The sequence below is a fragment of the Kitasatospora sp. NPDC040550 genome, assembly GCF_055594965.1.
In genome coordinates, this window is record NZ_JBVIWC010000040.1 from 1 (window position 1) to 56218 (window position 56218).

Genomic DNA, 56218 nt, shown 5'->3' on the forward strand with positions numbered 1-56218 from the left:
GAACCCGGAAGCTAAGCCTCACAGCGCCGATGGTACTGCAGGGGGGACCCTGTGGGAGAGTAGGACGCCGCCGAACAATCATTCAGAAAAGCCCCTGATCCCTTCGGATCAGGGGCTTTTCGCATTTCCGTTGACGTATTGTCAGGGCATGGACGATCAGACAGCGGTCATTGCGAACAACGTGCTCCGCCCCGAGCAGCGCGACGGCGCCCTGCGTGTTCTGGCGGAGGCCCAGGCGGTCGACGGCCGGGCCGCCGTCTCCGAGCAGGGCCGGCTGCGGCTGCGGAACGCCGAGACGCCCCGGCCGGGTGTCACCCACCTGATCCTGACCGAGACCGAGACCCAGACCGAGACCGAGGCCGCGAGCGCGACTGAGACCGCGACCGTGGTCGGCTACGGCCAGGTCGAGGTGCCGGAGGCCGCGACCGCGAACCCGGCCGCCGAGCTGGTGGTCGACCCGGCCGCCCGCGGCCGCGGCCTGGCCCGGCCGCTGGTGGACGCCGTCCTGGAGCAGGCCCACCTGGTCGGCCGGGACGCGGTGGACTTCTGGGTGCACGGCGGTCACCCGGCGGCCCGGCACCTGGCCGGGTCCTACGGTGCCGAGCTGGTCCGGGAGCTGCGGCAGATGCGCCGTGCCGGCGCGCAGACCGAGGCCGTGGCCGTGCCCGAGGGCATCGAGCTCCGCACCTTCCGCCCGGGCGAGGACGACGCCGAGTGGCTGCGGCTGAACGCCCTGGCCTTCGCCCACCACCCCGAGCAGGGCTCCTGGACGGAGCAGGACCTGGCGGAGCGGATCGCCGAGCCGTGGTTCGACCCGGCCGGCTTCTTCCTCGCGACCCGGGACGGCAAGGTCGTCGGTTTCCACTGGACCAAGGTGCACCCGGCCAGCGCCACCGAGCCGGAGCTCGGCGAGGTGTACGTCGTCGGGGTGGACCCGGCCGAGCAGGGCAGCGGCCTCGGCCGCGCGCTGACCGCCGCCGGCCTGCGTCACCTGACCGGGTCAGGGGCCGGCGAGCGTGGACTGGAGACGGTCCTTCTCTACGTCGACGCCGACAACCCGGCCGCCGTCCGGGTCTACGAGCGACTGGGATTCACCGTCCACGAGGTGGACCTCATGTACCGCGCCCGGTACCAGGCGGACCGGGCAGCCGCCCGCTAGACCCACGGCCGCCCCGGCACGGACCCCCGTACCGACCCACGGCCGGTCCCGCGCCGCAGCCCGCCCGGCGGTAACGGAGCGGTCGCGGGCGGGGTGCGGCGAGGCCCGCCGCCCCTTGCTCCGACCGACTCAGCTTTCCTCCTGGCCATGCGGTGTTTACCGTGGATTCAATTGCTGCCGCGAAGATCACAGGATGAAGTCCGTAGTGTCTCGCTCGTGCAGAGTCGACCGCCTTTCCCCGGCCGGTCCTGTACGGACCGCGCCCGGTGGGTGGGCGCTGTCCCCGGGGGCGACCCGGGGCGAGGACGACGGCCCGCAGAGCCATTCGCGTCCGGACGCCGTCCTGCTGGAGGAGCTGGAACCCATGAGCATCCCCCGCCCCGTCCCTGCCCCGCTGTCGCCCACGGCGCGGATGTCCAGTGCGCTGGGCGTCCCGCCGGAGCTGCCGGCCACGGACGAGCAGGAGTTCGAAGCACTGCCGCAGGGCCGCTTCCTGGACCGTGAGCGGAGCTGGCTCGCGTTCAACGAACGCGTCCTGGAGCTGGCCGAGGACCCGGGGATCCCGCTCCTGGAGCGGGCGAAGTTCCTGGCGATCTTCGCGAGCAACCTGGACGAGTTCTTCATGGTCCGGGTCGCCGGCCTCAAGCGCCGGATCGCCACCGGCGTGGCCCAGCGCAGCGCGTCCGGCCTCCAGCCGCGCGAGGTGCTGGACCTGATCTGGACCCGCTCGCGCGAGCTGATGGCCCGTCATGCCGCCGCCTTCCAGCAGGAGGTGCTGCCGGACCTCGCCGCCGAGGGCATCGAGGTGGTCCGCTGGCCGGAGCTGGCCGAGAAGGAGCAGGCCCGGCTGCACACCCTGTTCCGGCAGAAGATCTTCCCGGTGCTGACTCCGCTGGCGGTCGACCCGGCGCACCCCTTCCCCTACATATCGGGGCTGTCGCTCAACCTCGCCGTGGTGGTCCGCAACCCGGTGTCCGGCCACAAGCACTTCGCCCGGGTGAAGGTGCCGCAGTCGCTGGCCCGCTTCCTGGAGGCCTCGCCCCAGCGGTACGTCCCGCTGGAGGACGTGATGGGCGCGCACCTGGAGGAGCTCTTCCCGGGGATGGAGGTGCTGGCCCACCACGCCTTTCGGGTGACCCGCAACGAGGACCTGGAGGTGGAGGAGGACGACACCGAGAACATCCTCAAGGCCCTGGAGAAGGAGCTGATGCGGCGGCGCTTCGGCCCGCCGGTCCGGCTGGAGGTCGAGGAGTCGATCGACCCCTACATCCTGGACCTGCTGGTGCGGGAGCTGAACATCACCGAGGCGGAGGTCTTCCCGCTGCCCGGTCCGCTGGACCTGACCGGTCTGTTCGGCATCGCCGAGCTGGACCGGCCGGAGCTCAAGTACCCGAAGTTCGTGGCCGGTACGGCCCGCGGGCTGACCGACGTCGAGTCCGCCTCGCAGCCGGACATCTTCGCCGCGATGCGCGAGCGCGACGTGCTGCTGCACCACCCGTACGACAGCTTCTCCACCTCGGTGCAGGCCTTCCTGGAGCAGGCCGCCGCCGACCCGGACGTACTGGCGATCAAGCAGACCCTGTACCGCACCTCCGGCGACTCGCCGATCGTGGACGCGCTGATCGACGCCGCCGAGTCCGGCAAGCAGGTGCTGGTGCTGGTCGAGATCAAGGCGCGCTTCGACGAGCAGGCCAACATCAAGTGGGCGCGCAAGCTGGAGGAGGCCGGCTGTCACGTGGTCTACGGCCTGGTCGGGCTCAAGACCCACTGCAAGCTGTCGCTGGTGGTCCGCGAGGAGGGCGACACCCTGCGCCGCTACTCGCACGTCGGCACCGGCAACTACCACCCGAAGACCGCCCGGCTGTACGAGGACCTCGGCCTGCTCACCTCCGACCCGCAGGTCGGCGCGGACCTCTCGGACCTCTTCAACCGGCTGTCCGGCTACTCGCGCCGGGAGTCCTACCGCCGGCTGCTGACCGCCCCGCGCGGCCTGCGCGACGGGCTGGTCTCCCGGATCCACAACGAGATCGCCCACCACCGGGCCGGCCGGCCCGCGTACGTGAAGATCAAGGTCAACTCGATCGTCGACGAGGCCCTGATCGACGCGCTCTACCGGGCCTCGCAGGCCGGGGTGCCGGTGGACGTCTGGGTCCGCGGCATCTGCGCGGTCCGTCCGGGGGTGCCGGGGCTGAGCGAGAACATCCGGGTGCGCAGCATCCTGGGGCGCTTCCTGGAGCACTCCCGGATCTTCGTGTTCGGCAACAACGGCGATCCCGAGGTGTGGATCGGCAGCGCCGACATGATGCACCGCAACCTGGACCGCCGGATCGAGGCGCTGATGAGGATCACCGATCCGGCGCACCGGGCCGAGTTGTCCGGGCTGATCGACCTCGGGGTGTCGGACGAGACCGAGTCCTGGCACCTGGGCCCGGACGGTGCCTGGGAACGCCGTTCGCAGGACGCCGAGGGTACGCCGCTGCGGCACGTCCAGGACCTGCTCATCGATTCGCGCCAGCGCCGCCGGGCCGCCACCTCGCGCTGACGCGTCCACTGATGCGAGCCGCCGGAGCAGTCGGGGCCCCCGGGGCCCCGGGGGGAGCTGCTCCGGCGGTCGGCCACCAGCCCCGGGGAAGGGCCCCGGGGGAACGGGGATCTACCACGCCATGACCGAAGCGCCGATGACGGCCCAGGCGGCCTCCACAGCGACCGCCGGGGACATCCTTTCCCGCCAACTCACGGCCCAGGCGGGCGCGTTCCTGCGCGCCCTGCCGCTCGCGGTGGGCGAGGTCGGCGCCAGACCGGGGTCGGCCGCGGCCGTTCCGGCGAGCGGCACCGCCGACCTGCTGCGGGCCGTGCGGCGGATCGGCGGGCTGCTGCACACCTTCGGGGCCGTGTTCGAGCAGTCCTGGGCGCAGGAGTCGCGCACCGAACTGCGCTGGCTGCTCAACCTGTTGGCGCTGGAGCCCGGTTACGTCCGCCGCTCGGCCCGGCTGCTGGGCGCGGTGGACTCGCTGAGCGGCACCGACCCGGGGGGGACGGGCATGCTGGCCGGGCACGCGGGCGCCCCGAAGGCGCGGGCGCTGCTGGACCGGCAGCTGACCCTGGCCCGGACCAGGGCGCACTCCACGGTGCTCCAGGAGCTCCGCTCGGCCCGGCTGCACGCGCTGGCGGACCGGATGACCCTGCTGGTCGGCGAGGCGCCGCTGCTGGAGGCGGCCGGCGGCCGGGCGTCGGCGGTGCTGCGGCCGCAGGCGGCGGCCGCGTTCACCGCGCTGTCGGCGAGCGCCCAGCAGCTGCCGCTCCAGCGGGCCGCGACCCCGTACGGCGGGGACGGGCTGCGCCGGCTGGGCGCGGTGCCGGCGGCGCGCGGGGTGGCGGACGCGGACGCCGCGCTGGCGGCCGACGACGCGCCCTGGTCGCGGCTGCGGATCCTGGTGAAGCGGGCCCGGTACGCGCTGGAGGTGTGTGCCCGGCCGTCCGCCGAGCTGGACGAGCTGGACGCGGTGCTGGCCCGGCACCAGGAGGCCGCGGACGCCGCGGTGACCGCCGCGACCGCGGCGCGCACCCCGCGGATCACCCCCGCGACCGCCTATGTGCTGGGCGTGGTGCATGCTGATCAACGACTGGAGGTCGAGGCGGCGCGGTACGCCTTCGGCCGCCGGTGGCCCGAGCTCCCGCCGTCCCCGGACGGCTGGCTGGAGCTCCCCCCTGCCGAGGGCTGGGGGCATTCCCCCGCACCACGGACGGCTTGAATTGCACGATCGCCTGAGCACCGGGCGGGCAGCGGACCCGGCCGCGAACCCGGCAGCGGCCCGCGCCGCGCGCCCGGTGGCCGCCGCCCCGGCCCGGGGCCCGGTGGTCCTGGCGGCGGGCGCGGTGCTCTGGCTGCCCGGCCGGCCGAAGCCCAGCGGTCGGCTGGGGCGGCCGCGGATCGCGGTGATCCACCGTCCGAAGTACGACGACTGGAGCCTGCCGAAGGGCAAGCTCGACCCGGGCGAGGGCGTGGTCGAGGCGGCGCTGCGCGAGGTGCGGGAGGAGACGGGCTTCGCCTGCCTGCTCGGTCCGGAGCTGCCCGCCCAGCACTACCTGGCGCAGGGCCGTCCGAAGGAGGTCCGGTACTGGGCCGCGGTGCCGACCGCCGGGGCCTTCCGGCCGAACCGCGAGGTGGACCGCCTGGACTGGCTGCCCGCGGGCAAGGCCCGGGCGCGGCTGACCCACGACCGCGACCGGTTGCTGGTGGACGCGCTGCTGGTGATCCTGGGTGCGAAGCCCGTACGGAGGGGCGGGTCGGCACCGGGAGAGGAACGGTGGAAGTGATCTCCCCGCGCCCGCGCCGTGACGCAACCGTTACTACGTGACGTAGTTTCCTGTCATCCGTTCGAGGTTCACTTCCCGTTCACTTGCGACCGGCTGTCGTGTCACTTACCCGGCCTAACTTCGGGACTACCGGCGGGCCGAACGGGCCCCGGACCACAGCAAAACCCATGCTCAGCCGTACTCCTGCGGCCTGCGCAGCGGGCAATGCCACAGAAAGGGACACCCCTGTGAAGCTCCAGCGGAACGGCCGCTCCAAGGCCCTCGCCATCGGTGCCATGGCGCTCGTCAGCTCGCTGTCGCTCGCCGCCTGCGGGTCGGACAACAACAACAACACGGCGTCCAGCGGTTCCAGCGGCTCCTCCGCGGCCGGTGCCGCGATCAACTGTGGCAAGGCCGGCACGCTCCTGGGCGCCGGTTCGACCGCGCAGGCCCCGGCGATCGACGTGTGGAAGACCAACTTCGGCGCCGCCTGCTCCGGCACCACGATCAACTACAGCGGCGGCGGCTCCGGTGCCGGCGTCCAGCAGTTCACCCAGGGCAAGGTCGCCTTCGCCGGCACCGACTTCGCCCTCAAGCCCGCCGACGTCGACGCCTCCAAGGCCGTCTGCACCGGCGGCAAGGCGATCGACCTGCCGATGGTGGCCGGCCTGGTCTCGCTGGTCTACAACATCGAGGGCGTCGACAACCTGGTCCTGGACGGCCCGACCGCCGCCAAGATCTTCGACTCGCAGATCACCAAGTGGAACGACCCGGCCATCGTCGCCCTGAACCCGAGCGCCAAGCTGCCGGACGCCGAGATCCAGAGCTTCCACCGCTCCGACGACTCCGGCACCACCTTCAACCTGACCTCCTACTTCGCCAAGACCGGTGGCGGCGCCTGGAGCGCCGACCCGAACAAGGCGTGGAAGGGCAAGGGCGGCCAGTCCGCGAACGGCAGCGCCGGTGTCTCGGCCCAGATCAAGCAGGTCAAGAACTCGATCGGCTACGCCGAGCTGTCCTACGCCCAGACCAACAACCTGAAGAGCGCCCAGATCGCCACCGGTGCCGCCAAGCCGGTCGAGGCGACCGCCGCCAACGCCGCGCTCACCATCGCCTCCTCCACGGTCACGGGCACCGACGGCGACCTCGCCCTCTCCCTGGACTACGGCACCAAGGCCGACAACGCCTACCCGATCGTCCTGGTGACCTACGAGATCGCCTGCGACAAGGGCAACAAGGCCGAGACGCTGGACACCCTCAAGTCCTTCCTGAACTACACCATCAGCGACGCCGCCCAGAAGTCGATCGGCGACAAGGGCTACGTCCCGATGCCGGCCGCGATCGGCGACAAGGTGAAGGCCGCGGTCGGCACCCTCGCCTGACCCGACAGGACCCCCGGTGGGACGGCCCCGTGAGCGAGGGGGGCCGGGGCCGTCCCGCCGGAACGCACCAACCCAGCACCAACGTCCGGGGCACCGCCGCCATGGTGCCGACCCCCTACCGGGGCGGCGCCACCAGACCGGAGTACACCAATGACTTCATCCTCCCCTGCCGCCCCGCGAGGCAGGGAACGCCGACAGCGCGACAGCCGCGTCGGCGACAAGATCTTCATGAACCTCGCCCGCGGCGCGGGCATCCTGCTGCTGGTCATCATGGCCGCGATCGCCGGCTTCCTGGCCTGGCGCTCGGTCGTGGCCCTCGGCAACAACGACGGCAACTTCCTCACCACCTTCGAGTGGACGCCGGACGCCCCGAAGCCGGTCTTCGGCATCGCCGTCCTGGCCTTCGGCACCATCGTCAGCGCCGTCATCGCGATGGCGATCGCCGTCCCGGTGGCCATCGGGATCGCGCTGTTCATCTCGCACTACGCGCCGCGCCGGATCGCCCAGCCGTTCGCCTACCTGGTCGACCTGCTCGCCGCCGTCCCCAGCATCGTCTACGGCCTCTGGGGCGCGCTGTTCCTCGTCCCGCACATGGACGGGCTGACCAGCTGGCTCAACCAGTACCTGGGCTGGACGTACATCTTCGACCAGACCAGGACCGGCACCCCGCGCAACCTGTTCACCGTCGGCATCCTGCTGGCGATCATGATCCTGCCGATCATCACCGCGGTCTCCCGCGAGGTGTTCCGCCAGGTGCCGCGGATGCACGAGGAGGCGGCGCTCGCCCTCGGCGCGACCCGCTGGGAGATGATCCGCACCGCGGTGCTGCCGTTCGGCCGCCCCGGCATCATCTCGGCCTCGATGCTCGGCCTCGGCCGGGCGCTCGGCGAGACCATCGCGGTCGCGGTGGTGCTCTCCGCCAACAGCATCCTGTCGCTGCACATCCTGGACGCCGGCGGCGGCACCTTCGCGCAGAACATCGCGCTGAAGTTCGCCGAGGCCGGCAACAACGGTCGCGACGCCCTGATGGCCTCCGGCCTCGTCCTGTTCGTGATCACCCTGCTGGTGAACGGTGCCGCGCGACTGATCATCGCCCGCCGCAAGGAGTACTCGGGGGCCAACGCATGACCACCGTCACCGTCCCCGAGGACGCCCGGCCGCAGGTCGGCCCGAAGCTCACCGCCAACCGGCTGCCCAAGTGGACCCCGCCCGTCGTCGCCGTCGGCTCGATCGCGGTCGGCTGCGGGATCGGCGCCGCCGCCGGCCTGGAGAGCCACCTCCAGTGGGGCCTGCTCTCCGCCCTGCTGTTCCTGGCCGGCAGCTACCTGATCTCGGCCCAGGTCGAGGGCCGCCGACAGGCCAAGGACCGCCTCGCCACCTCGGTGGTCTGGGTCGCCTTCATCCTGGCCGTCGTCCCGCTGGCCTCGCTGACCGTCTACACGATCCAGCAGGGCATCGGCGTGGTGAACGGGAACTTCCTGAGCCACTCGATGAAGGGCGTGATCCAGAGCGGCCCCGGCGGCGGCATCTACCACGCGCTGCTCGGCACCCTCCAGCAGGTCGGCCTGGCCACCCTGATGGCCGCCCCGCTCGGCCTGCTGACCGCCGTCTACCTGGTGGAGTACGGCCGCGGCCGGCTCGCCAAGGCGGTCACCTTCTTCGTCGACGTCATGACGGGCGTCCCGTCGATCGTCGCCGGTCTGTTCATCCTCTCGCTCTGGAACCTCGCCCTGGGGTTCAGCTACTCCGGCTTCTCGGGCAGCCTCGCGCTGGCGATCCTGATGATCCCGGTCGTGGTCCGGTCGACCGAGGAGATGCTCAAGCTCGTCCCGAACGAGCTGCGCGAGGCCTCGTACGCCCTCGGCGTGCCGAAGTGGAAGACCATCCTGCGGATCGTCATCCCCACCGCGATCGGTGGCATCACCACCGGTGTGATGCTCGCGGTCGCCCGCATCACCGGCGAGACCGCCCCGGTGATGATGCTGGTGTTCGGCGCCGACTACATCAACAGCAACCCGTTCGACGGACCGCAGCAGTCCCTGCCGATGTACATCTGGCAGCAGTACTCGGTGGTCAACAACGACTTCGGCTACGCCCGCGCCTGGGGCGCCGCGCTGGTGCTGATCGCCTTCGTGATGGGGCTCAACCTCATCGCCCGGGGCATCGCACGCTGGCGCTCGCCCAAGGCCGGACACTGAGCGACCACTGACGTACGAAGAAGACGAGAGAAGCAACGATCATGGCCAAGCGCATCGACGTCAGCGGACTGTCGGCCTACTACGGCACCACCAAGGCCATCGAGGACATCTCGATGAGCATCGAGCCCCGCTCGGTGACCGCCTTCATCGGCCCCTCCGGCTGCGGCAAGTCCACCTTCCTGCGGACCCTCAACCGGATGCACGAGGTGATCCCCGGCGCCCGGGTCGAGGGCAAGGTCCTCCTGGACGACGAGAACCTGTACGCCTCCAACGTCGACCCGGTCGCCGTGCGCCGCTCGATCGGCATGGTCTTCCAGCGCCCGAACCCGTTCCCGACCATGTCGATCTACGACAACGTGGTCGCCGGGCTCAAGCTCGCCGGCGTGAAGAAGAAGGCCGTCCTGGACGAGGTGGTGGAGCGCTCGTTGAAGGGCGCCAACCTCTGGAAGGAGGTCCACACCCGCCTGAACAAGCCGGGCGCCGGCCTCTCCGGCGGTCAGCAGCAGCGCCTGTGCATCGCCCGCGCGATCGCGGTCGAGCCGCAGGTCCTGCTGATGGACGAGCCCTGCTCCGCGCTCGACCCGATCTCCACCCTCGCCATCGAGGACCTGATCGGCGAGTTGAAGTCGCAGTTCACCATCGTCATCGTGACCCACAACATGCAGCAGGCGGCCCGCGTCAGCGACCGCACCGCCTTCTTCAACCTGGCCGGCGTCGGCCAGCCGGGCAAGCTGATCGAGCTGGACGACACCCAGCGGATCTTCTCCAACCCGTCGGTGCAGGCGACCGAGGACTACATCTCCGGCCGCTTCGGCTAGACCGACCCCAGCTGTCCCGTGGTGCTGCATGGCGGTGCCGCCGCGGGGCATGAAGAAGGGCCCGCCCCCGAGATGTGGGGGCGGGCCCTGTCAGTTGCCGGCCGGGGCGGACCGTCGGTGATCAGCCCCAGAAGAGGTGGACGAACCAGTACATCAGCGCTGCGACGACGGCGGCCGCCGGCATCGTGATGAACCAGCCGAGCACGATGTTCTTGGCGACGCCCCAGCGCACCGCGCGGATCCGCTTGGTGGCCCCCGCGCCCATGATCGCCGCGGTGATCACGTGGGTGGTGGAGATCGGCGCCTTGAAGACGAACGACGTGATGTACATGATCACCGAGGAGGTGGCCTCGGCCGCGAAGCCCTGCGGCGGGTCCAGCTCGATGATCTTGCGGCCGAGGGTCCGCATGATCCGCCAACCGCCCGCGTAGGTGCCCAGCGAGAGCATGGTCGCGCAGGAGATCTTCACCCAGACCGGGATGTCACCGGTGGTCTGGTGGCCGGAGATGGTGAGCGCCATGACCACGATGCCCATGGTCTTCTGGGCGTCCTGCAGACCGTGGGCCAGCGCCATCGCGGCGGCCGAGGCGGTCTGGGCGACCCGGAAGTTGCGCTTGGCCTTGTGCGGGTTGGCCCGGCGGAAGATCCACAGGATCGCCAGCATCACGATGAAGCCGCCGACCAGGCCGACCACCGGCGAGACGATCATCGGGACGACGATCTTGTCGATCACGCCGCTCCAGATCACCTCGGTGCCGCCGGCCAGGGCCGCACCCACCAGGCCGCCGAACAGCGCGTGCGAGGAGGAGGACGGCAGACCGAAGTACCAGGTGACCAGGTTCCAGGCGATCGCCCCGACCAGGGCCGCGAACAGGATCGCCATCCCCTGGTTGCCGCTGGGGGTCTCGATGATCCCGCTGGAGACGGTGTGCGCCACCCCGCTGCCCAGGAAGGCACCGGCCAGGTTCATCACGGCGGCCATCGCGAGCGCGGCCTTCGGGGTCAGCGCCCGGGTGGAGACCGACGTGGCGATCGCGTTCGCCGAGTCGTGGAAGCCGTTGGTGTACGTGAAGAAGAACGCAACGCCGATGACGGCGATGAGTGCAGCCATGTCCACGAGGGTCAGGACTCCTTGACGGCGATGGTCTCCACCGTGTTGGCGACGTGCTCGAACGCGTCCGCCGCCTCCTCAAGGACGTCCACGACCTGCTTGAGCTTGAGGACCTCGATGGCGTCGTACTGACCGGAGAACAGGTGGGCGAGCAGCTTGCGGTGGATCTGGTCGGCCTGGTTCTCCAGCCGGTTGACCTCGATCCAGTACTCGGTCAGGTTCGACATGCTGCGCAGGTTCGGCATCGCCTCGGCGGTGAGCTCCGCGGCGCGCGCCAGCACCTCGATCTGCTGCTCGATGCCCTTCGGCAGGGTCTGGATGTCGTAGAGGACGACCAGGTCGACGGCCTCCTCCATGAAGTCCATGATGTCGTCCAGCGACGAGGCGAGGTTGTAGATGTCCTCGCGGTCGAAGGGCGTGATGAAGGACGAGTTCAGCTGGTGGAAGACGGCATGGGTGGTGTCGTCCCCGGCGTGCTCGGCGGCGCGCATGCGCTCGACGATCTCCGCGCGGGCCGACACGTCTGATCCCAGCAGTTCCAGCAGGAGCTTCGAACCGACGACGAGGTTCTCCGCGGCGGCAGAGAACATGTCGTAGAAGCTCGTCTCCTTCGGGGTCAGGCTAAAACGCACGGAAATCTCCGATGTGCGGGGTACGGACTGAACGATGCTAGGTGCAACCGAGCGCGATCGCGCAAACGGGGTGGTGACCGAGGAGGCGGAGCCTCCCCTTCCGTTCGGCTGTCGCACCGGCTGTCCGGACCGCACCGCCAGGTGCGGACGCAAGGACTCAGTCTGACGGAACCTCGACGCGTTTGCCCCGTCCCGCGTGCGGAAGCCCGGGGCGCCGCTCAGACGGGTTAACCCCGCCGCGACCCCCACCAGGCCGTTCGGCACATGCCGGGTGGGCCGTCGGAACACCACGCGGGGCCCCGGTGTTGGACACTGGAGGCCGACGCAGCCACCAGGCACTCAGACGAAGGCGGGCCGATGACCACGACGCAAGCGCGCACCGAGCCGGACCACGCGCCCGGGACCGGGGCCGCCACCCCCGCCGCCGCGGGCCACGGCGGACACGGCCCGCACGGCTACAGCGCGCAGAAGGACGCCCACCTCAAGCGGCTGCGCCGGATCGAGGGCCAGATCCGCGGCCTCCAGCGGATGGTGGACGAGGACGTCTACTGCATCGACGTGCTCACCCAGGTCTCGGCCAGCACCAAGGCCCTGCAGTCCTTCGCGCTCTCCCTGCTGGAGGAGCACCTGCGGCACTGCGTCGCCGCGGCCGCCGAACAGGGCGGGGTCGAGCTGGACGCCAAGGTGGCGGAGGCCTCGGCCGCGATCGGCCGCCTGCTGCGCAGCTGACCCCGGGGCCTTCAGCCCTCGCCCTCCCGCTCGGCCCGGACCGGGTCCACCCGGTCCAGCAGCACCTCATCGATCCGCTCGGTCGGCAGCCGGTCACCGGCGCTGGCCGTCGCGGCGATCATCAGCTCGCCGGCCAGCTCGATCTCGTCGAGGGCCGCGTCGTCGTGGCCGCCGCTGCGGCCGCCCGTGGACGACACCACCTGCACCACCCCTTCAGTGCCTCGCCAGCCCGGGCGGCAGCCACCCGACGTCCAGCCTAGGCACTCCGGGGCCCGTCCACATGGCACGGACGGGCCATCTCGGCGCCGCCGAAACGGGTGGCCGTCGCTCCCCGGACGGCCACCCGCTCCGGCGGCGCCCCGTTCCGCCCCGACGCCGGGGCGCTACTTCGGGCTCTCCGTCGGCTTCATCTGGTAGATGTCCGAGGCCGGCGGCTCGGCCGCCTCGACCGGCTTGCCGAAGTCCGACAGCGAGGTGGTCGAGGTGACCTTCACCTGGTCCTTGGCCTCCTTCGAACCGGCCACCCCGGCGAAGGTGAACACCTCCACCACCTTGTGCAGCCGCCCCTGGTCGTCCAGCCAGGCGTCGTACGGGACCTCCTTGACGGTGAAGGTCTGCCCGCCCATCCGCAGACCGTCCCCGCCCCGGCCGCCGGTGGCGTCGGCCGCCTTGGCCAGGTCCAGGGTGCCGCGGTAGTGGTGCAGCGGGGCGCCGTCCACCGTCTCGGTGCCGACCAGGTCGGCCTTCTGCACCCCGCGCAGCGCCCCCGCCGCCGTGGCCGGGTCGGTGGCGCCGCTGCTGACCAGGTTGCCGTCCGGCAGCTGCCGCACGTCCAGCTTCACCCACTTGCCCTCGGGCACCTTGGCACCGCTGTTCTGCAGGTAGACGGTGCCCGGCAGGACCACCTCGACGATCTTCCCGGTGGTCGCCGCCCCCGGCGGCACCTGGACCTCCAGCCGGCCGATCCGCTTCACGTAGTCGTAGCCGCCGGTGCCGGAGAAGGACGCCTTCTTGTCCGCGGACTCCGTGACCAGCTCGGTGGCCGCGTGCGCGGAACCGGTGCGCCCGGTGATGTCCGCCGCGTTGCGTACCGCCGCCACCGGGTCGGTGGCCAGCTGGTCGGGGGCGTTCGACTGCTGGTCGGAGGAGCCGCCACCGGAGTGGGCCGAGCACCCGGCCGCCCCCGCGGCCAGCGCCGCGGCGAGCACGGCGGCGCCGGCCGCCGAGCGCAGGCGCGGCCCCGGACGGCGCGCCGGCCGCCCGGTTCGCTGCTGGTCGGTCATCTTCATCCTCGCGACAACCCCCTCGGGACCGACTGCCCCGCCGACTGCGGCACCGGCTGGGGCGCCGGGAGGGCAGAGCTCTTTCCGGGCAAACGAGTTGGCTCGCGAAGGGTTACGGGTCCGGCGGGAACCGGCGGCTGTCGCGTGCGGGTCGCCCGGCGCGTTACGGTGAATCCCGTGCACAGTGAGCTGCCGGTCGCCCCCGGCACCACCCCGATGCCCGAGCACCGCGTCGCGCTCAGCGAACGCGGTTCCTTCGCCTTCGCGACCTGCAGCTGCGGCTGGTACTCCGCCGCCCGCCGCTCCCGGGACCTGGCCCGCCGCGAGGGGGCCGACCACCTCGCCGAGCACGGAGCCGACGCGTCGGCCTAGCCGGGGTCCGGCCCGTGCGGCCCGTGCGGCTCGGCGCCTCGGGCGGCCCTCAGGCCGCGAGGTCGGACTCGGGCGGCTGCTCCTCCCGGCGCACCGCTCCCCGCCCGCGGCGCCGGCCGCGCCGCTCGGCGCTCCGCCCGGCGGCGGCGCCGCGCTCCGGCGCCCGGACCAGCGGGGCCACCGCCGTCCGGGTCAGCGCGTGGCAGAACGGGACCAGCACCGCCATCGCGATCGGCGCCAGCAGCAGCACCACCGCGACGGCCAGCGCGAAGCCGCCGATCACGTCCGTCGGGTAGTGGACGCCCATGAACATCCGGCAGAAGCCCTGCAGCAGGGCCAGCCCCCCGGCGATCCAGCCCAGCCTCCGGTTCACCAGGAACAGCGACACCGCCACGGCCATCGTCATGGTCGAGTGGTCGCTGACGAAGGAGTGGGTGCCGGCCTTGCCGTCCACCAGCACCAGCAGCCCCGAGTGGTCGACGAAGGGCCTCGGCCGGTCCACGATCGCGGCGATCGGCAGGTTGGCCAGCTCGGCGACGGCCACCGAGAGCGGCACCCAGAGCAGCCCGGCGATCGCCACCGGCGCGTCCGGCCGGCGTCTGGCCTGCAGCCAGCCCACCAGTCCGAGCAGCGCGAGGCCGATCAGGATGCCGTACTCGCCGATCCACGACACCGCGTGGTCCAGCCACTGCGGGGAGCGCTTGGCCAGGCCGTTGACGGCGTAGAGCAGACCGAGGTCGGGGTTGGTCGTGTCGGCAAGCGGCGTCGACACGCCGCACCTCCTTCTGGTCCGCTGCACCTGTTCGATCCCGCCGGGGCCCGCCCGGCGCGCGAAGCTGACGAGGGACCACCGGACCCAACGTCATCGCCGGGACCCAGCGTTCCACGGAAACGCGCGGTTATGGAAACTTGACTCAGCGTCCACAGGCCGCACACAGATCGGTGGACGACTCAGCCGCTCCCACCGGTTCCGGCGGCCCCGTTGACCCGCCCCGCGGCCGTCGGGGCGGGCGGTGCGGCAGCCGCGGGCCGGCTGCTGGGGGCGGTCGGGGCCGGCGCCGTCGTGCCCGGGCGGCTCGGGGCGTTGACCGCGCCGTTTCCGCCGCCGCCACGGGTCGGCAGCGCCTGGGCGCCGTCCGAGGTGACCCGGGTCGCCCCGATGTACTCCCGGGTGTCGATCTTGTCGTAGCGGATCACCGCCCCGGTGTGCGGCGCGTTGAGCATGTAGCCGCCGCCGACGTAGATCCCGACGTGGTGGATGGTGCGCGGGTCGCCCAGGTCCGTCGCGAAGAACACCAGGTCCCCCGGCCGCAACTGATCGCGCGACGGGTGCGGACCGGCGTACCACTGGTCGTTGGCCACCCGGGGCAGCTCGATCCCCACGGTCTCGAACGCGGCCTTGGTGAGCCCGGAACAGTCGAACTGCCCGTTCTGCGAGGCCAGCCCCTCGCCGCCCCACAGGTACGGCGTGCCGAGCTTGGTCTGCGCGAAGTAGATCGCGGCCGCCGACTGCGCGGACACCTCCACCGGCGCGGTCGGCGCGGCGAAGCTCCGGGCCATCGCCTGGATGTTCCGCACGTACCCCTGGGTCTCCCTGTACGGCGGGACGCCCCGGTTCGACGTCACCGCGTACGGGCCGGCGTTGTAGGCGGCCAGCATGTTGGCCTGCGGATCGCCCGGCACGCCGGCCACGTCCTTGGCGAGCGCGCAGTCGTAGACCGCCGCGGTGGCGATCGCGTCGTACGGGTTCCAGACGTCCTTCCTGCCGTCCCCGTCACCGTCCGTGGCGTACATCGGCCAGGTGCCCGGCATGAACTGCGCCATTCCCTGCGCCCCGACGCCGGATTGGGCCCTGGGGTCGAAACCGCTTTCCTGGTACAGCTGCGCCGCGAGCATCGGCGGGGAGATCTCCGGGCAGAGCGAACCCCACTTCTGGATCCCGTCCTGGTAGGCCGCCGGAACGGTGCCGGGGGAGAGGGCGGAACGATTCGCCGCCAGCTGCGGCGTCCCGCCCGCCGCATACGTCCCCATCGTCACCAGACCGAGGAACCCGAACGCGACAACTCCCGCCGCAGCGGCGGCCGTACCGGCCTTCCGGAGTACCATCAGCACCATCCCGACGAATCGTCAGTCGAAGTGTCCCGGAAGGCGTTGCTCACCGCAATCATCAGAGATACAAAGAGTGAGCGCTATCCTTCGTACGGTGGACATCCTCGCGTACGTGTCCGATGCCTCACGACCAATCCGCGAGAAGTAGCCAAGTCGACATCAGATCTGGCCAAGAATAGGCACCGACCCTTCGCGCGGGCGGGGTCCGGGCCCTTGAATTTGCCTGATCGGGCGGTGAGATGGAAATGAACCTGAGCAGCGTGCACACCTATGCGGTCGGCCACCTGGCCGAGGACCCTCCCAAGAAGCCGAATATCGACACCATCATCGGCGGGATCGCCCCGGACTGGGGCCCCTTCGCCAGCCTCGGGTCGGAGGCCCGGGTGATGGTCGAGGTCATCATGGCCGTCGCCATCCTCGTCTGCCTCGGCCTCGCGGTGTGGGGTGCGGCCAAACAGCGGATCGGCGCGACCGCGATGCGGGACAGCTTCGGCGCCGAACAGGGCAAGGGGCTGATCATCGCCGGGCTGACCGGCGTGTTCATCATTGGATCACTCGGCACTCTGTTCACCATTGTCTACGGCATGGCTATCTGACGATCGGACAGCAGTGACCCGGCCCGCCTGAGGACAGGTTCCCGCCCGGACCTCCCCAGTGGGCCGACCCGCCAGGAGTCCACCCCCCGTTCCCACCCCCCGTCCGCGCCCGCCCCCGGACGGAGGGCCCCCGGAGCCGCCCGGCTCCCCGCACCAGGAGGGCCGCCGTGCCGTTGTCCGACGACCAGCCGCACACCCGTACGCGGCTGCCGGTCGACGAACAGCCCTCCGCACCGCCGACCTCCCGTCAGTCCAGGCCGCTGAGAACCCTGCTGACCGTCCTGGTCGTCGTCACCCTGCTCGTCGTCGCCATCTCCGTCGCCAACCGCGGCAAACCGGACCCCGGCAGCGGCGGCAGCTCCGCCGACCGGGCGGCCCCCAGCGCCGGCTCCGGCGCCGGCCCCGCCCCCAGCGGCGACCAGCCCGTCGGCACCACCGTCAACGGCATCGCCTCCGGCTACCCGCACAGCGACCAGGGCGCCCAGTCCGCCGCCGCCAACTACGCGGTGGCGATCGGCTCCGCGGACATGTTCCGCGCCGACAGCCGCCACACCATCGTCGCCACCATCGCCGACCCGGGCGCCGCCGCGGCCCTGCAGACCCGGCTGGACCAGGGCTTCGGCGGCGACACCGTCGCCCGCTACGGCCTCGACGCCCAGGGCCGCGCGCCCAAGGGCCTCACCTTCGTCAGCCGCACCGTCCCCGTCGGCACCAAGTCGACGGCCTACGCCGACCAGGACGCCAAGGTCGAGGTGTGGTGCACCGGCCTCACCGGCCTCGCCGGCGAACGCTCCGTCCAACCGGTGACCGCCAACTGGTTCACCCTCACGCTCTCGCTCCACTGGACGGGGAGCGACTGGAAGCTGACCGACTTCACCAGCAGGCAGGGCCCCGCGCCGATGCCCGGAGACCAGCAGGCCGCCACCGCCGAGGAGATCACCGGCGCCGTCCAGCAGTTCGGGGGGTTCCGCTATGCCCGTTGACCAGAGCACACGCCGAACGACCGCACGTCGTACGACCGCGCGCAGAGCGGGGACGCTGGCCGGCGTCCTCGCCGCCGTGCAGTTGACGGCGATGCTGGCGGCCCAGCGGGTGTTCGCCGAGCCGTCGCCGTCGCCGACACCAACCGGGACGCAGAACCCCAACTGCCCCGATCTGCCGATCTCCGGAAGCGGCATCCTCTGCGTGGACAAGCCCGGTGCCCTCCCTGGGAGCGGCGCCGTCAACAACGTGACCGATCCGCTCGGGTCGCTCGCCAAGGGGTGTGCCCAGGCGGCGGCGTGGGTGGTGCGGAACCTGTCGGGGGCGATCGACGGGACGACGTCGGTGGACTTCACCAACCAGTCGTTCCTGCAGCAGTACGCCGTGGTGTTCGCCGTGTCGACGGTGATCACGCTGGTGCTGTGGCTGCTGGCGGTGACCAAGCGGGCGGTGCGCGGGGCGTCGTTGACGACGGCGATCTCGGAGGCGATCGGCTTCCTGTGGCTGACGGTGGTGGCCTCCGCGTTCACGCCGCTGATCCTGTTCACCGTGGTGAGCGTGACGGACGGGCTGACGAAGGCGATCGCGGTCGGGACGAAGTCGGACACCGGGACGTACCTGGGCGGGTTCGCCGACACCCTGGAGAAGGGGAACGTCGGCGGGGGCCCGCTGATCCTGGTGCTGGTGTCGTTGGTCGCGGTGCTGGCGGCGGCGGTGCTCTGGATCGAGCTGGTGATCCGGGCGGCGATGCTCTACGTGGGAGCGCTGCTGGGGACGGCGGTGTACGCGGGACTGGTGGACCGGCAGTTGTGGAAGCACGTCCGCCGGTGGGCCGGGATGATGCTGGCGGTGGATCTGGCGAAGCCGATCATCGTGATCATCCTGGGGCTGGCGGGCGCGGTGGCGACCGGTGCCGGGGCCAACGACGACTTCGCCCGGGTGCTGTCCGGGCTGGCGATCCTGTTCCTGTCGATCTTCGCGAGTGCCGCGGTGTACCGCTTCGTCCCGACCTTCGGCGACGAGATGCTGAACATGCGCGGGGCCCGGGCCAGTGCGGTGCAGGCGGGCTCGGCGATGATCAACGGGACCGCGAACCTGATGAAGCAGGGCATCTCCACCCACGGCGACCGCGGTCCGCAGGGGGCCGGGGGCGGCGGGGGTGCGGGCGGGGGCTCGGTAGCGCCCGGCATCGCCGCGCACGCCGGCCGGACGCCGGCCCCGCCGCCGCAGGCCGGGCCGCCGCCGCAGGCCTCGGTTCCGAACCGCGACAGCAATCCAGCGAAGGGAGGGTGACGGGTAAGTGAGCAGCGAACCGCTCGGCCAGTACGGGGCCCAGTACGCCCAGCCGTACGTGCACCAGCGCCGCACCTACCTGATCGGCAAGGCCCGCCCGAACGCGGTGATCGGCCGCAACCGGGAGTCCGGGGAGATCCTGCTGATCATCTTCGGGGCGTTCCTCGGGATGCTCTGGGGTCTGCTGATGCCGGTCCTGGCGCTGCGGATCGCCGGCTTGATCGGTCTGCCGCTGCTGGCCATCGCGGCGGTGTACGTGCCGTACCGCAAGCGGACGTTCTACCGGTGGGTGGAGATCAACCGCACCTACCGCCGGACGGTCCGCAGCGGGCGGGGGCTGTGGCGTTCGGACGCGATGGACGCGGGCACCCGGATGGACGGCCGGGAGGTGGAGGTCGGTCCGCCGCCCGGGGTGGGGCGGCTGCGCTGGCTGACCGCGCCGTTCGGGCCGGACGAGGTCGGGGTGCTGATGCACCTGGAGCGGCGGACGGTGACGGCCGCGATCGAGATCGAGGGCCCGGGCGTCGGGCTGCGCGACTCGGAGGACCAGGAGGCGCTGGTCGACCGGTTCGGGACGCTGTTGAAGCACGTCGCCAACGGGGACGGCTTCGTGACCCGGCTGCAGATCCTGGCCCGCACGCTGCCGGCCGACCCGGACGCCCACGCCAAGGACGTCGAGCGCCGTGGCGACCACGACGCGCCGCGCTGGCTGCAGGACTCGTACGACCAGTTGCAGTCGATGGTGTCGACCTCCTCGGAGCAGCACCGGGCGTACCTGGTGGCCTGCATGCACTACACCCGGGACCTGGCCGCCGAGGCGCACGCGATGGGCCGCACCGCGACCGGCGGGCGGGCCCGGGACGACGAGGGGCTGGCGGCCGTGATGGCCCGCGAGCTGACCGACATCTGCGCCCGGCTGGCGGAGGCGGACATCCGGGTGCGCCAGCCGCTGGGCCAGGCCCGGCTGTCCTCGCTGCTGCACTCGATGTACGACCCGGACCACCCGATCGACCACATCCAGGCGATGTCCCGGCGCAACGCCTGGCCGGCCGAGCTGGACGCGACCCACCCGCAGTACCTGACGGCGAAGACCCGGGAGTCGGCGACCCGGGAGCCGTGGTGCCACGCCACCGCCTGGGTCAAGGAGTGGCCGCTCACCCCGGTGGGCGTCAACTTCCTGGCGCCGCTGCTGGTGCACACCCCGGACGTGATCCGGACGGTGGCGGTGACGATGGACCTGGAGCCCACCGACGTCGCGATCGAGCGGATGCTGACCGAGAAGACCAACGACGAGGCGGAGGCCAGCCGCGCGGCCAAGATGAACCGCACGGTGGACCCGCGCGACCTGGCCCACACGGGCCGGGTGGACCAGCGCGGTGACGACCTGGCCTCCGGCGCGGCCGGGGTGAACCTGGTCGGCTACATCACGGTCTCCTCGCGCAACCCCGAGGCGCTGGCCCGCGACAAGCGGACCATCCGGGCCTCGGCCGGCAAGAGCTACCTCAAGCTGGAGTGGTGCGACCGGGAGCACCACCGGGCCTTCGTCAACACCCTGCCGTTCGCCACCGGCATCCGCCGCTGACCCCCGCGCCGGTCCTCCGGGACCGGGCCCGTCCACACCCACCGCGCCCGAACACCCCTAGTCGGCACCAGGAGGCCACCCATGGCGATCGGCAACCTCACCGACGCGTTCACCAGCCTGATGTTCGGCAAGGTGGAGACCACCCGGCTGCCGGTGCGCACCTCCACCGGCCAGGCGCAGGCGGTCTACCTGCCCACCGCCGCACCGGGGTTGGGCGACTCGGGCGTGATCATCGGGCGCGAGGTGTACAGCGGCAAGGGGTACGTCTACGACCCCTTCCAGCTGTACGGGCAGCAGCTGCCGGCCCCGCACTGGCTGGTGCTGGGGGAGTCCGGCAACGGCAAGTCGGCGCTGGAGAAGACGTACGTGCTGCGGCAGTTGAGGTTCCGTGACCGGCAGGTCGTGGTGCTGGACGCGCAGGGCGAGGACGGCGTCGGCGAGTGGAACCTGATCGCCAACGCGCTGGGCATAAAGTCGATTCGGCTGGACCCGATGGCGGCCCGGGACGGCGGGGTGAAGCTCAACCCGCTGGATCCGGCGATCACCCAGACCGGCCAGCTGTCGCTGCTGCGCACCATCGTCGAGGTGGCGATGGGGCGCGGGCTGGAGGAGCGGGCGGGCTTCGCGTTGAAGGCGGCGCACGCCCATGTGGTCGCCTCGGTGACGGACCGCCAGCCGGTGCTGGACGACATCATCGACACGCTGCGCAGCCCCGAGCTGTCCTCGGTGGAGTCGCTGGGCGTGGCGGTGGACGAGGTGCAGTCCTGGGGCCTGGACGTGGCGCTGGTGCTGGACCGGCTGGTCGACGGTGACCTGCGCGGCATGTTCGACGGCCCGACCACCGACGGCATCGACCTGGACGCGCCGCTGATCGTCTTCGACCTGTCGCACATCGACCGCAACTCGATCGCGATGCCGATCCTGATGGCGATCGTCGGGGTGTGGCTGGAGCACACCTGGATCCGGCCGGACCGGAAGAAGCGTATCTTCCTGGTCGAGGAGGCCTGGCACATCATCAACAGCCCGTTCGTGGCACAGCTGTTCCAGCGGCTGTTGAAGTTCGGCCGCCGGCTCGGGCTCTCCTTCGTGGCGGTGGTGCACCACCTGTCGGACGTGGTGGACGGCGCGGCGGCCAAGGAGGCGTCGGCGATCCTGAAGATGGCCTCCACCCGGACGATCTACATGCAGAAGGCCGAGGAGGCGCGGGCCACCGGCCGGGTGCTGGGCCTGCCGCGCTGGGCGGTGGAGATCATCCCGACCCTGTCGCCGGGCATCGCGGTCTGGGACGTCAACGGCAACGTGCAGGTGGTGAAGCACATCATCACCGACACCGAGCGGCCGCTGGTGTACACCGACCGCGCGATGACCGAGGACGCGGTGGCCGAACGGGTGCGGGCCGAGCGGCAGTTGGCGTCCGAGCCGGGGGTCTGAGCGGCCGGCCCGGCACGGGCCGGGGGATCGTCCGCAGGCGGTCCGTCCCGGCCTGACGGCGGTGGTTCGTCAGCAGGTAATCCTCTCGTTACGTTCGACATCCTGACAGCTACGCGCGTTGACCCTAGGCTGCACTCGCGCAACACATTGCCCACGCGCCGGCGCGCTCCGCCGCCCGCGTGCTCCTCCGAGGTGCAGGGGATCCCTCATGCTCACCGTCAGATCCCGACGGGCGGCGTTCGCCGTCGTCGCCGCCGCAGGTCTGCTCGGCACGGTGGTCGTGCCGACGGCCGCTCAGGCCGCCGACGCCAACGCCAAGCGTCACAAGACCGTCAACCTCCAGCTGCTGGCGATCAACGACTTCCACGGCAACCTGGAGCCCCCGGCGGGCTCCTCCGGCACGGTCAAGGAGATCGACCCGGCCACCGGCAAGGAGGTCTCCACCCCGGCCGGCGGCATCGAGTACCTGGCCACCGAGCTGCGCAAGGCGCGGATCCCGGCCGACGACTCGATCACCGTCGCGGCCGGCGACATCGTCGGTGCCAGCCCTCTCACCTCGGCGCTGTTCCACGACGAGCCGACCATCGAGGCGATGGACAAGCTCGGACTGGACGTCACGTCGGTCGGCAACCACGAGTTCGACCAGGGCGCGGTGGAGCTGCTGCGCAAGCAGGAGGGCGGCTGCCACCCGACCGACGGCTGCTACGAGCCCGGCCGGACCTTCAAGGGCGCCAACTTCAACTACCTGTCGGCCAACGTCACCGACGAGAAGTCCGGCAAGCCGCTGCTGCCGCCGTACTGGGTGACCAAGTCGCAGGGCGTCAAGATCGGCTTCATCGGCGTCACCCTGGAGGGCACGCCGAACATCGTCACCGCCGAGGGCGTCAAGGGCCTCACGTTCGCCAACGAGGTCACCACGATCAACAAGTACGCCGCGGAGCTCAAGGCCAAGGGCGTCAACTCGATCGTCGCGCTGATCCACGAGGGCGGCTACCCGGCCAGCGGCGTCTACAACTACGACTGCGGTGCGGCCGGCCAGGGCGTCTCCGGCCCGATCGTCGACATCGCGAAGAAGATCGACCCGGCGGTCGGCGCCATCGTCACCGGCCACACCCACAACGCGTACGCCTGCAGCATCCCCGACCCCAACGGCGTGCCGCGCTCGGTGACCAGTGCCGCCTCCTTCGGCCGGCTGTTCACCGAGATCGACATGAAGCTGGACAAGACCACCGGCGAGATCGTCCGCCCGTCGGTCAAGGCCGAGAACCACGTGGTGCGGCGCACGGTCGAGAAGGCCCCGGACATGACGGCGCTGATCGACCACTACGCCAAGCTGGCCGCCCCGAAGGCCAACCGGCCGATCGGCTACATCTCCGCGGACATCAACGGCCGCGGCAGCAGCGACCTGGAGAAGCCGCTCGGCGACGTGATCGCCGACGGGCAGCTGGAGGGGCTCGCCCCGGCCGACAAGGGCGGCGCCCAGGTGGCCTTCATGAATCCGGGCGGGCTGCGCTCCGACCTGGTCCACAAGGCCTCGGGCAGTGAGGGCGACGGCGTGGTGACCTACGGGGAGGCGTTCACCGTCCAGCCGTTCACCAACATGATGCAGGTCAAGACGCTCACCGGCGCCCAGCTGGTCCAGCTGCTGCAGCAGCAGGTGAGCGGCCTCAACGACGCGGCGCCGAAGATCCTCCAGGTGTCCTCGAACCTCCACTACACCCTGGACATGCGCAGGACCGGCGCGGACCGGGTGGTCGTGGACTCGATCCGGCTGAACGGCGCACCGGTCGACCCGGCCGCCAAGTACCGGGTCGCCGCCAACGAGTTCCTGGCCGGCGGCGGCGACGGCTTCCCTGCCTTCGCGGCCGGCACCGACAAGCTCGTCGGCGCCTCCGACCTGGACGTCTTCACGGCCTACCTGACGGCCCACAGCTCGGCGGCCTCGCCGTTGAAGCCGCCGGCGCAGGACCGGGTCAAGGTCCTCGGCCCGGGCAGCGACATCGACTGACCGGAGCCGGACACCGGCCCCGGTGACGGGGCCTCGGACGGGCGGGGCGCTGTCGGGGCGCCCCGCCCGTCCTGCTGTTCCCGGCGGCTACTCGGGGGCGGGGCCGCCGGGAAGTCGTACGGTCGCCAGCGCGCCGGGGCCGCCGTCCTGGGCCGGGCCCAGCGTGACCTCGCCGCCCGCCTCCCGGACGCTCTGCGCGACGATCGACAACCCCAGCCCCGAGCCGGGGAGTTGGCGCGAGGACGGGGAGCGCCAGAACCGGTCGAAGACGTACTGGAGCTCGTCCGGGGGAATGCCGGGACCGTGGTCGCGGACGGTCAGCACGCCGTGCTGGAGCCGGACCTCGATGGTGCCGCCGGGCGGGCTGTACTTGACCGCGTTGTCCAGCAGGTTGATCACGGCCCGTTCCAGGCCCGCCGCGTCGCCGTGCGCGTACCAGGGCTCGACGGTCGTCTCGAAGACCAGCCCGGGACCGCGGAGCTTCGCCCGTTCGACCGCCCGTCCGGCGATCTCGTGCAGGGCGACCACCGTCAGGTTCGGACCGGCCTTGGGGGTGTCGGGGCGGGAGAGCTGGAGCAGGTCGCCGATCAGCACGGTGAGTTCCTGCATCTGGGCCTTCATGTTGCCCAGCAGCTTGGTCTTGGTCGCCGGGGGCAGCGGGCGGCCGGTGTCGTTGCTGCGGATCAGCAGGTCGACGTTGGTGCGCAGCGAGGTGAGCGGCGTGCGCAGCTCGTGGCCCGCGTCGGCGATCAGCCGGGTCTGGCGCTCGCGGGAGTTGGCGAGGGCGGTGCTCATCGAGTTGAAGGACGTGGACAGCCGGGCGATCTCGTCATCCCCGTTCACCGGGATGGTGGTGCCGACCTCCTCGGTGCGGGCGATGTGCTCGACGGCGTCGGTGAGTTGGTCGACCGGCTTGAGGGAGGAGTGGGCGACGAGGCGGCCGGCGACGGCGGCGAGCAGGATGCCGCCGAGGGAGACGGCGCCGAGGAGGATGGCGAGGCCCTGGAGGGAGTCCTCGACGGACTGGGTGGGGGTGGCGACCATGACGACGGTGGGTACCGTGAACTTGTGGCTGGAGGTCAGCCGGATGATCGCTGGGTCGCCGTTGGTGTATCTCCCGTCCCGGGTGATCGACTGTCCGGGCCCGAGCCGGAACGCGGCGGAGTCCTGAGGCTCGGTCACGATCGCGCGGGTGGCCCCCGGAGGCAGGCAGACTCCCGCTGTTGAGAGGAACTGGGTGTCTCGGGGGACCCCGCCGCTGATCTCCGGCATGCTGCCACCGTGCTGGTGTTCCAGCGCATCCTCCGGGGTGGGATAGCAGGTGAGTCTGCCTGCCAACGCCGGCGGAGCGCTCGCCAGGTCCGACTTCACCTGGTCGTACAGCTGCTTCTCCACGATGAACCAGCACGCCAATGCCGACAGCGCGATCGCCACCGCTACCGCGGCTGCCGTCATGAACGTGAGGCGGCCGCGCAGTGAGCGGGAGCGGTACCACTGGACGACGCGCCGGCGTCTGCTGGGCACCACCCGCGGTGGGGCCAGCGGCGGGGGCGGAACAGCGCTCACGCGCTGGTGCCGGCGGCCGGGCGGAGGGCGTAGCCGACGCCTCGGACGGTCTGGATGAGGCGCGGCATGCCGCCCTGCTCGGTCTTGCGGCGCAGGTACATGACGTACACGTCCAGGGAGTTGGAGGAGGGCTCGAAGTCGAAGCCCCAGACCGCCTTGAGGATCTGTTCGCGGGTGAGGACCTGTCGGGGGTGGGAGAGGAACATCTCCAGCAGCATGAACTCGGTGCGGGTGAGTTCGACGGGCTTGCCGGCCCGGGTGACCTCGCGGGTGGCGGTGTTCATCCGCAGGTCGGCGAAGGCGAGGACCTCGGTGTCGTCCTCGGCGGCGGCGCGGGCGGCGGCCTCGGTGGCGAGGGCGTTGCGGCGCAGCAGGGCGCGGACGCGGGCGAGGAGTTCGTCGAGTTCGAAGGGCTTGGCGAGGTAGTCGTCGGCGCCGACGTCGAGGCCGGTGACGCGGTCGCCGACGGCGTCGCGGGCGGTGAGCATCAGCACGGGGACGGTGTCGCCGCGGGAGCGCATCCGGCGGACGGCGGTGAGGCCGTCCATCCGGGGCATCATGATGTCCAGCAGGACGAGATCGGGCTTGTCGCGTTCGACGGACTCCAGGGCCTCGTAGCCGTCGGTGGCGGTGGCGACCTCGTAGCCCTCGAAGGCGAGGCTGCTCTCCAGGGCGTCCCGGAGGGCGGGTTCGTCGTCGACCACGAGGAGCCGGGCGGAGGGGTGGCCGGCCTCGGCGGGGGTGCGGTCGTCGGCGGACGGGGTCATGGGCTGATGCCCTTTCTCGTCGGGTGGAGGGCCCGCTGTCGGGTCTGCTGGGTCTGCTGCTGGTGGCAATTGTCCGCCTCGCGGACGTTCACCGGTTCCTACGGATTGTGGCTCACAGGCTCTGGCCGGATTCGAGCTTCGGCAGGACCTGCTTGATGTCGTTCATCGGGATGGCGAAGCCGAGGCCGACGCTGCCGGCGCTGCTGCTGCCCGAGGAGCTGGAGCCGCTGGGCGCGTACATCGCCGAGTTGATGGCGATGACCTGGCCGTTGGCGTTGATCAGCGGGCCGCCGGAGTTGCCGGGGTTGAGGGCGGCGTCGGTCTGGAAGGCCTTGTAGGTGGTGGTGCTGCCGCTGTTCTGCTGCTGCTGGGCCCCGCCGCCGCGCAGGCCGGGCATGCCGGGCAGGAACGGGAGGCCGAAGCCGCCGTTGCCGCTGGTGGAGCCCTCGTCGAGCTGGACGGTGACGTCGCGGTTCTCGGCGCTGATGATGCCGGAGGTGACGGTGCCGGTGAGGCCGTCGGGGTTGCCGATGGCGACGACCGGGTCGCCGATGGCGACGCCGGAGGAGTCGCCGAGGACGGCGGGGGTGAGGTTCTTGGCGCCGCTCGCGGTGATCACGGCGACGTCGAGGTTCTTGTCGGTGCCGGTCACGGTGGCGGGGGCGGTGGAGCCGTCCTTGAAGGTGACGGTGATCCGGCCGCCGGCCGACGCGCCGTCGATCACGTGGTAGTTGGTGAGGATCTGGCCGTTGGAGTTCAGGACGACGCCGGTGCCGGTGGCGGTGCCGTTGCTCTCCTTGACGGTGATCTGGACGACGCTGGGCGAGACGGCGGCGGCGATGGCGGGCACGTTGGCGGTGCCGTCGGTGCGGGCGGAGACGGGGCTGGCGATCGTACCGACCCGGTTGTCGGAGGACTGCCGGTCGGTGGCGATGACCCCGCCGGTGACCCCGCCGATGACGGCGGCGATCGCGGCGACGGCGGTGACCAGGGCGAGCCGTCCGCGCAGCAGTCCGCGCCGGGCCCGGCCGCCGTGGTGGCCGGGGCCCTCGGGGCCGGAGGGGTGGCCGAGCAGGGTGGGCGGCTCGGGCGGCATCGGCGGGGGAGGGGGTGTCGCGCCGAAGGCGGCACCGGAGTGGTCCTCGTGGTGGCCGTACCCGGAGTACGGGTCGGTGCCGTCCTGGTGGTGGCCGTACCCGGTGCGCGGGTCGGTGCCGTCGGTGTCGGAGCCCAGCACGGTGCCCTCGATGACGCGGGGCTCGTACGGACCGTACTGCTCGCTGGGGTTGTGCCGCTGTTCGCTCATGCCGACCAAGTTCCGCCCGGTGGATGAGGACGGGATGAGAAGCGGCTCAGAACGCGGCGAGAAGCCCGTTGACTTCTCATAAAGCCTGGTCAGGCGGCTCTTGGAGCGGAACCGGTGGTTCCGCTCCGGCTAGTCCAGCGGGGTCCGGTCGGGCGCGGCCCCGTCGCAGCCGCAGGAACGGCGGATGACCAGGCGGGACGGGAACTTGCGGACCCGCTCGGTGTCCGAGCCGGGCACCATCAGCGAGTCGTCCAGCACCAGGTCCACGGCGGCCCGGGCCATCGCGTCGCGGTCGGAGGCGACGGTGGTCAGCGGCGGGTCGGCGAGCGCGGCCTCGGGCACGTCGTCGAAGCCGGCCACCGCGAGGTCCTCGGGGACGCGCAGGCCGACCTCGCGGGCGGCCCGCAGCACGCCGATCGCCTGGTCGTCGGTGGAGCAGAAGACGGCCCGCGGCCGGTCGGGTGAGCGCAGCAGCCGCAGCGCGACGTCGTACGCGCCGTAGCGGTGGAAGGGGGCGTCGATCAGGTGCGGCTCGCTGGGGATGCCGTGGGCGTCCATGGCGCGCTGCCAGCCCTCGACGTGGTCGATGACCGGGTCGCCGGGGGCGGGGGACTCCACCGGGCCGCCGAAGCAGGCCACGTACGGGTGCCCGTGCACCTCCAGCAGGTGGCGGACGACCGCCTCGGCGCCGCCCACGTCGTCGGTGACCACCGCGACGTCGTCGATCGCCTCGGGGCGGCGGTGCAGCAGCACCACCTTCGCGCCCTCCATCGCGGCGAACTCCTCGGCGGCGCGCTGCGAGGGGCCCTGGCTGACCAGGATCAGGCCGGAGACCCGCATGCCGAGGAAGGCGCGGACGTAGTGGACCTCGCGGTCGTCGACGTAGTCGGAGTTGCCGATCAGGACGAGCTTGCCGCGTTCGGAGGCGGCCCGTTCGACGGCGTGGGCCATCTCGGCGAAGAAGGGCTGGCGGGCGTCCGGGACGACCATGCCGATCAGGTTGGTCCGGCGGGAGGCCATCGCCTGGGCGACGCTGTTCGGCCGGTAGCCGAGCTGTTCGATCGCCGCGAGGACCTTCTCCCGGGTCGCGGGCGCGACCGGGCGCGGACCGTTGTTGATCACGTAGCTGACGACCGCGGTCGAGGTCCCAGCCAGTCGGGCTACATCGTCGCGCGTCACCTTGGCCACGGAGGGAGTCTACGCGTGTGGCCCCCGGGGCGGCAGTGGGAGCCGGGGCCGCTCCCGGGCGGGACCGGGAGCAATCCGGACGAGCCGGACGGGCCGGCCGCCCGCCCGGCCCGCCCGGCTCCTCCGGGCGGGCCCCGTCAGGCCTCCAGCGGGGCGGAGGGGCGCTGGGCGAGCTCCGGGCGCTCGCTCTTGTCGGTCTTCTCCGGGACGACGAAGCGGTAGCCGACGTTGCGCACGGTGCCGATCAGCTGCTCGTTCTCCACGCCGAGCTTGGCGCGCAGCCGCCGGACGTGCACGTCCACGGTGCGGGTGCCGCCGAAGTAGTCGTAGCCCCAGACCTCCTGGAGCAGCTGGGCCCGGGTGAAGACCCGGCCGGGGTGCTGGGCGAGGTACTTGAGCAGCTCGAACTCCTTGAAGGTGAGGTCGAGCGCCCGGCCCTTGAGCTTGGCGGAGTACGTGGCCTCGTCGACCGAGAGGTCGCCGTTGCGGATCTCCATCGGGCTGTCGTCGGTGGCGACCTGGAGGCGGCCGAGCGCGAGCCGCAGCCGGGCCTCGACCTCGGCCGGGCCGGCGGTGTCCAGCAGGACGTCGTCGATGCCCCACTCGGCGGTCACGGCGGCCAGGCCGCCCTCGGTGACCACCAGGATCAGCGGGGAGCCGATGCCGGTGGAGCGCAGCAGCTGGCACAGGCTGCGGATCTGCGGCAGGTCGCGCCGCCCGTCGACCAGGATGACGTCCGCGCTGGGGGTGTCGACCAGGGCCGATCCCTCGGCGGGGGCCACCCGGACGTTGTGCAGCAGCAGGCCGAGGGCGGGTAGCACTTCGGCGGACGGTTGCAGTGCGTTGGTGAGGAGGAGCAGTGAACTCATACCCGGGGGTCCCCTTTCCGGGTCGTCGCGGTCGCGCCCCGGCTGCCGCCGCAGCCGGTGGGCGCAGGTGCTGAGGGGAGGGGGGAGGACGCCTCGGAGGTGTCGCGGGAGCACTCGGCGCACCGGGGGTCCCGCAACCCGCGGCGCACCGTTTCTGCCCTGTTCATCCCGCGAACCCTCCGGTCTGGTCCGGTCCCGGGTGGCGGCCCGGCGCCGGGTGGCGACACCCCGCCGGCCCGGCACGTCCTTGTGCCGCGAGAGCGGGGCGGTTCCCGCGACACGTCGGGGGTGGGCCGACGAATCGCACGAACGTCCGTACTGGCGTCCTGAAAGCACAAAAGGACCCGGGGGCGACTCTGCCCGGATCCCTCTTGGAGGTCGAGGATAGCCGACCGCTCTGCGCGCCGGGAGTGCGCGAATCCGACGGTTCGCCCAATCCGGGCGTGCGCCGGGTGAGCCTGACCACAGCTTCGAGCGCCGCTCCGGGTCGGTCGGGCCAGGGCGATTGCCGCTCGGACCGGCGGACACGCCATCATGGGACGCACATCGGCGGCGCTGCCCGGGTCCATCGTTCGGGTGGTCGGGGCACGCTCCGGTGGCGAGCCGGACCGGGTCACCGGGGCCGGGCGAGGACGAACGGAAGGGGTGGCCCGATGGGCGCGACCACCGAGCCCGCGAGCGGCGCCCGGGTGCGCGGGACGATCCGCTACTGGGCGGCGGCGAAGTCCGAGGCGGGGCTGGCCGAGGAGCCGTACGAGGCGGCGACCCTGGCGGAGGCGCTGGCCGCGGCCAGGGAGCGGCACGCCGACCGGCCGAAGCTCGTCCAGTTGCTCGGGCACTGCTCGTACCTGGTCGACGGCGCGCAGGTCGGCGGCCGGGACCACACGACGGTGGCCCTGACCGAGGGCGGGACGGTCGAGATCCTCCCGCCGTTCGCGGGAGGCTGAGCGGCGTGACGGACATGAACGACCCGAACCACGGCGGCGGCTACGGCAACTGGCCGCAGCAGCCGCAGCAGCCCTATCCGCATCCGCAGCAGTACCAGCCGCAGCACGCGCCGCAGCAGCCGCAGCACCCGTACGGCTATCCGGTGGACGACGCCGACGCCACCGCCGTGCTGCCGCCGGTGCCCGCGCTGGACGACGCGGCCGCGACCACCCTGCTGCCGCCGGTGCCCCCGCTGGACGACGCGGCGACCACGCTGCTCCCGCCCGTCCCGCCGCTGGACGACGCGGCCACCACCACGCTGCTGCCGCCGGTGACGGTGTCCGGCGCGATGCCGGTCGCCCCGCCGCCGCAGTACGGGCGGCCGCCGGTGCACCAGCCCCCGGCGGCGCAGCCGTACCCGCAGCAGGGGCCGCCGCGGTCGTACCCGCAGCAGCCTCCGGCGGCCCAGCCGCACCCGCAGCAGGCCCCGGTGGCCCAGCCGTACCCCCAGCAGGCCCCGCCCCCGTCCCGGGCGCGGCACGCGGCCCCGGCCGGGGCGCCCGCCCCGGTGTCGCGGACCGCCGCGCAGCAGGGTGCCCCGCAGGGCGCGCCGGTCGGGCACGCCGCGGCCGCGGTGCCGCCCGTGGGCGCGCCGCCCGTCGGGGTGCCCGGTGCCGGGCCCGGCCTTGACCAGCCGACCATGACGCTCAAGCGTCCGGAGGCGCCCGCCGCCCCGTCGTACGGCGCCGTCCCGGTGCAGCCGGTGCCCGGCGTCCCGTTCCCCGGGGCCCCGTCCCCGGCAGCGGCCCCGGCCCCGGGTGGCCGGACCGGTTCGCCGATCATCGACCCGGGCCTCCAGCCCGCCCTGATCACCGCCGCCGTGGCCGCGCTGCTGGCCGGTGGTGCCGCGCTGGGGCAGGTGGCGCTGGCCCTGGTGGTGGCGGCGCTGCAGTTGCTCACGGCGGCCGGCTGGTTCCGGCTGAACGGCATGTGGCCGGCCCGGCAGGGCATCCTGCTGGCCGCGCTGGCCGGGCTCACCGCCGATGTGGCGGTGCTGCTGGCGGACGCCGACAGCGGCGTGGCGGCGGTGGTGGGCGCCCTGGGCGGGTTCTTCCTGCTGGTGCTGGTGCTCCAGACGTTCCGGCCGTCGGACCCGAAGGAGCGGTTCTACGCGCTGACGGTGCTGGGTTCGGCCACCGTGGTGACGGCGCTGTGCACCACGCTGCTGCTGGCCGACTGGGTGCCGGCGGGGGTGGGCGCGGTCGCGCTGGCGACCCTGCTGGCGGCGGCTCCGCTGCCCGGGCCGAAGCAGCTGGGCCCGGTGCTGGGTCTGGTCGCGGCGGTGCTGCTGGGCCTGCTGGTGGGTGCGCCGGTGGCGCTGGGTGCGCTGGCCGGACTGGGGGCGCTGGTCGGCCGCCGGGTCGCGGCGTACGACTTCCCGTCCCGTTTCGTGCACATGACGGCGGGCGTGGCGCTGCCGTTGGCGGTGGCCGCGCCGCTGATCTGGATGGCCACCGGTCTGCTGGCCGGCTGAGTCGGGTACGTCACGACCGCGTCCCGCCCCGGAACCACCTTCCGGGGCGGGACGTCGTACGGTCGTGCGGGAGGGTCGCGCCCGGCGCGGCTCCGGGACGGACGACGGCGACCGGCGACGACGGGGGACACGATGCGCGGATGGCTGAAAGCGACGATCGGCCTGGTGGTGCTCTCCGGGCTGCTGGTGGGCGCGGACCGGATCGCGGTCGGTGTGGCCGAGGACGAGGCCGCCGACCAGCTGGTGAAGAACGGCCGGATGAGCCAGCGCCCGGACGTCACGATCGAGGGCTTCCCGTTCCTCACCCAGGTGGTCTCGAAGAAGCTGGACGACGTCCGGATCTCCTCGGACGGACTGACCGTCCAGAACAACGGGCAGCAGGTGGCGCTGCACTCCTTCAAGGCGAAGCTGTCCGGGGTCGAGGTGAGCGACAGCCTGAACAGCGCCACCGTGGACAGCGGCGCCGGCAGCGGCATCATCAGCTACCAGGACCTCGCCCAGCTGCTGCCCCCGGCCTCCCAGCTGATGGGCGGCGCCCCGCTGCCGGTCGGCGGCAACGCCCGGTTGAGCCTGTCGTACGGCGGCCCGGGCAAGGTCAAGGCCTCGCTGGGGCCGGTCTCGGTGGGTGAGGCCACCGTGCACAACACGGGCAACACCATCACCGTGGACGGCCTCAAGCTGAGCTCGCTGGCCGAGATGGTCGCCGGGCTCGGCAACCGGAGGATCGAGCCGGCCGCCTTCACCCTGGACTCGATGCCGGCCGGTCTCCAGCTGGCCGCGAAGGACGGCGTGGCGCCGCTGCCGGAGGGCCTCCAGCTGTCCTTCGAGGGCAAGGGCGTCAAGCTGCTGGGCTGACCGAGGCCCGCCGGCCGCCGCCGGCCGGTCCGAAGGGGTGCCCCCCGTTCCGCTCCGCGAGACGCGCTGTCCAGCGCGGACCGCGGGGCGGTGTCGTTTCCGCCCGTTGTGTGCCGTCGGCCGGGGCGCGCCCGCTGCCCGGTGGGCCGCGCGGAGGGCAAATCCCATTATCCGGTCGTTCTGGTCTCGATATTCGATACGCTGATGACAGCGGGCCTCCGGTGTCCCTAGCATCGTCGGCATGAAGCGACAGACGGATCTCACGAAGCGGCGGGCGGTCGACCTGTGCCGCGTGGCCGCCTGTCTGTGTCGAATGCGCTGAGTCGGCATTCCGGCAGGGCAGTTCGTGCCCGCCGCCGACCTTCCGGTGACCTCGTCCGGCCCTCGGGGTCGAGGGTCCCCGCTGTACTCCGCAGTCCCCCGCCCGGTCGTCCCGGTTTCGCTCCTCCGTCCCATCATTCGGACAGGATTTCGGACCGCCTCCGTTCGGGCACCCCGGCAGCACCCCCGCTGAGCAGCTGAGCAGCACCTTCCGCAAACCGCCCTCGGATGGAGAACACCACCATGAGCCGCAGCGACGTCCTGGTCGACGCCGACTGGGTCCAGGCCCGCCTGGACGACCCGAAGGTCGTCATCGTCGAGGTCGACGAGGACACCTCCGCGTACGACAAGAACCACATCCGCAACGCCGTCCGGATCGACTGGAAGCAGGACCTCCAGGACCCGGTCCGCCGCGACTTCATCGACCGGGCCGGCTTCGAGGCGCTGCTCAGCGCCAAGGGCATCGCCAACGACGACACCGTCGTCCTGTACGGCGGCAACAACAACTGGTTCGCCTCGTACGCCTACTGGTACTTCAAGCTGTACGGCCACGGCGACGTCCGCCTGCTGGACGGCGGCCGCAAGAAGTGGGAGCTGGACTCCCGCGACCTGGTCGCCGAGGTCCCGGCCCGCCCGGCCACCGAGTACCAGGCGCAGGCCGCCGACTCCTCGATCCGCGCCTTCCGCGACGACGTGATCGCCGCCATCGGCACCCTCAACCTGGTCGACGTCCGCTCGCCCGACGAGTTCTCCGGCAAGCTGCTCGCCCCGGCCCACCTCCCGCAGGAGCAGTCGCAGCGCCCCGGCCACGTGCCGAGCGCCCGCAACATCCCGTGGGCGAAGAACGCCAACGACGACGGCACCTTCAAGAGCGACGACGAGCTCAAGGCCCTCTACGAGGCCGAGGGCATCGACCTGGCGAAGGACACCATCGCCTACTGCCGGATCGGCGAGCGCTCCGCGCTCACCTGGTTCGTGCTGCACGAGCTGCTCGGCCAGGAGAACGTGAAGAACTACGACGGCTCGTGGACCGAGTACGGCAGCCTGGTCGGCGTGCCGATCGAGCTCGGCAGCAACTGAGCCCCCGGCTCGACCCGTAAGTCAGAAGGAGACAGACATGTGCGGTGCGAAGGCCGGCGGGCCGGACCTGGCAGGAGTTGACGTGGCGAACGAGACGATCATCCAGGGTTCGGTGACCCGCGACGGTGAGCCGGTCAACGGCTACGTCCGGCTGCTGGACGAGAACAACGAGTTCACGGCCGAGGTGCCCACCTCGGCGACCGGCCAGTTCCGGTTCTTCGCCCGCCCGGGCAAGTGGACCCTGCGGGCGCTGGTCCCGGGCCAGACCGTGGACCGTCAGGTGGTGGCCTCCCAGGGCACCGCCGTCGAGGTCGCGATCGCGGTCTGACCGGCACGGACGATCACGCCGAGGGCCCCTGCCGCGCAGGGGCCCTCGGTCGTACCGTGGAAGACGTGCAGACGAGGCGCCGGCGGCGCTACTACTACGCCATGATGGGCGTGTGCCTGGGCCTGTTCGTCCTGGCCTGGGGCGTGGTGCGGTTCTTCTCGGTGGGAGCCGCGGTGGGCCTGTGCGTGGTCGCTATGGTCATCCCGCCGGCCGCCGCGGTGTTCGCCAACAAGCGGGACCCGGACGACGACTGGTGGAACGACCCGCGCTGGGAGGACCCGAAGTGGGACGAGCCCGGCCACGACCGGGACCGCCCCGACCACGAGGAACGCCCCTAGGACGTGCCCCGGGCGTCAGTGCTCGGCGCTCACTGCTCGGGGGTCAGCGCCCGGGCGCCGGTATCAGTAGACGAGCGCCTGGACGCCGTCCGCCATGATCTCGCTGACGAAGACCTGGGCGCCCGCGATCCGGACGCCCTCGACGGTGTCCTTCTGGGTGATCCCGCGCCGGGCCGCGCACTGGGTGCACAGCGTCACCGAGCCGGCCGCCAGGATCGACTCCAGCAGGTCCGGCAGCGGTGCGGCGTGCGGCAGCTCGAACTCCGCGGCCCTCCCCGGCACCGCGAACCAGGAGGACTCCCCGGTCAGCCACAGCGAGACGTCGATCCCGCTGGCGACGGCCACGGCCGCCACCGTGAAGGCCTGTGAGCACCGCTCGGGCGCGTCCGCACCGGCGGTCACCTTGATGACGAGCTTCTTCGACATGGCGCCACCTTAGAGGTCCCGCCGCCCCCGTCCGCCGTCATCGTGGAATCCCGTGGGCAAACCTTGAACGGCGCCCCGGGGAGGCGGTGCGGCGGCTACGCTGCGGCGCGGAAGCCGACGTGGTGGGGCTCACCGCGACCGACCGTAGCCCTCCGGATAGAGTGAGCGCGAGCAAAATCCACCACACTGTCGCCGCCTGGGAGCCCCCCGTGTCCGGTCTGGAAATCTTCTTCGACGGTCTGCTGGCCCTGATGGCCGTGCTGATCACCTGGTTCGCCATCTTCTCGGTGATGAAGCTGTACCAGGGCCAGCGCTGACCCTGCCGTACGGTTGAGGCAGACCGCACCGACCACGACAGCGACCAGGAACATGATCGAGATCCCCTCTGACCTCCACAGGGACGTCGTCCCGCTCGCCTTCCTCCTCGGTACCTGGGAGGGCGCGGGCGTCTACGACTTCCCCGGCACGGAGAAGTGCAACTTCGGCCAGGAGATCGTGATCCGTCACGACGGCCGCCCCTTCCTGGAGTTCCGCTCCCGCACCTGGGTGCTGGACGAGGAGGGCGAGAAGGTCCGCCCGCTGGAGAACGAGCACGCCTTCTGGCGCATCACCAGCAACCACGACGGCACCAGCGGCGTCCGCGGGATCGAGATCTCCTCCGTCCGCGACGACGGCACGGTCGAGATCTGGTACGGCGAGCTGGCCGACGGCAAGCCGCAGGTCGACGTCTCCACCGACGCGGTGGCCCGGATCGAGGGCTCCCCGGAGTACTCCGGCGGCAAGCGGCTGTACGGCTTCGTCAACGGCGAGCTGCTCTGGGTCGGCGAGAAGGCCGCCCCGAACGTGCCGCTGCGCCCGTACATGTCCGCGCAGCTCAAGAAGGTGCTCAGCCCGGCCCAGTTGATCAAGGACATCAACGACCTGCCGGACGACGGCATCGCCTTCTTCAAGTAGGCACGGCCCGAGCGGGCACCGCCCGATCGGCCGCGGCGAGCAGCCACGGTTCGAGACGTTCCGTGCACGAGTAGGGACCGGCCCGCGGCCGGTCCCTACACTTGCCACAGGACCCCCGACCTTGGCAGGGACAGAAACCGTGGCGGACACCGGCACCACCGACTGGCAGCTCTCCGGCGACTGGAAGACCGACCTGCGCGAGCGCGGCTACCGCCTCACCCCGCAGCGGCAGCTCGTGCTGGAGGCCGTGGACGCCCTCGACCACGCCACCCCCGACGACATCCTCTGCCACGTCCGCAAGACCGCCAGCGGCATCAACATCTCCACCGTCTACCGGACCCTGGAGCTGCTGGAGGAGCTGGGCCTGGTCTCGCACGCCCACCTCGGGCACGGCGCCCCGACCTACCACCTGGCCGGCCGCCACCACCACCTCCACCTGGTCTGCCGGGACTGCGAGAAGGTCACCGAGACCGACACCGAGATCGCCCAGCCGCTGATCGACCGGCTGCGCGAGCAGCACGGCTTCGACACCGACCTCAAGCATTTCGCCATCTTCGGCCGCTGCGCCGACTGCGCCGCCGGGCGGGCCGCCGAGCGGTCGTAAGCTGGCCGGTATGACCGGTGTGAAGAGCCCGCTGCTTGCCCTGCCCGGAGCCGTCCCCGCCGAGGGGGCCGACGAGGGCGTCGCCGCCCACTACGGCGACATCTTCCGTGAGCAACGGAACCTGTCCCGGGGCACCGGCTTCGTCGACCTCTCGCACCGCGGCGTGCTCACCGTCACCGGCGCGGACCGGCTCGCCTGGCTGCACCTGCTGCTCACCCAGCACGTCAGCGGGCTGGAGCCGCAGCACGCCACCGAGGCGCTGGTGCTCTCCCCGAACGGGCACGTCGAACACGCCCTCTACCTGGTCGACGACGGCACCACCACCTGGGCGCACGTCGAGCCCGGTACCCAGGAGGCGCTGATCGGCTACCTGGAGAGCATGAAGTTCTTCTACCGGGTGGAGGTCGCCGACGCGACCGCCGACTACGCCGTGGTCCACCTGCCGGCCGGCTCCACCGGCTCCGTCGAGGGCGTCGCCGCCGTCCGCGAACTCCCGTACGGCCGCGACCTGTTCGTCCCGCGCGCCGAGCTGGCGGAGCGCACCGCCGGGTACGGCCCGGCGGCCGGCGTCTGGGCCTACGAGGCGCTGCGGATCGAGGGCCACCGGCCCCGGCTCGGCTTCGAGACCGACCACCGGACCATCCCGCACGAGGTGGACTGGCTGCGCACTGCCGTCCACCTGCAGAAGGGCTGCTACCGCGGCCAGGAGACCGTCGCCCGGGTGCACAACCTGGGCCGCCCGCCGCGCCGGCTGGTCTTCCTGCACCTGGACGGCACCGAGGAGACACTGCCCCCGCACGGCACCGAGGTGCGGCTGGCCTCCGACCCGGACGGGCGGGCGCTGGGCTTCGTGACCTCCTCGGCCCGGCACCACGAGCTGGGGCCGATCGCGCTGGCGGTCGTCAAGCGGAACGTGCCGGTGGACGCGGTGCTGCTGGCCGGCACGGTGCCGGGCACCCAGGACGTGATCGTCCCGCAGTAGGCCGGGGCGAGGGGCTGGGCCGGGCCGGGGCCGCGAGGGCCCGGCCCGCGGGCCCTCCGGGGCCTCAGACCTCGACGAGGACCGTGAACGGGCCGTCGTTCACCAGCGCCACCTGCATGTCGGCGCCGAACCGGCCCGTCTCCACCTTGGCGCCCAGCGCGCGCAGTTGGGCCACCACCTCGTCCACCAGCGGCTCGGCGACCGGCCCGGGGGCGGCGGCGGTCCAGGTGGGCCGGCGGCCCTTGCGGGCGTCGCCGTAGAGGGTGAACTGGCTGATCACCAGCAGCGGGCCGCCGATGTCCGAGCAACTCTGCTCCACGCCCTCGCCGTTGACCGGCAGGATCCGCAGTGTCCAGAGCTTGCGGGCCAGTTGGGCCGCCTTGGCCGGGGTGTCCTCGTGGGTCACGCCGACCAGGACGCAGAGCCCGGGCCCCTCGATCGCGCCGACGGTCTCTCCGGCCACGGTCACCCGGGCCTCGGTCACTCGCTGCACCACTGCTCGCATGCCGCCATTGTGCCGGAGCACCCGAGCGCCCCGTGGGGTCTCGGGGGAATCCGGGGGCGTACACCCGGGGCGCGTGCAAGGGTGGCGCACGCCGTGCAGTGCGCGCCTGCGCAGGTTCGGGCGCTGCTCCTGCTGCGGAAAGGCGCGGTCATATCAGCCACCCCCGTTCGCCAGGGGGCCGTTCGGGTGCACGGGCGGTGCGCGCGCGCCGGGTGGGGTGGCACGCTGGGGGACCGTACGAAGGGCCCGGCGCGCTTGGAGGTCCGCCGCACCGGGCCGGGGTTCGGCCGGGCGGTCGAGCCGGTAGGTCAGGCGTTCTGTCGGGGTCGCCCCGGCGGGTGGTCCCGGCCGGGGAGTGGAACCCTTCGGGGCCCCCGGGCGTGCCAACGGACGGGACGCACGAGCCCGTCGGGGGACGGGCCGGGCCGGCGGCAGGGACGGGGTGCCGCGAGCGGGCGGGATCGGACGACGGCAGGTGGGCTGGATGATGGACGCGAGCAGCGCGGCGTGGAGCCGTTCCGGACCGGTGGCGCAGGCCGCCGGGGACCGGCCCTGGACGGCCGTCCAGGACGGTGAACCCGACCTGGAGGCGCTGGGCCTGGACCAGCTGCGGATCCTGCGCCGGGAGACCCTGGCCCAGGAGGCCGACCTGTCCTACCTGCGGCGGCTGCTGCACGGGCGGATGGACATCCTGCGTGCCGAGCTCGACCGGCGCCCCGGCGCGGGCCCCGCCCACCCGGCCCCGGCGGCCGGGGAGGGGCCCGGCGGCGACCTGCTGGACCGGCTGCCGGCCATCCTGACCGACGCGCCCTCCACGGTGCGGCGCTCCGCCCGGCACGTCACCCTCGGCCCGCCGCGCACCCAGGAGTCCCAGCTGGAGGCGGACGCGCTGATGGGCGACGTCCAGCTCGCCGACCTGGCGGCCCACCCGGCGGAGGAGCTGCTGGCCGCCCTGGAGCGGCTGCGCGCCCACGAACGCGAGGTGTCCGGCCGGCGCCAGCGGCTGCTGCGGACGGCGGACGGTTGCAACGCCGAGATCACCCGCAGGTACCGTGATGGGGAAGCACGGGTCGACGACCTGCTCTCGGAGAGGCCGCTCTAGACCGGGTGAGTCGTCGCGGGGCAGGTGGGTCCGGCTTCCTCCCGGCCCACCCTCGCCCCCGGAAGGCTCCGCGATGTCCCAGTCCGCCACCCCGCCCGTGCTCGCCGAGGTCATACGCTCGGGCTTCACCGAGGGCCGGCACCACGGCTCCCTGGTCCTGCTGGCCGCCGACGGTTCGGTGGAGTTCGCGCTCGGCGACCCCGACGCGCCGGTCTTCCCCCGCTCGACGGCCAAGCCGTTCCAGGCGATGGCCACCCTGCGGGCCGGGCTGGCGATCGAGGGCGAGCTGCTGGCCCTGGCCGCCTCCAGCCACTCCGCAGAATCGTTCCACCTCGACGGTGTACGGGCCATCCTGGGCTCCGCCGGCCTCGACGAGTCGGCCCTGCGCACCCCGGCCGACCTGCCCCTGGACGAGACCGAGGCGGAGCTGCTGCTCGCCGCCGGCGGACGGCGCGCCCCGATCCTGATGGACTGCTCCGGCAAGCACGCCGGCTGGCTGGCCGCCTGCGTCGCCAACGGCTGGGACACCGAGACGTACCTCGACCCGGCGCACCCGATCCAGGAGCTGGCCCGCGAGGCCCTCGCCGAGGGCACCGGCGAGACCCCCGTGCACACCGGGGTGGACGGCTGCGGCGCCCCGCTGCTCGCCGTCACGCTGACCGGCCTGGCCCGCGGCTACCGCCACCTGGTGCTGGCCGGGGAGGGCACCGCGCAGCGGCGGGTGGCCGACGCGATGCGCGCCCACCCCGCGTACGTGGCCGGCACCCGCCGGGCCGACACCCTGCTGATGAGGTCCGTTCCGGGCGCGCTCTCCAAGATGGGCGCCGAGGCCGTCCAGGTGGTCGCGCTGGCGGACGGCCGGGCGCTCGCCTTCAAGATCGACGACGGCTCCGAGCGGGCCCGCGGCCCGGTCCTGGCGGCGGCGCTGCGCCGGCTCGGGGTGACCGGCGCGGACGAGGCGGTCGAGCGGATCGGCGCGGCCCCGCTGTTCGGCGGCGGCGTCCCGGTCGGCGAGGTCCGCGCGGCCTTCTGACGGGCCGGACCTTCGGTCGGCCGTCGTCGGGGTGCGGGCGGGGCGGGTGCGGTGCACGGTGGACGGGGGCCGTCGCACAGCTGAGGGAGTCCGCCATGACCGACCACGTGTACCGGGTGACCGAGATCGTCGGGTCCTCGACCGAGAGCGTCGCCTCGGCCATCCGCAACGGGGTGGAGCGGGCCTCCCGGACGCTGCGCAACCTCGACTGGTTCGAGGTCACGGAGATCCGCGGCCACATCGAGGAGGGCCAGGTGAAGCACTACCAGGTCGGGTTGAAGGTCGGCTTCCGGCTGGAGGACTGAGCCCTCCGGAACGCCTCCCGGAACGCCTCCCGGAACGGCAGGGGCCGGGGCCCGCGGATCGGTCCGCGGGCCCCGGCCCCCTGGCTGTCCCGACCTAGATCGGAACGACGGATCAGTGGCCGCCCTGCTCCGCGAGACGCTTGATCGAAGCGGTGACCTCGGCCTCGGCCTCGACCCGGCCGACCCAGTTGGCGCCCTCGACCGACTTGCCCGGCTCCAGGTCCTTGTAGACCTCGAAGAAGTGCTGGATCTCCAGGCGGTCGAACTCCGACACGTGGTGGATGTCGCGCAGGTGCTCCCAGCGCGGGTCGGTCGCCGGGACGCACAGCAGCTTGTCGTCGCCGCCGGCCTCGTCGGTCATGTGGAACATGCCGATGGCGCGGCACTTGATGAGGCAGCCGGGGAAGGTCGGCTCGTCCAGGATGACCAGGGCGTCCAGCGGGTCGCCGTCCTCGCCGAGCGTGCCCTCGACGTAGCCGTAGTCGGCCGGGTAACGGGTCGACGTGAAGAGCATCCGGTCGAGCCGCAGACGGCCGGTCTCGTGGTCGACCTCGTACTTGTTACGAGAGCCCTTCGGGATTTCGATAAGGACGTCGAATTCCAACGGTTCCTCCAAGGTAGGGACTGACAGAATCCAAGTGTCTCCTACGGGAGTGAGTGCTGGGGAAAGGGGCCGGTCGGTGGGAGCTGGGGTGGGGGCGGCGCGGCGTCGCCGGGGGACGGCCGCCGGGCTGTTCGGAGCGGCCCTGCTGGTCGCCGGGACGGTGCTGGGAACGGGCGGTGCGTACGCGCAGCCGTCCCCCGCACCGGGCGGGCACAGCGCGGGGCAGGGCGAGGACGACAACGGCCAGGGCGGCCAGGGGGACCAGGGCGGCCGTGACGGACGCAAGGGCGAGCAGGGGAAGGGCAAGCCCGGGCCGGGACAGAGCCCCGGCCGCCGGGCCGAGCCGCCCGCCGCCACACCCGGGAGCACCGGGAGCAGCGGTGCCGGCGGTGGCAGCGGTTCGCCGGTCGCGCGCCCGGCGCCCGCCGCGGGCGCCGTCCTGGCCGTCGCCGTGGACGGCCCGGAGGCCGCCGTCCCCACCGCGCAGGGTCTCCAGCAGGCGCTGGCCCCCGCCCTCGCCGACAAGAGCCTGGGCACCGTGACCCTCGCCGTCGCGGACGCCGCCGGCGGGCAACTCCTGTACGGCTCCGACGAGAACACCCCGGTCACCCCGGCCTCCACCACCAAGCTGGCCACCTCGGTCGCGGCCCTGTCGCTGCTCCCCGCCGACACCCGGCTCACCACCCGGGTGGTCCGCGGCGCGGGCCCGGGCAGCATCACCCTGGTCGGCGGCGGGGACCCGACGCTCACCGCGCTGCCCGCCGACCAGGTACAGATCGGCGGCCGGCCCGCCGACGCCGACACCGCGCCCGCCTCGCTGGAGGCGCTCGCCCGGCAGACCGCCACCGCCCTCAAGGCGGCCGGGACCACGACCGTCCGGCTGGACTACGACCTGTCGCTGTACCCCGACAGCACGCAGCAGCGGAAGCCCGACAACGAGAACCTCGCCCTGGTCGTCCCGCTGATGGTGGACGAGGCCAAGATCGACCCGAAGAGCAAGGACGAGGCCCCGGCCCGGGTCGTCGACCCGGCCGGCGCGGCCGCCACGGCCTTCGCCACGATGCTCGCCGCCCAGGGCGTCACCGTCGAGGGCAAGGCCAAGCCGGCCACCTCCCCGCCCGCCGCCGACGCCCCCGTCCTCGGCAAGGTCGACTCGCCGACCGTCGCCCGGCTGGTCGAGCGCCTGCTCACCACCTCCGACAACCAGCTCGCCGAGGCGATCGCCCGTCAGGTCGCCCTCGCCGGGCACCAGCCGGCCGACTACGAGGGCGCGGTGGCCGCCGTCACCAAGGAACTCGGCAGGCTGGGCGTGCCGATGACCGGCGTGGTCCTCAACGACGGCAGCGGCCTGAACACGGACAACCGGATCCCGCCTGCCGTCCTGGTCCGGATCCTCGCGCTGGCCGCTTCCGACCAGCACCCCGCGCTGCGCCCGGTCATCACCGGCCTCCCGGTGGCCGGTTTCACCGGCACCCTCGCCAAGCGCTACGGCTCGGGCTCCGGCGCCGCCGACGCGGCCGGCCTGATCCGCGCCAAGACCGGCACCCTCAGCGGGGTCAACACCCTCGCGGGCACCGTGGTGGACGCCGACGGCCGCCTGCTGGCCTTCGCCGTGATGACCCGCACCACCGCGCCGGCGGACACCGCCCGCGCCGCCCTGGACCGGATCGCCGCCCGCCTCGCCTCCTGCGGCTGCCACTGACCGACCCCGCGCCCGCCGCCGGGGAGCGGCCGTCCGTACGGCCCGGCGGCTCGGTCCGCCCGCCGCGCCGACGCCTCGCCGACCGCCCGGCGGCCCCCGCGGCGGCCGGGCGGGAGGGCGGACGGGGCGGCGCCCGCCGGGCCGTGGTGGGCCCGTGGGCGGCGGGTTCGAGCGGGCCCGGAGGCGGGCAGGGTGTTGGTGGCGGGTGGCTGCCGTTGATGGTGGGGAGCACGTACGGTGAGGGCATGACGAGCGCGAGCGGCGGGGCTGACATGGTCGACTGGAATCTCGCGGTCGCTACTGCGACCAGGTTGGTGCGGCCGGGGCCGGAGGTGAGCCGGGCCGAGGCGGCGGCGGTCGTCGCCGAGCTGCGCCGGCACGCGCTGGAGGCCGAGGAGCACGTACGGGCGTTCACCGGGATGCGGTCGAGCAGTCTGGCCGCGGCCGCCGCGACGCCGGTGCTGGTGGTGGACCGCCCGGGCTGGGTCCGGGCGAACGTGGCGGGCTTCCGCACGGTGGTCCAGCCGCTGGTGGAGAAGCTCCAGGCGCGGCGGACCAACAGCGCGGCGGCGGGCGTCTTCGGGGCGGTGGGGGAGAAGGCCACCGGGATCGAGGTCGGCGCGCTGCTGGCGTTCCTGGCCACCAAGGTGCTGGGCCAGTACGAGACCTTCGCCCCGGCCGGGCCCTCGCTGGAGGCGCCGGACAGCCCGGCGGCGCTGTTCGACAAGCCGCGGCTGGGCCCGGAGGGCCCGGGGCCGGGCCGGCTGCTGCTGGTGGCGCCGAACATCGTGCACGTCGAGCGCGAACTGGACGTCGACCCGTCCGACTTCCGGCTCTGGGTCTGCCTGCACGAGGAGACCCACCGCACCCAGTTCACCGCGGTGCCGTGGCTGCGCGACCACATCCAGTCCGAGGTGCAGTCCTTCCTGGCCGAGACGGACGTGGACCCGGGTGCGCTGCTGGAGCGGCTGCGGGACGCGGCGGGCTCGCTCGGCGCCGGCCTGCCGGGCACCGGCGCCCGGGAGGGCCGGGACAGCGCCTCCGGCGGGAACCTGCTGGAGATCGTCCAGTCGCCCGCGCAGCGCGAGATCCTCGGCCGGCTGACGGCGGTGATGTCGCTGCTGGAGGGTCACGCGGACGTGGTGATGGACGGCGTCGGCCCGGCCGTGGTGCCGACGGTGGCGGAGATCCGGGAGAAGTTCCAGCAGCGCCGCGACCGCGGGGCGAACCGGCTGGACCTGATGCTGCGCCGGCTGCTGGGCATGGACGCCAAGCTGCGGCAGTACCAGGACGGCGCGGTGTTCGTCCGGGCCGTGGTGGAGCAGGTCGGTATGGAGGGCTTCAACCGGGTGTGGACGTCCCCGAACACCCTGCCGACCAAGGACGAGATCCACGACCCGGCCGCCTGGGTGGCCCGGGTCGGCCGCTGAGGCCCTCGGCGCACTCGGAAGGGGCCCGGGGTAGGCCCACGGGGAGGCCCCGATCGGGCATTCCCGGAGTACCGGGGGACCGCCGTCGGTCGGCGGCGGTCAAACCCGCTCGTACGAGTGGTCCAATCGGGCAGGTGATGGGTGAAGATACGTTTCTCCATTCACCCGTACGTGGGACGGTGGTCGTACCGGTGGCGCGGGTGGCGTAGCGGCCCGCCACTTTCTGCCACCATCTGTGAGCGCCCGGTAACGCGGCGCATCCAGGTGCGCGGTTCCGGCCGCCCGCCGCAGTCCTGTCCCCTCCCTCGAGGAGTCGTCCGCCGTGGGCCCTCACCCCGCCGTCGCCGCGATACGCCTGGCCGTTCGCCGTACGCTCACCGACCTCGCCGCCGAGGCCGGTACCACCTTCACCGCGCCCGTGCGCGAATCCCGCGGGCGCCCTGCCGGGGCGCCGCTGGTCGGTGCCACCGTCGGCACCACCCTGATCGGCAACGCCGCCCGCCACCCCTCCGGGCTGCCGCGCACCCCGGCCGCCCCCGGCTCGCCGCTGGTCCTGGTCGCCGTCAGCGGCGGCGCGGACTCGATGGCGCTGGCCATCGCCGCCGCCTTCGAGGCTCCCAAGATCGGTCTGCGGGTCGGCGCCGTCACCGTCGACCACGGCCTCCAGGACGGCTCCGCCGACCGCGCCGCCCAGGTCGCCGAGCGCCTGCGCTCGCTGGGCCTGGACCCGGTCGAGGCCGTCCCGGTGCGGGTCGGCCGGGCCGGTGGCCCCGAGGCCGCCGCCCGGGACGCCCGCTACGCCGCCCTGGACGAGGCCGCCGAGCGCCACGGCGCGATCGCGGTGCTGCTCGGCCACACCCGGGACGACCAGGCCGAGACCGTGCTGCTGGGCCTGGCCCGCGGCTCCGGCTCCCGCTCGCTGGCCGGGATGCCGGCCCAGAAGGGCCGCTACCGCCGCCCGCTGCTGGAGCTGGACCGGGCGGCCACCTTGCAGGCCTGCTCCGCCCAGGCGATCCCGGTCTGGGACGACCCGCACAACTGTGATCCCGCCTACACCCGCTCCCGGGTCCGCCACGAGGTGCTGCCGGTGCTGGAGAAGCACCTCGGCGGCGGCGTGGTCGAGGCGCTGGCCCGCACCGCCCGGCTGTTCCGGGACGACGCCGACGCCCTCGACCAGTGGGCCTCGCTGGCCGAGCGCGACCTCCGTACGGGCGAAGGCGCCCTGGACGCCGTGAAACTGGCCGAACTGCCGCCCGCCGTCCGGCGCCGGGTGCTGCGGCGGGCGGCGCTGCGGGCGGGCTGTCCGGCCGGGGACCTCTTCGCCCGGCACCTGGAGACGGTGGACCTGCTGGTCACCGGATGGCGCGGCCAGGGGCCGCTGCACCTACCCGGGGGCGTCGAGGCCACCCGTAGGTGTGGCACGCTGGTCTTTCGACGGCAGGGCGACTGAGGGCGAGGCACGTCCCGGGGGAGCCGGCCGCCGGCCATACAGACCCCGAACGTTTGAGGACGTATCCCCGGTGGACCAGAACGACATGGGCGCTGACCTCGCGAAGGTGCTCATCAGCAAGGACGAGATCGACGCCAAGCTCCAGGAGCTGGCCGAGCGAATCGACCGGGACTACGCAGGCAAGGACCTGCTGATCGTCGGCGTCCTCAAGGGGGCCGTCATGGTGATGGCCGATCTGGCCCGGGCCCTGCACTCGCAGGTCACGATGGACTGGATGGCCGTCTCCTCCTACGGCATGGGGACCAAGTCCTCCGGTGTGGTGCGCATCCTGAAGGACCTGGACACCGACATCGCCGGCCGGGACGTCCTGATCGTCGAGGACATCATCGACTCCGGTCTGACGCTGTCCTGGCTGCTGGGCAACCTGGGCTCGCGCGGCCCGGCCTCGCTGGAGGTCTGCACCCTGCTGCGCAAGCCGGACGCGGCCAAGGTCGAGATCGACGTGAAGTACGTCGGCTTCGACATCCCCAACGAGTTCGTGGTCGGCTACGGCCTGGACTACGCGGAGAAGCTGCGTAACCTCCCCTTCATCGGGACCCTCGCCCCGCACGTCTACGGCGGCTGAGGGCTCCGTTCGGGCTATGGGCGGGAACAGTGGGTCGTTCCCGCCCGTTGGACCGGGGGACAAAGAAGCTAAGCCGTGTCGCCGTGCTCCCGCCATGGGTGGGTCCGACTGCGGTACGGTCCAATAAACCGCTCTTCACATGAGCATCGATTCGGATTGCGCCGCGGCCCAAAGCCTCCCGGCGCCGCTGAGTGGCAGGAGGGACGGGGCGGCAACGCCCCGCATGGATGGACGTCAAGCGATACTTCCGTGCGCCGATCATGTGGATCGTGCTGGCCGTCCTCGCCGTCATCGTACTGATGCAGGTCGTTTCGGACTCGAACGGCTACAAGACGGTGGACACCGGGCAGGTCGTCGCAGCGATCGATGCGCACAACGTCAAGTCGGCGCAGATCACCACCGGTGACTCGAACACGATCAAGATCCAGTTGAAGGACGGCGCCACGCTGTCCAACGCCGGCACGGGCAAGGTCCCGTCCGGCAGCAAGTTCCAGGCCTCGTACATCGGCGACCAGGGTGTCGCGATCGCCGACAAGCTGCAGGCGCAGATCAACGACAAGGACCCGAACACCCTCGCCGAGGGCTACACGGTCAGTCCCGAGAAGCAGAGCACCTTCGTCAGCCTGCTGCTGTCGATGCTGCCGATCGTGATCATCGTCCTGGTCTTCCTGTTCCTGATGAACCAGATGCAGGGCGGCGGCTCGCGCGTCATGCAGTTCGGCAAGTCCAAGGCCAAGCTGCTCACCAAGGACACCCCGAAGACCACCTTCGCGGACGTCGCCGGTGCCGACGAGGCCGTCGAGGAGCTCCACGAGATCAAGGAGTTCCTCCAGGAGCCGGCCAAGTTCCAGGCCGTCGGCGCCAAGATCCCCAAGGGCGTGCTGCTCTACGGCCCGCCCGGGACCGGCAAGACCCTGCTGGCGCGTGCCGTCGCGGGCGAGGCCGGGGTGCCGTTCTACTCGATCTCCGGCTCCGACTTCGTCGAGATGTTCGTGGGTGTCGGCGCCAGCCGCGTCCGCGACCTCTTCGAGCAGGCCAAGGCGAACGCCCCGGCGATCATCTTCGTCGACGAGATCGACGCCGTCGGCCGGCACCGCGGTGCGGGCCTCGGCGGTGGCCACGACGAGCGCGAGCAGACCCTCAACCAGCTGCTGGTCGAGATGGACGGCTTCGACGTCAAGGGCGGCGTGATCCTGATCGCGGCGACCAACCGCCCCGACATCCTGGACCCGGCGCTGCTGCGCCCGGGCCGCTTCGACCGTCAGATCGCGGTCGAGCGCCCCGACCTCCAGGGCCGTCTGGACATCCTCAAGGTGCACCAGAAGGGCAAGCCGATCGCGCCCGACGTCGACATGTCGGCCGTCGCCAAGCGCACCCCCGGCTTCACCGGCGCGGACCTCTCGAACGTGCTCAACGAGGCCGCGCTGCTGACCGCCCGCTCGGACAAGAAGCTGATCGACAACGGCATCCTGGACGAGGCGATCGACCGCGTCGTGGCCGGTCCGCAGAAGCGCACGCGGATCATGTCCGACAAGGAGAAGAAGATCACCGCGTACCACGAGGGCGGTCACGCCCTGGTCGCGGCGGCCTGCCAGTACAGCGACCCGGTGCACAAGATCACCATCCTGTCCCGCGGTCGGGCCCTCGGCTACACCATGGTGCTGCCGGAGGAGGACAAGTACTCCACCACCCGCAACGAGATGCTCGACCAGCTGGCCTACATGCTGGGCGGGCGCGCGGCGGAGGAGCTGGTCTTCCACGACCCGACCACCGGCGCCTCGAACGACATCGAGAAGGCCACCGCCACGGCGCGGGCCATGGTCACCCAGTACGGCATGACCGAGCGCCTGGGTGCGATCAAGTTCGGGAACGACAACTCGGAGCCCTTCCTCGGCCGTGAGATGGGCCACCAGCGCGACTACTCGGAAGAGGTCGCCGGGCTGGTCGACGAAGAGGTCAAGAAGCTCATCGAGAGCGCGCACAACGAGGCCTGGGAGATCCTGGTCGAGAACCGCGACGTGCTCGACAACCTGGTCCTGGAGCTCCTGGAGAAGGAGACCCTGAACAAGGAGCAGATCGCCGAGATCTTCGCCCCGATCGTCAAGCGCCCGGCCCGGCCGGCCTGGACGGGCTCCGCCCGTCGCACGCCGTCCACCCGGCCGCCGGTGCAGTCGCCGAAGGAGCTGGCGCTCACCAACGGCGCCGCCGCCTCCGACACCGGTCCGGTCGACATCGTGAAGCTCCCGCCGCTGCCGGCGGCCGAGCCGCCGACCGAGGGCTGAGCCGCACTCCGGTCGGAATGGATGCCGCGTCACCAGGGTTTGTACCCTGGAGGCGCGGCATCCGTGCTGTTCAGCCAGAGTCTTCCCACGAGTAAGCGAGGCCCGCATGATCGACCCGGTGACGCTCGACGGTCCGCCCGCCGTCGGTGCCTTCGACCAGAAGCGGGCCGAGAACGCCATCCGCGAGCTCTTGCTCGCCGTCGGGGAGGACCCCGACCGCGAGGGCCTGCTGGAGACTCCGGCCCGGGTCGCGCGGGCCTACAAGGAGATATTCGCGGGCCTGTGGCAGGAGCCCGAGGACGTCCTCACCACCACCTTCGACCTCGGCCACGACGAGATGGTGCTGGTCAAGGACATCGAGCTGACCTCGGTCTGCGAGCACCACCTGGTGCCGTTCCGCGGCGTCGCGCACGTCGGGTACATCCCGTCCGCCAGCGGCAAGATCACCGGGCTGTCCAAGCTGGCCCGGCTGGTCGATGTCTACGCCCGCCGGCCGCAGGTGCAGGAGCGGCTGACCAGCCAGGTCGCCGACGCGCTGATGCGGATCCTGGAGCCGCGCGGGGCGATCGTCGTGGTCGAGTGCGAGCACATGTGCATGTCGATGCGCGGCATCCGCAAGCCCGGCGCCAAGACCATCACCTCCTGCGTGCGCGGCCAGCTGCGCGACCCGGCCACCCGGGCCGAGGCGATGAGCCTCATCATCGGCAGGTAGCGGCATCGGTCGCCGGTCGCCGGTCGCCGGTCGGCGACCGGCTCCGGCTCAGGGCACCTCGGGCTCCGCGTGCGGCGGAGCCGGGGTGCCCAGTGCGTTGCGGCGCTCCGGCATCCGCAGCGTGACCATCCGGCGCCAGCCGAAGGCCCGGTCGTACAGGTAGAGCGCGTGCACCCCGAGGGTGACCACGGCCAGCTGCCAGCGGGGCCAGCGCAGGATCCGCGCCATCCGGGCGGTGACGGCGAGGCCGACGTCCCGGTGGGTGCGGATCTCGCCGCGGGCGCAGGTCTCCAGGGCGTGCCGGACGTACGGCCCGTGGCCCTCGGCGACCAGCCGCAGCAGCTCCTCGTGGCAGTAGGCGAGGTGGTTGTCCTCGTCGGCGGAGATCATCCGCATCGCCCGGCCGAGGTCGGGGTTGTCCCCGTACGCCTTGACCAGCTGGCGCATCTGCTCGGCGGCGCGCTGCTCGGTGACCCGGCTGTGCGCGAGGTAGGTGATGATCTCGCGGTCGGTCAGCGGGGTGTCGCCGAGCAGCCGCTCGTGGGACAGGCCGACGCCCTGGCGCTCCAGCAGCATGCAGTAGTCGGCCTCGTCCGGGACGGGCACCTTGGGCAGTCCGCGCTTGTGCAGCAGCTGGGTGAAGATCCGGCCGTGCTTGCGCTCGTCCGCGCCGTGCCGGGCGACCTTCGGGGCGAGCACCGGGTCCGGGGTGAGGGCGGTGATCCGCTCGTTCTCCCAGCCGCCCTGGTCCTCGCCGCCGGCCGCGATGCTGCAGAACAGCTGGTAGGCCTGGTCGTTCCGGTAGATCTCGTTGAAGAGTGATCGGGTGCTCAGCACGGCGCCTCCTGCGCGGATCCGGGGCGGCGCCCGCCGGTGGTCGGCCGGGCGGCCGCGATACGTCCCCCCGAACCGCCGGCCGGACGGGCCGACCGGCGGGTAATCACCCGCACGCCTCAGCCGAGGTGGGAGCCCAGCCACTCCAGCGAGGCGGGCAGCTCCCGGGTCCAGCTGTCGAAGTTGTGGCCGCCGTCGTCCAGGTACAGCGACTCCACCTTGAACTGCGGATTGGCCGCCGCGACCTGGGTGGCCTGGTCGACGAACTGGACGGTCTGCGGGTAGTCCGACTCCTTGCGGGTGGAGACCACGAGCAGGTTGAGCGGCGGGGCCGGGAGGTTCTGCAGCCGCCAGCCGAGGTCGTGCTGCTGGGTCAGGGCCTTGTCGCCGTTGAAGAGGTCGCCGCCGGTGTACTGGTCCTGGCGCACCGAGAAGTCGCCGTGCAGGCCCGCGGCGCTGCCGTAGACGTTCGGGAAGCGCATCGACAGCCGCATCGCGCAGCTGCCGCCGGTGGAGTAGCCGAACAGGCCCCAGGAGGCGGCCGAGCGGCCGAGCCGGTACGCGCTCCGCAGGGCCTCGGGGACGTCCTTGACGAACCAGGTCTCGCTGCGCGGCCCGCCGGGGACGTCCACGCACTCGGTGTCCCGGGACGGGACCACCGACGGGCGGGCCAGCACCAGGACGGTCGGCGGCATCTTGCCGGAGCGCTGCAGCTCCACCGCGGACTGCACCAGCGGCAGTTCCTTGAGCAGGTTCAGGGTGGTGCCCGGGAAGCCGGCCAGGGCCACCAGGGCGGGGAAGCGGACCAGGGCGAACTTCGGGTCGAAGTACTCGGGCGGCAGGTAGACGAACATCTGGTCGGAGAAACCGGTCTCCTTGCCGTTGACCCGGACCGACTCGATCTTCCCGACCTCCTCCGGCGGGCCCTTGGGGAGGTTGGGGGCGCTCTCCATGCCGCCCTCGTTGGTCGGCTGGACCAGCTGGTCGGAGACCGGGGTGCCACCCTTGTGGTTCTCGTTGCTGGTCAGTGCGAGCTTGGCGCCGCCGGGGTTCAGCAGGTCGTCCCAGGAGGTGTAGAAGCCGAAGGAGTTGTTCACCGACAGCGCCAGCACCGCCAGGACGGAGACCTGAACGACGGTCAGCAGCCCGATCCTGCCGAGCACCGGGAGCGGGCGCTGCCGGGCCAGCCGGGGCCAGATCCACAAGGTGGTGACCAGGGCCGCGGCCCCGAGTGCGAGCAGCGCGTTCACCAGCACGTCGCTGGTCAGTTCCATGCCGTCGGCCTTCCGGTGGGACACTGTCGATGCAGGCTTCATCGTCTGGCGGGCCGTCAGGCCGGGCCACCGCAGCTAGGCTGTCCGGACGTCCCGGCGCGGTCGGGAGGGTGGGGGGAGGTCCGGGGCAACCGGCGCCCTAGAATGCGGCGTCCACCGTACGTACGACGCACCGGACGGTCGTGCCCCGCCACGCGGCGGCGGACCCACGGCTCCCACCCCTGGCTCAACCCGCAGCGCGCCCACGGCACCGGATTACCGTCCGTTTCCGGATCCTTGGTATGCGCATTGCCTGATGAAGGAATACGCATGAAGGTCCATCACACGTGCTCCCCCGGAGTGAACGGACATCGCACCGCAGCCTCTACGCTGAGCTTCCATGAGCGTTCCCGTGTCCGTTGAGCCGAGCCCCGAGCAGCCGCCGCGCCGTCGGCGCGGCCTGCAGACGCTGCGCAACCAGGCGGCCGCCGTCCCGAGGGCCTGGCTCCCCGGTGCGGTCGGCTACGCCTGTCTGCTGATCGGGCTGGTGGACATCGCCAGCGCGGTGTTCCCCAAGCTCCGGCACACCAAGATGCACACCTTCGCCGGGCAGCTGCCGGGCGGCACCACCAGCCTGGCCGCGGTCGGCACGCTGATGGTCGGCATCCTGCTGGTGCCGCTGGCGCACGCGCTGCGCCGGCGCAAGCGGCGGGCCTGGCGGGCGGTCTGCGTGCTGCTGCCGCTCAGCGCCTCGCTGCACATCGTGCGCTGGCACCAGATCGGCCCGGCGGTCGTCTCGCTGGTGGTCCTCGCCGTGATGCTGGTGCACCAGCGCGAGTTCTACGCCAAGGCCGACCCGCGCACCCGCTGGGGCGCGGTGGTCAACCTGGTCGTCATGGGCGTCCTCAGCGTGCTGCTCGGCCTGCTGATCGTGAGCACCCGCACCAAGTACGAGGTCGGGCACCCGGCCCTGCTGGAACGGCTGCAGCACGTCGGGTACGGGCTGTTCGGCTTCGAGGGCCCGGTCCGCTACAACAACGCGCGGATGTCCGACCTGGTCGCCTACCTGCTCGGCGGGCTCGGCCTGCTGACCGCCTTCACCACCGCCTACCTGGCGCTGCGCCCGGGCAAGCCCAAGCCGGAGCTCACCGCCGAGGACGAGGAGAAGGTCCGCGAGCTGCTCAAGCGGCACGGCGAGCGCGACTCGCTCGGCTACTTCGCGCTGCGCCGCGACAAGAGCGTGCTGTTCTCGCCCACCGGCAAGGCCGCGATCTCCTACCGGGTGGTCTCCGGCGTGATGCTCGCCTCCGGCGACCCGGTCGGCGACGTCGAGGCCTGGCCGGGCGCGATCAAGGTGTTCATGGCCGAGGCCCGCGAGCACGCCTGGGTACCGGCCGTGATGGGCTGCAGCGAGGTCGGCGGCGAGGTCTGGACCCGTGAGGCGGGCCTGGACGCGCTGGAGCTGGGCGACGAGGCGATCGTCGACACCGCTACCTTCTCGCTCGCCGGCCGGGCCATGCGCAACGTCCGCCAGATGGTCAAGCGGATCGAGCGCAACGGCTACTCCTGCAAGGTGCGCAGGGTCTCCGACCTCACCGTCGAGGAGAAGTACCGGATCGCCGACGCCGCCGCCCGCTGGCGCGGCACCGACACCGAGCGCGGCTTCTCGATGGCCCTGGGCCGCTTCGGCGACCCGCTGGACGACGACTGCGTGGTGGTCACCGCCCACAAGGACCCCGAGGAGGGCGAGAGCGGCGACGACCTCAAGGCCGTGCTGCACTTCGTGCCCTGGGGGCCGGACGGCATCTCGCTGGAGCTGATGCGCCGCGACCGCGCCGCCGACCCGGGCCTGAACGAGCTGCTGATCGTCGCCGCCCTCCAGGAGGTGGGCGCCCTGGGCATCCGCCGGGTGTCGCTCAACTTCGCGATGTTCCGCTCCGCGCTCGCCCGCGGCGAGCGGATCGGCGCCGGACCGGTGCTGCGCGCCTGGCGCGGACTGCTGGTGTTCCTGTCGCGCTGGTTCCAGATCGAGTCGCTGTACAAGTTCAACGCCAAGTTCCAGCCCGAGTGGGAGCCGCGCTTCCTGGTCTTCCCGAACACCCGGGACCTGCCGCGGATCGGCTTCGCCGCGATGCAGGCGGAGGCCTTCATCACCCTCGGGATGCCGCGCTTCGGCCGCAAGCGCCAGCGCGAGGGCCTGATGCCCGTCCCGTCGGCCCGTGAGGTCGGCGAGGCGGCCTGAGGCCGCTCGCACCCTTCGGGGCCCCCGCCGGGAATCACCGGCGGGGGCCCCGTTCGATAATGGGCACATGAGCGAGCGCAGCGAGCGGGTCATCGGAAGGCGCGCGTGGGCGAATGCCCTCGCCGAGCGGAACGAGGCGGGCGCATGAGCGATTCGCAGTCCTTCTCGTTGCCGGCCGGACTGCCGCGGCTCGACCGCTGCGCCGTGATGGGCGTGGTCAACGTCACGCCCGACTCCTTCTCGGACGGCGGGCTCTGGTTCGACGCCGCCAAGGCGATCGCGCACGGGCTGGCCCTGCGCGCCCGCGGCGCGGACCTGGTGGACGTCGGCGGCGAGTCCACCCGCCCCGGCACCCAGCGGGTGCCCGAGGACGAGGAACTGCGCCGGGTGCTGCCGGTGGTGCGCGAGCTGGCCGCCGCCGGGGTGGTGGTGTCGGTCGACACCATGCGGGCCTCGGTCGCCGAGCGGGCCGTGGAGGCCGGTGCCGCGATCGTCAACGACGTCTCCGGCGGGCTCGCCGACCCGGCGATGGCCCGGGTGGTCGCCGAGACCGGCGCGCCCTTCGTGGTCATGCACTGGCGCGGGCAGTCCGCCGACATGGACCGGCTGGCCGTCTACCGGGACGTCGTGCGGGACGTGGTCGAGGAACTGACCGGGCGGATGGACGCGCTGCTGGCCGCGGGGGTCAAGGAGGACCAGCTGGTCCTCGATCCGGGGCTGGGCTTCGCCAAGACCGCCGAGCACAACTGGGCGCTGCTCGGGAGGCTGGACGCCCTGACCGCGCTCGGCCGTCCCGTCCTCGTCGCGGCTTCGCGCAAGCGGTTCCTGGGTACGCTGCTCGCCGACCCGGAAACCGGGGAACTGCGCCCGGCCCGCGAGCGGGACGACGCGACCGCCGCGGTGTCGGTGCTGTCGGCCAGGGCCGGAGCCTGGGCGGTCCGGGTGCACGACGTGTCCGGTACGGCGGACGCCGTCCGCGTGGTCGCGGCCTGGCAGCGCGCGGCGCGGCTGGGGTGAGGGAGGGTCTGTGACAGGTGACGGCAGGTTGAGCGGCGGGACGGCCGGGAAGGCCCGGGAAGTGGACCTGGAGGCCGTGCTCGCGGCGAACCGGGAATTCTACGAGGCGCTGGAGCGGGGGGACGTCGAGGCGGTCGAGGAGGCCTGGCTGGGCCCCGAGCACGCCGACGACAAGGGCGGCGTGGTCTGCGTCCACCCCGGCTGGCCGGTGCTGCGCGGGCGGGCGCAGGTGACCCGCTCGTACATGCTGATCATGATGAACACGGAGTACATCCAGTTCTTCCTGACCGATGTCGAGGCCGAGGTGCACGGGGATGTGGCCCTTGTCACGTGCACCGAGAACATCCTCTCCGGCGGCGAGGCCGAGGAGGAGGGCGAACTCGGACCGCTGGTCGGCGGAAAGGTCGTGTCGAGCAATCTGTTCCGTCGTACCCCGGCCGGGTGGAAGCTCTGGTCGCACCACGGTTCACCCGTTCTGACCAGCGGTGACGAGGACGACGAGGACTGATTCCGGGGGCCGCGGGAATTCGGTGCCGGGCGGTCGCCGGGGAATTTCCGGGTGGTCACCGAACGTTCACGTCAATCGCCATTCCGGTGCGCGTGGCGACGGTTCGTGCCGGGTAGGACGGTCAGGCGTTGTCCGCGCTCGCGGGTAGATTCGAAACGGAGTGGCGGGCGTGATGCCCGTCTTCGCCCTGCCCGTCCATGCCTTCCTCCGGGCGGGGCCCGTCCGACTGGGAGCAGTGATTCGTTTGCTGGACCGCGTCACCCTGCGGGGGCTGCGAGCCCGGGGCCACCACGGCGTCTTCGAGCGCGAGCGCGTCGAGGGCCAGACCTTCGTGGTCGATCTCGTGCTGTACCTGGACACCCGCCCCGCCGCGTCCGGAGACGACCTCACCCGCACGGCGCACTACGGCATCGTGGCCGAGGAGGTCACCGCGATCATCGCCGGCGAGCCGGTCGACCTGATCGAGACCCTGGCGCAGCGGATCGCCGACCAGTGCCTCAAGCACGACGCGGTCGAGGAGGTCGAGGTCACCGTGCACAAGCCGGACGCCCCGATCACCGTGCCGTTCGACGACGTGACCGTGACCATC

General features: G+C 72.3%; 55 protein-coding genes and 1 rRNA gene (1 of these 56 cut by a window edge). 40 read left to right on the forward strand and 16 right to left on the reverse strand.

Annotated elements, in window-relative coordinates; translation table 11 throughout:
- From rrf to pstB, 9 genes are all read left to right on the forward strand, one after another.
- Window positions 1–76: ribosomal RNA gene (gene rrf / locus ACZ58X_RS36940) — 5S ribosomal RNA — on the forward strand; the annotation flags it as partial.
- Between the two features lie 72 nt (window positions 77–148).
- A complete protein-coding gene (gene mshD / locus ACZ58X_RS36945) occupies window positions 149–1159 on the forward strand; it encodes a mycothiol synthase (protein ID WP_470337950.1) in 1011 nt (336 codons plus the stop codon).
- A gap of 364 nt (window positions 1160–1523) precedes the next feature.
- Window positions 1524–3701 carry an RNA degradosome polyphosphate kinase gene (locus ACZ58X_RS36950; protein ID WP_470337951.1) on the forward strand — a complete coding sequence of 726 codons (2178 nt, stop codon included), beginning with the start codon at window positions 1524–1526 and terminating at the stop codon, window positions 3699–3701.
- Between the two features lie 121 nt (window positions 3702–3822).
- Window positions 3823–4911: a CHAD domain-containing protein gene (locus ACZ58X_RS36955; RefSeq protein WP_470337952.1), complete on the forward strand. Its 1089-nt coding sequence runs from the start codon at window positions 3823–3825 to the stop codon at window positions 4909–4911.
- 76 nt (window positions 4912–4987) lie between these two features.
- Window positions 4988–5476, forward strand: coding sequence for an NUDIX hydrolase (locus ACZ58X_RS36960; protein ID WP_470338000.1), 489 nt, complete (start codon window positions 4988–4990; stop codon window positions 5474–5476).
- A gap of 227 nt (window positions 5477–5703) precedes the next feature.
- A complete protein-coding gene (pstS, locus tag ACZ58X_RS36965; RefSeq protein WP_470337953.1) occupies window positions 5704–6837 on the forward strand; it encodes a phosphate ABC transporter substrate-binding protein PstS in 1134 nt (377 codons plus the stop codon).
- Window positions 6838–6987: 150 nt separating this feature from the next.
- Window positions 6988–7965 carry a phosphate ABC transporter permease subunit PstC gene (pstC, locus tag ACZ58X_RS36970; RefSeq protein WP_470337954.1) on the forward strand — a complete coding sequence of 326 codons (978 nt, stop codon included), beginning with the start codon at window positions 6988–6990 and terminating at the stop codon, window positions 7963–7965.
- The gene (gene pstA, locus ACZ58X_RS36975; RefSeq protein ID WP_470337955.1) at window positions 7962–9035 is read left to right on the forward strand and encodes a phosphate ABC transporter permease PstA; all 1074 of its coding nucleotides are present in this window, start codon (window positions 7962–7964) and stop codon (window positions 9033–9035) included. Before pstC ends, pstA begins: the two co-directional genes overlap by 4 nt.
- 41 nt (window positions 9036–9076) lie before the next feature.
- Window positions 9077–9853 (forward strand): phosphate ABC transporter ATP-binding protein PstB, encoded by a 777-nt coding sequence (gene pstB / locus ACZ58X_RS36980; RefSeq protein WP_360241598.1) that lies wholly within the window; start codon window positions 9077–9079, stop codon window positions 9851–9853.
- A gap of 121 nt (window positions 9854–9974) precedes the next feature.
- Here pstB and ACZ58X_RS36985 read toward each other — a convergent pair whose 3' ends face one another.
- Both ACZ58X_RS36985 and ACZ58X_RS36990 read right to left on the reverse strand, forming a co-directional pair.
- Complete coding sequence (locus tag ACZ58X_RS36985; protein WP_470337956.1) at window positions 9975–10970, reverse strand: inorganic phosphate transporter; 996 nt, start codon at window positions 10968–10970, stop codon at window positions 9975–9977.
- A 5-nt stretch (window positions 10971–10975) separates the two neighbouring features.
- Window positions 10976–11596 (reverse strand): DUF47 domain-containing protein, encoded by a 621-nt coding sequence (locus ACZ58X_RS36990; RefSeq protein ID WP_063348282.1) that lies wholly within the window; start codon window positions 11594–11596, stop codon window positions 10976–10978.
- Between the two features lie 357 nt (window positions 11597–11953).
- On the opposite strand from ACZ58X_RS36990, the gene ACZ58X_RS36995 reads away from it, so the two are divergent.
- Entirely contained in the window at window positions 11954–12325 is a 372-nt protein-coding gene (locus tag ACZ58X_RS36995) for a metal-sensitive transcriptional regulator (protein ID WP_470337957.1), read from the forward strand.
- Between the two features lie 11 nt (window positions 12326–12336).
- Here ACZ58X_RS36995 and ACZ58X_RS37000 read toward each other — a convergent pair whose 3' ends face one another.
- Together ACZ58X_RS37000 and ACZ58X_RS37005 are read right to left on the reverse strand one after the other, a co-directional pair.
- On the reverse strand, window positions 12337–12525 hold the full coding sequence (locus ACZ58X_RS37000; protein WP_470337958.1) for a hypothetical protein: 189 nt from the start codon (window positions 12523–12525) through the stop codon (window positions 12337–12339).
- Between the two features lie 183 nt (window positions 12526–12708).
- Complete coding sequence (locus ACZ58X_RS37005; protein WP_470337959.1) at window positions 12709–13608, reverse strand: SCO4651 family lipoprotein; 900 nt, start codon at window positions 13606–13608, stop codon at window positions 12709–12711.
- 177 nt (window positions 13609–13785) lie between these two features.
- On the opposite strand from ACZ58X_RS37005, the gene ACZ58X_RS37010 reads away from it, so the two are divergent.
- Window positions 13786–13980 carry a hypothetical protein gene (locus ACZ58X_RS37010; RefSeq protein WP_470337960.1) on the forward strand — a complete coding sequence of 65 codons (195 nt, stop codon included), beginning with the start codon at window positions 13786–13788 and terminating at the stop codon, window positions 13978–13980.
- Window positions 13981–14029: 49 nt separating this feature from the next.
- Here ACZ58X_RS37010 and ACZ58X_RS37015 read toward each other — a convergent pair whose 3' ends face one another.
- Complete coding sequence (locus ACZ58X_RS37015; protein WP_470337961.1) at window positions 14030–14752, reverse strand: phosphatase PAP2 family protein; 723 nt, start codon at window positions 14750–14752, stop codon at window positions 14030–14032.
- Window positions 14753–14931: 179 nt separating this feature from the next.
- Window positions 14932–16086 (reverse strand): C40 family peptidase, encoded by a 1155-nt coding sequence (locus ACZ58X_RS37020; RefSeq protein WP_470337962.1) that lies wholly within the window; start codon window positions 16084–16086, stop codon window positions 14932–14934.
- Between the two features lie 248 nt (window positions 16087–16334).
- Between ACZ58X_RS37020 and ACZ58X_RS37025 the strand changes: the two genes are divergently transcribed.
- The 6 genes from ACZ58X_RS37025 (at window position 16335) to ACZ58X_RS37050 (ending at window position 23980) form a co-directional block, all read left to right on the forward strand.
- Window positions 16335–16685, forward strand: a complete 351-nt coding sequence (locus ACZ58X_RS37025) for a hypothetical protein (RefSeq protein WP_375888806.1) — start codon at window positions 16335–16337, stop codon at window positions 16683–16685.
- Window positions 16686–16852: 167 nt separating this feature from the next.
- Window positions 16853–17668, forward strand: a complete 816-nt coding sequence (locus ACZ58X_RS37030; protein ID WP_470337963.1) for a hypothetical protein — start codon at window positions 16853–16855, stop codon at window positions 17666–17668.
- Window positions 17658–18959: a hypothetical protein gene (locus ACZ58X_RS37035; protein ID WP_470337964.1), complete on the forward strand. Its 1302-nt coding sequence runs from the start codon at window positions 17658–17660 to the stop codon at window positions 18957–18959. Before ACZ58X_RS37030 ends, ACZ58X_RS37035 begins: the two co-directional genes overlap by 11 nt.
- 7 nt (window positions 18960–18966) lie before the next feature.
- Window positions 18967–20541, forward strand: coding sequence for an SCO6880 family protein (locus tag ACZ58X_RS37040; protein WP_470337965.1), 1575 nt, complete (start codon window positions 18967–18969; stop codon window positions 20539–20541).
- A gap of 81 nt (window positions 20542–20622) precedes the next feature.
- Window positions 20623–21972 (forward strand): ATP-binding protein, encoded by a 1350-nt coding sequence (locus tag ACZ58X_RS37045; RefSeq protein ID WP_470337966.1) that lies wholly within the window; start codon window positions 20623–20625, stop codon window positions 21970–21972.
- Between the two features lie 208 nt (window positions 21973–22180).
- Window positions 22181–23980 (forward strand): bifunctional metallophosphatase/5'-nucleotidase, encoded by a 1800-nt coding sequence (locus ACZ58X_RS37050; protein WP_470337967.1) that lies wholly within the window; start codon window positions 22181–22183, stop codon window positions 23978–23980.
- Between the two features lie 87 nt (window positions 23981–24067).
- On the opposite strand, the gene ACZ58X_RS37055 is transcribed toward ACZ58X_RS37050, so the two are convergent.
- The 5 genes from ACZ58X_RS37055 to ACZ58X_RS37075 form a co-directional block, all read right to left on the reverse strand.
- Window positions 24068–25435 (reverse strand): sensor histidine kinase, encoded by a 1368-nt coding sequence (locus ACZ58X_RS37055; protein ID WP_470337968.1) that lies wholly within the window; start codon window positions 25433–25435, stop codon window positions 24068–24070.
- Between the two features lie 107 nt (window positions 25436–25542).
- Window positions 25543–26313 (reverse strand): response regulator transcription factor, encoded by a 771-nt coding sequence (locus ACZ58X_RS37060; protein WP_470337969.1) that lies wholly within the window; start codon window positions 26311–26313, stop codon window positions 25543–25545.
- Window positions 26314–26425: 112 nt separating this feature from the next.
- Window positions 26426–27619 (reverse strand): S1C family serine protease, encoded by a 1194-nt coding sequence (locus tag ACZ58X_RS37065; protein ID WP_470337970.1) that lies wholly within the window; start codon window positions 27617–27619, stop codon window positions 26426–26428.
- A 129-nt stretch (window positions 27620–27748) separates the two neighbouring features.
- Window positions 27749–28807 (reverse strand): LacI family DNA-binding transcriptional regulator, encoded by a 1059-nt coding sequence (locus ACZ58X_RS37070; protein ID WP_470337971.1) that lies wholly within the window; start codon window positions 28805–28807, stop codon window positions 27749–27751.
- 137 nt (window positions 28808–28944) lie between these two features.
- Window positions 28945–29676: a winged helix-turn-helix transcriptional regulator gene (locus ACZ58X_RS37075; protein ID WP_470337972.1), complete on the reverse strand. Its 732-nt coding sequence runs from the start codon at window positions 29674–29676 to the stop codon at window positions 28945–28947.
- A gap of 653 nt (window positions 29677–30329) precedes the next feature.
- Between ACZ58X_RS37075 and ACZ58X_RS37080 the strand changes: the two genes are divergently transcribed.
- The 7 genes from ACZ58X_RS37080 (at window position 30330) to ACZ58X_RS37110 (ending at window position 35059) form a co-directional block, all read left to right on the forward strand.
- The gene (locus ACZ58X_RS37080) at window positions 30330–30623 is read left to right on the forward strand and encodes a MoaD/ThiS family protein (protein ID WP_470337973.1); all 294 of its coding nucleotides are present in this window, start codon (window positions 30330–30332) and stop codon (window positions 30621–30623) included.
- A gap of 5 nt (window positions 30624–30628) precedes the next feature.
- Window positions 30629–32137, forward strand: a complete 1509-nt coding sequence (locus ACZ58X_RS37085) for a hypothetical protein (protein ID WP_470337974.1) — start codon at window positions 30629–30631, stop codon at window positions 32135–32137.
- Between the two features lie 132 nt (window positions 32138–32269).
- Window positions 32270–32992 carry an LmeA family phospholipid-binding protein gene (locus ACZ58X_RS37090; protein ID WP_470337975.1) on the forward strand — a complete coding sequence of 241 codons (723 nt, stop codon included), beginning with the start codon at window positions 32270–32272 and terminating at the stop codon, window positions 32990–32992.
- Window positions 32993–33233: 241 nt separating this feature from the next.
- Window positions 33234–33314 (forward strand): Ms5788A family Cys-rich leader peptide, encoded by an 81-nt coding sequence (locus ACZ58X_RS37095; RefSeq protein ID WP_350517234.1) that lies wholly within the window; start codon window positions 33234–33236, stop codon window positions 33312–33314.
- Window positions 33315–33556: 242 nt separating this feature from the next.
- Entirely contained in the window at window positions 33557–34393 is an 837-nt protein-coding gene (locus ACZ58X_RS37100; protein ID WP_470337976.1) for a sulfurtransferase, read from the forward strand.
- A 37-nt stretch (window positions 34394–34430) separates the two neighbouring features.
- On the forward strand, window positions 34431–34721 hold the full coding sequence (locus ACZ58X_RS37105) for a DUF1416 domain-containing protein (protein WP_030288989.1): 291 nt from the start codon (window positions 34431–34433) through the stop codon (window positions 34719–34721).
- 101 nt (window positions 34722–34822) lie between these two features.
- A complete protein-coding gene (locus tag ACZ58X_RS37110) occupies window positions 34823–35059 on the forward strand; it encodes a DUF3099 domain-containing protein (protein WP_465657842.1) in 237 nt (78 codons plus the stop codon).
- A gap of 63 nt (window positions 35060–35122) precedes the next feature.
- Here the strand turns inward: ACZ58X_RS37110 and ACZ58X_RS37115 are convergent, their stop codons facing one another.
- On the reverse strand, window positions 35123–35485 hold the full coding sequence (locus ACZ58X_RS37115) for a DsrE family protein (RefSeq protein ID WP_470337977.1): 363 nt from the start codon (window positions 35483–35485) through the stop codon (window positions 35123–35125).
- A 369-nt stretch (window positions 35486–35854) separates the two neighbouring features.
- On the opposite strand from ACZ58X_RS37115, the gene ACZ58X_RS37120 reads away from it, so the two are divergent.
- From ACZ58X_RS37120 to ygfZ, 3 genes are all read left to right on the forward strand, one after another.
- Entirely contained in the window at window positions 35855–36439 is a 585-nt protein-coding gene (locus ACZ58X_RS37120) for a heme-binding beta-barrel domain-containing protein (protein ID WP_380525370.1), read from the forward strand.
- A gap of 121 nt (window positions 36440–36560) precedes the next feature.
- The gene (locus tag ACZ58X_RS37125; RefSeq protein WP_470337978.1) at window positions 36561–37043 is read left to right on the forward strand and encodes a Fur family transcriptional regulator; all 483 of its coding nucleotides are present in this window, start codon (window positions 36561–36563) and stop codon (window positions 37041–37043) included.
- A 19-nt stretch (window positions 37044–37062) separates the two neighbouring features.
- Window positions 37063–38025 (forward strand): CAF17-like 4Fe-4S cluster assembly/insertion protein YgfZ, encoded by a 963-nt coding sequence (ygfZ, locus tag ACZ58X_RS37130; protein ID WP_470338001.1) that lies wholly within the window; start codon window positions 37063–37065, stop codon window positions 38023–38025.
- Window positions 38026–38089: 64 nt separating this feature from the next.
- Here ygfZ and dtd read toward each other — a convergent pair whose 3' ends face one another.
- Window positions 38090–38530 carry a D-aminoacyl-tRNA deacylase gene (gene dtd, locus ACZ58X_RS37135; RefSeq protein WP_350509234.1) on the reverse strand — a complete coding sequence of 147 codons (441 nt, stop codon included), beginning with the start codon at window positions 38528–38530 and terminating at the stop codon, window positions 38090–38092.
- 484 nt (window positions 38531–39014) lie between these two features.
- Here dtd and ACZ58X_RS37140 point away from each other — a divergent pair, with 484 nt between their 5' ends.
- The 3 genes from ACZ58X_RS37140 (at window position 39015) to ACZ58X_RS37150 (ending at window position 40970) form a co-directional block, all read left to right on the forward strand.
- Window positions 39015–39632: an RsiG family protein gene (locus tag ACZ58X_RS37140; protein ID WP_470337979.1), complete on the forward strand. Its 618-nt coding sequence runs from the start codon at window positions 39015–39017 to the stop codon at window positions 39630–39632.
- A 73-nt stretch (window positions 39633–39705) separates the two neighbouring features.
- Window positions 39706–40665, forward strand: a complete 960-nt coding sequence (locus ACZ58X_RS37145) for an asparaginase (RefSeq protein WP_470337980.1) — start codon at window positions 39706–39708, stop codon at window positions 40663–40665.
- Window positions 40666–40760: 95 nt separating this feature from the next.
- Window positions 40761–40970 carry a dodecin gene (locus ACZ58X_RS37150; RefSeq protein ID WP_375888757.1) on the forward strand — a complete coding sequence of 70 codons (210 nt, stop codon included), beginning with the start codon at window positions 40761–40763 and terminating at the stop codon, window positions 40968–40970.
- 112 nt (window positions 40971–41082) lie between these two features.
- Here the strand turns inward: ACZ58X_RS37150 and ACZ58X_RS37155 are convergent, their stop codons facing one another.
- A complete protein-coding gene (locus ACZ58X_RS37155; RefSeq protein WP_189924907.1) occupies window positions 41083–41574 on the reverse strand; it encodes an inorganic diphosphatase in 492 nt (163 codons plus the stop codon).
- 76 nt (window positions 41575–41650) lie between these two features.
- Here ACZ58X_RS37155 and dacB point away from each other — a divergent pair, with 76 nt between their 5' ends.
- The 6 genes from dacB to folE all read left to right on the forward strand — a co-directional run bounded on the left by dacB (window position 41651) and on the right by folE (window position 49775).
- Window positions 41651–43276: a D-alanyl-D-alanine carboxypeptidase/D-alanyl-D-alanine endopeptidase gene (gene dacB / locus ACZ58X_RS37160; protein ID WP_470337981.1), complete on the forward strand. Its 1626-nt coding sequence runs from the start codon at window positions 41651–41653 to the stop codon at window positions 43274–43276.
- Window positions 43277–43521: 245 nt separating this feature from the next.
- Window positions 43522–44706, forward strand: coding sequence for a zinc-dependent metalloprotease (locus ACZ58X_RS37165; RefSeq protein WP_470337982.1), 1185 nt, complete (start codon window positions 43522–43524; stop codon window positions 44704–44706).
- A gap of 322 nt (window positions 44707–45028) precedes the next feature.
- Window positions 45029–46156 (forward strand): tRNA lysidine(34) synthetase TilS, encoded by a 1128-nt coding sequence (gene tilS / locus ACZ58X_RS37170; protein WP_470337983.1) that lies wholly within the window; start codon window positions 45029–45031, stop codon window positions 46154–46156.
- A 70-nt stretch (window positions 46157–46226) separates the two neighbouring features.
- Entirely contained in the window at window positions 46227–46781 is a 555-nt protein-coding gene (gene hpt, locus ACZ58X_RS37175) for a hypoxanthine phosphoribosyltransferase (RefSeq protein WP_045692298.1), read from the forward strand.
- A 227-nt stretch (window positions 46782–47008) separates the two neighbouring features.
- Window positions 47009–49063, forward strand: coding sequence for an ATP-dependent zinc metalloprotease FtsH (gene ftsH, locus ACZ58X_RS37180; protein ID WP_470337984.1), 2055 nt, complete (start codon window positions 47009–47011; stop codon window positions 49061–49063).
- A gap of 106 nt (window positions 49064–49169) precedes the next feature.
- Window positions 49170–49775, forward strand: a complete 606-nt coding sequence (folE, locus tag ACZ58X_RS37185; protein WP_470337985.1) for a GTP cyclohydrolase I FolE — start codon at window positions 49170–49172, stop codon at window positions 49773–49775.
- 48 nt (window positions 49776–49823) lie between these two features.
- On the opposite strand, the gene ACZ58X_RS37190 is transcribed toward folE, so the two are convergent.
- Together ACZ58X_RS37190 and ACZ58X_RS37195 are read right to left on the reverse strand one after the other, a co-directional pair.
- On the reverse strand, window positions 49824–50612 hold the full coding sequence (locus ACZ58X_RS37190) for a ferritin-like domain-containing protein (RefSeq protein ID WP_470337986.1): 789 nt from the start codon (window positions 50610–50612) through the stop codon (window positions 49824–49826).
- A gap of 116 nt (window positions 50613–50728) precedes the next feature.
- On the reverse strand, window positions 50729–51883 hold the full coding sequence (locus ACZ58X_RS37195) for an alpha/beta hydrolase (RefSeq protein WP_470337987.1): 1155 nt from the start codon (window positions 51881–51883) through the stop codon (window positions 50729–50731).
- Between the two features lie 379 nt (window positions 51884–52262).
- Here ACZ58X_RS37195 and ACZ58X_RS37200 point away from each other — a divergent pair, with 379 nt between their 5' ends.
- The 4 genes from ACZ58X_RS37200 to folB all read left to right on the forward strand — a co-directional run.
- On the forward strand, window positions 52263–54104 hold the full coding sequence (locus ACZ58X_RS37200; RefSeq protein WP_470337988.1) for a phosphatidylglycerol lysyltransferase domain-containing protein: 1842 nt from the start codon (window positions 52263–52265) through the stop codon (window positions 54102–54104).
- Window positions 54105–54248: 144 nt separating this feature from the next.
- The gene (folP, locus tag ACZ58X_RS37205) at window positions 54249–55121 is read left to right on the forward strand and encodes a dihydropteroate synthase (RefSeq protein ID WP_470337989.1); all 873 of its coding nucleotides are present in this window, start codon (window positions 54249–54251) and stop codon (window positions 55119–55121) included.
- Window positions 55122–55131: 10 nt separating this feature from the next.
- Window positions 55132–55629: a nuclear transport factor 2 family protein gene (locus tag ACZ58X_RS37210; RefSeq protein ID WP_470337990.1), complete on the forward strand. Its 498-nt coding sequence runs from the start codon at window positions 55132–55134 to the stop codon at window positions 55627–55629.
- Window positions 55630–55876: 247 nt separating this feature from the next.
- Window positions 55877–56218, forward strand: the 5' portion of a protein-coding gene (folB, locus tag ACZ58X_RS37215; protein WP_030288941.1) for a dihydroneopterin aldolase. Its footprint extends 18 nt past the window's final position; only the first 342 of its 360 coding nucleotides appear in the window; its start codon is at window positions 55877–55879; its stop codon lies off the right edge, out of view.

Coding starts and splice junctions, on each gene's coding strand:
- mshD (WP_470337950.1), top strand. CDS start 149: ATGGACGATCAGACAGCGGTCATTGCGAACAACGTGCTCCGCCCCGAG.
- ACZ58X_RS37090 (WP_470337975.1), top strand. CDS start 32,270: ATGCGCGGATGGCTGAAAGCGACGATCGGCCTGGTGGTGCTCTCCGGG.
- ACZ58X_RS36955 (WP_470337952.1), top strand. CDS start 3,823: ATGACCGAAGCGCCGATGACGGCCCAGGCGGCCTCCACAGCGACCGCC.
- ACZ58X_RS37110 (WP_465657842.1), top strand. CDS start 34,823: ATGATGGGCGTGTGCCTGGGCCTGTTCGTCCTGGCCTGGGGCGTGGTG.
- ACZ58X_RS37145 (WP_470337980.1), top strand. CDS start 39,706: ATGTCCCAGTCCGCCACCCCGCCCGTGCTCGCCGAGGTCATACGCTCG.
- ACZ58X_RS37045 (WP_470337966.1), top strand. CDS start 20,623: ATGGCGATCGGCAACCTCACCGACGCGTTCACCAGCCTGATGTTCGGC.
- dtd (WP_350509234.1), bottom strand. CDS start 38,530: ATGCGAGCAGTGGTGCAGCGAGTGACCGAGGCCCGGGTGACCGTGGCC.
- ACZ58X_RS37195 (WP_470337987.1), bottom strand. CDS start 51,883: ATGGAACTGACCAGCGACGTGCTGGTGAACGCGCTGCTCGCACTCGGG.
- pstB (WP_360241598.1), top strand. CDS start 9,077: ATGGCCAAGCGCATCGACGTCAGCGGACTGTCGGCCTACTACGGCACC.
- ACZ58X_RS37035 (WP_470337964.1), top strand. CDS start 17,658: ATGCCCGTTGACCAGAGCACACGCCGAACGACCGCACGTCGTACGACC.
- ACZ58X_RS37005 (WP_470337959.1), bottom strand. CDS start 13,608: ATGACCGACCAGCAGCGAACCGGGCGGCCGGCGCGCCGTCCGGGGCCG.
- ACZ58X_RS37095 (WP_350517234.1), top strand. CDS start 33,234: ATGAAGCGACAGACGGATCTCACGAAGCGGCGGGCGGTCGACCTGTGC.
- ACZ58X_RS37120 (WP_380525370.1), top strand. CDS start 35,855: ATGATCGAGATCCCCTCTGACCTCCACAGGGACGTCGTCCCGCTCGCC.
- ACZ58X_RS37075 (WP_470337972.1), bottom strand. CDS start 29,676: ATGAGTTCACTGCTCCTCCTCACCAACGCACTGCAACCGTCCGCCGAA.
- ACZ58X_RS37020 (WP_470337962.1), bottom strand. CDS start 16,086: ATGGTACTCCGGAAGGCCGGTACGGCCGCCGCTGCGGCGGGAGTTGTC.
- ACZ58X_RS37165 (WP_470337982.1), top strand. CDS start 43,522: ATGACGAGCGCGAGCGGCGGGGCTGACATGGTCGACTGGAATCTCGCG.
- ACZ58X_RS37065 (WP_470337970.1), bottom strand. CDS start 27,619: ATGAGCGAACAGCGGCACAACCCCAGCGAGCAGTACGGTCCGTACGAG.
- ACZ58X_RS37105 (WP_030288989.1), top strand. CDS start 34,431: ATGTGCGGTGCGAAGGCCGGCGGGCCGGACCTGGCAGGAGTTGACGTG.
- ACZ58X_RS37150 (WP_375888757.1), top strand. CDS start 40,761: ATGACCGACCACGTGTACCGGGTGACCGAGATCGTCGGGTCCTCGACC.
- pstC (WP_470337954.1), top strand. CDS start 6,988: ATGACTTCATCCTCCCCTGCCGCCCCGCGAGGCAGGGAACGCCGACAG.
- ACZ58X_RS37080 (WP_470337973.1), top strand. CDS start 30,330: ATGGGCGCGACCACCGAGCCCGCGAGCGGCGCCCGGGTGCGCGGGACG.
- ACZ58X_RS37055 (WP_470337968.1), bottom strand. CDS start 25,435: ATGACGGCAGCCGCGGTAGCGGTGGCGATCGCGCTGTCGGCATTGGCG.
- ACZ58X_RS37025 (WP_375888806.1), top strand. CDS start 16,335: ATGAACCTGAGCAGCGTGCACACCTATGCGGTCGGCCACCTGGCCGAG.
- ACZ58X_RS36950 (WP_470337951.1), top strand. CDS start 1,524: ATGAGCATCCCCCGCCCCGTCCCTGCCCCGCTGTCGCCCACGGCGCGG.
- ACZ58X_RS36995 (WP_470337957.1), top strand. CDS start 11,954: ATGACCACGACGCAAGCGCGCACCGAGCCGGACCACGCGCCCGGGACC.
- ACZ58X_RS37200 (WP_470337988.1), top strand. CDS start 52,263: ATGAGCGTTCCCGTGTCCGTTGAGCCGAGCCCCGAGCAGCCGCCGCGC.
- ACZ58X_RS37115 (WP_470337977.1), bottom strand. CDS start 35,485: ATGTCGAAGAAGCTCGTCATCAAGGTGACCGCCGGTGCGGACGCGCCC.
- ftsH (WP_470337984.1), top strand. CDS start 47,009: ATGGACGTCAAGCGATACTTCCGTGCGCCGATCATGTGGATCGTGCTG.
- folE (WP_470337985.1), top strand. CDS start 49,170: ATGATCGACCCGGTGACGCTCGACGGTCCGCCCGCCGTCGGTGCCTTC.
- pstA (WP_470337955.1), top strand. CDS start 7,962: ATGACCACCGTCACCGTCCCCGAGGACGCCCGGCCGCAGGTCGGCCCG.
- folP (WP_470337989.1), top strand. CDS start 54,249: ATGAGCGATTCGCAGTCCTTCTCGTTGCCGGCCGGACTGCCGCGGCTC.
- ACZ58X_RS37050 (WP_470337967.1), top strand. CDS start 22,181: ATGCTCACCGTCAGATCCCGACGGGCGGCGTTCGCCGTCGTCGCCGCC.
- ACZ58X_RS37140 (WP_470337979.1), top strand. CDS start 39,015: ATGATGGACGCGAGCAGCGCGGCGTGGAGCCGTTCCGGACCGGTGGCG.
- ACZ58X_RS37100 (WP_470337976.1), top strand. CDS start 33,557: ATGAGCCGCAGCGACGTCCTGGTCGACGCCGACTGGGTCCAGGCCCGC.
- ACZ58X_RS37060 (WP_470337969.1), bottom strand. CDS start 26,313: ATGACCCCGTCCGCCGACGACCGCACCCCCGCCGAGGCCGGCCACCCC.